We start from the raw sequence: 55495 nt of genomic DNA, 5'->3' as shown, positions 1-55495 counted from the left end.
CGCGTTCGACGACCGTCGTCTCGCGCATCCGCGGTTTGATCTCGTGGGCGGCCTCGAGCGCGGTCTGGGCCGCGGCCGGATCGGCGGCGGCGACCTGCCCGAAGGTGCCGCCGTCAGCGAGATCCGAGACCGGAATCGAACTCTCGGTCGCGAGCCACTCGCCGTCGACGTACATCCGCTCTCTTCGCTGTGCGGCTCTCGTTTCCATAGTCGTCCATTAGCACTCCTCCTTGAAAATGTTTACTCACTCTCGAAATAACACATGGTTCTGGAAAGGGTCGTTGAGAGCGATCCCTCCCTGAACCCAAAATATAACGGGCTGTTTGGAAAGGGGTGTTTCTTTTTCCGGAAAAATTATTTTGTCATGGGGAAGCTTTAAGTGGGTTGCGAGTGTACGTACGACTACGATGAGCACCCAGAAGACCGTCCGTCAACGTGCCGACGCCGTCGAGGAGAACGAACTTCGCCTCGAGAAGGAGAAGGCAGAACAGATCGTCGAGGCGCTCAACACGGAGCTTGCGAACGCCTACGTCCTGTATCACCAGCTCAAGAAACACCACTGGGTCGTCGAGGGCGCGGAGTTCCTGCCGCTCCACGAGTTCCTGGAAGAGGCCTACATAAACGTCGAGGAAGGCGCAGACATCATCGCCGAGCGAGCCCAGGCCCTCGGCGGCGTCCCCGTCTCGGGGCCGTCGAACCAGGAAGAGCGCGCAACCGTCGAGTTCGAAGGCGAAGACGTCTACGACGTCCGAACGATGTTCCAGAACGACCTCGAGATGTACGGCGATATGATCGAATCGATGCGCGACAGCATCGAACTCGCCGAGAACTTAGGCGACTACGCCACCGCCGACATCCTTCGTGAAATCCTCGTCACGCTCGAGGAAGACGGACACCACTTCGAGCACTACCTCGAGGACGACACCCTCGTGCTCGAAGAGGCGACGAAGTAACGCTACCGACAGCGACGACGATCGGCCGTCCGGACGCGAAACGGCAGTATCGGTATCAATTTTCGACCGCGGACATCGAACTCTGCCCGCGAGCCGCCGCGTTAGCGTCGGCGATAGATGATTCCGGCGAAAAGAGCGATCGCGAGGACGCCGAGCAGCGGGCGAAGCGGATCGACGTAGGTCGCGAGCCACGAGGAACTGAACAGCGCGACCAACACCGCGTTACAATGTGGGCAGGCGACGGCGAGAAAGCCGCCGACCGCACCGCCGTAGGCGCAGCCGTCGCCCCCGCAGTCGGCGAGCGTCGCTCGCTGAGCCACGTACGCGCCCGCAAGCAGCGCTGTCAGGAACAAAAACGCGAAATCGAGCGGCGTTCGCGGTACCATCCGCTCGAACAGCGGCGTGGGTACCAGTCCGGTGACGACGCCGGTAAACAGGAGAAAACCGACGGCGGCGAGCCCACCTTTTATCAGCGCGTCTCGAGGATACTGCATCGTCGGGTACTCACCACGAGCGTAGCCGGCCCTGACGGGAATACGTTCCGAACCGGTGATCTGACGGATCCACGAGGGGCTGACGTCGTCGGCTCGGACGACCAGAATCGAAATCGACTCTCGGAGGCGAGGCGGGGCTGCAGGTTCGAACGGAGCGTTCACTCGGCGACGTTTCGCCGGTGGCACAACGCCAGGATCGGGAGGCCGAGAAAGCCGACTCAGCGCTCGAGCGAGACGGCCAGATCGGTGGCGATCCAGCCGTCGGTGTTGCCGCGTTCGGTGAACACGACTTTACCGGGGCGAGTTTCGTGGGCACTCACGATCACCGACGGCTCCTCGGGTGACTCCCGGGAGGCGGCGTCGACGTCGGAATCCTGCCTGCGGGCGGGTACGGTCATCACGTGAAGTTAGGTGAGCCTAATTCTAAAAAGGTTTTGGTCAGCCTAAGGCGTCGAGAACTTGACTGTCTCGCCGATCGGGATCACCTTCAACTCGCTTGCACTCGTACTACCACGCATGGAGTTCGACGTCGTTCAGGGCGACATCGCCGCACAGTCCGCAGACGCGCTCGTCAACGCCGCCGGCACGAGTCTGCGAATGGGATCGGGCGTCGCCGGCGCGCTCAGGCGGGAAGCGGGCGACGCGATCAACGAGGTGGCCATGGAACAGGGCCCCGTCGACCTTGGTGCAGTCGCGGTTACCGACGCCTACGAACTGGACGCCGAGTACGTCGTCCACGCCGCGGCGATGCCACACTACGGCGACGGGGAAGCGACCGCGGAGAGCATCCGAGACGCGACCCGAAACGCGCTCGAGGCGGCCGACGAGCGCGACTGTCGATCGGTCGTCCTCCCGGCGCTTGGCTGTGGCGTCGCCGGCTTCGACCTCGAGGACGGCGCGGCAATCATCGCCGAGGAGATCCGCGAGTACGACCCCGAGACGCTCGAGGACGTCCGGTTTATCGCCTACAGCAACGAGGAAGTCGAGACGGTTCGGTCGGTCGCCGACGCGTGACAACGGAGTTTCGCCGAATCGAGTCCGAGAGCGACGGTACGCGTCTCGAAACCGGATACTCGCCCCGTCGGAACGGTTCAACGGTCGCTCGTCTCGATTGCAGACGGACCACGCGAGCGTGGGCGTCACTGTTTTCGACAGCACGAGTGTATACGACAGCTTACATGATCGGGAAAGTATTTACCGTGCGTCTCTATATCCGTGAATATGGGGCGACACGTACTGGTTGCGATCGGCCGAACCGACGCGTCGGAGTCGGCGCTCGAGTACGCGTTCGAGGAGTATCCGGAAGCGCGGATCTCCGTCGTTCACGTGACCGTCTCGAGCGGCCCGTTCCGACTGTTCGGCGGTCGCGATCCGTGCGACTACGTTATTCCTGAAGCCATCGGCGAGAGCGCCGACCTCCTCCCGGCGCCGGATCGATTTACGCAGGCCCAGCGACAGCGCGCGGAGCGCGTTCTCGCCCGCGCCTACGAGTTCGCACAGCGCTACGACAGGGAGGTCGACCTCGTCGTTCGCTCCGGCGGCGCCGCTCGGGAGATCGTCGACTACGCCGACGAACACGGCGTCGACCGAATCGTGGTCGCCGACCACCCGTCGACGGCGTTCCGTCCCCTCTTCCGAAGCGTCCCCGAATCGGTCGCCCACAACACGACGACGCCGGTGACGACGCTGTAGGCCGCTGTAGGCGTACGTACGCGATCGGGTGACTCGAGAAAGAGAAAACCCGACGCTAGTCGATCGTCACCTGCGCCGTTCCGCCGCGTACCTCGACGTCGTAGTGACCGTCCGCATCGACCTCGATTTCGAACGTTTCCTCGCCGTCGACGGTCTCCGAGAGGACGGGTCCGGAGTAGGCCCCCTCGAGCGCCGATTCGACGTCTTCTTCGTCGTCGGCGTCCTCCGCACTCGCCTCGAGATCGTAGTGGATCTCCACGTCGACCTCGTCGGCTTCGGCCTCGACGGTCACCTCGAACTCGTCGCCCTCGTCGGCTTCGAAGGACGCCGTTTCCTCGTCCTCGAGTTCCGCGTCCAGTTCCTCGCTTCCTCCGAACACGCACCCGGCAAGCGTGACGGTCGCCGTCGCCGCTCCGGTCGCAATGAATCGTCGTCGATCCATGCAACTGCTCGTCGCCGCCAATAGTTTAATATTTTGATGTATTCGGGCTGTTTCAACAACTGAAAATGCGATAGAATCGAGAGAGGAGGACGAAATTTCCTCGAGCGAAGCCGGGCTTACTCCAGGGAGAGGCCGCGAATCTCCACGGTGGAACCGTCTTCGACGCGGCCGATGATCCGCCCGTCGGTCGCCTCGACGAGGGCCTCGGCGCGGTCTTCGGGAACGGCGACGACGAAGCCGGTGCCCATGTTGAACGTGCGGTGCATCTCCTCGTCGGTCACGTTCCCCTCCTGCTGGACGAACTCGAAGATCGGCTGGGCCGGGAACGGGTCGTCGATCACGTACTCGTTCTCGCCCATTCGAAGCAGATTCGTCCAGCCGCCGCCGGTGACGTGGGCCGCCGCGCGGACGCCCTGTTCGTGCATCGGCTCGAGCAGATCCGTGTAGATCCGGGTCGGCCGGAGCAGTTCCTCGCCGATCGAGCGGGACTCGTCGTGGGGGAACGGGTCGGTGTACTCGTGGTTGCGGGTGACGGCCTCGCGGGCCAGCGTCAGCCCGTTGGAGTGGATGCCGTCGGAGGCAAAGCCGACGAGCGCGTCGCCGACCTGAGCCTCGCCCTCGAAGACGTCGTCCTTGTCGGCGAGACCGACGCAGGTGCCCGCGAGGTCGAATCCCTTCACGACCTCGGGCATGACGGCCGTCTCGCCGCCGAGCATCGTCAGATCGGCGTTCTCGAGGCCGACGGCGAGCCCCTCGCCGATCTGGTTCGTCAACTCCTCGTCTGGCTCGTCGATCGCGAGGTAATCGACGAAGGCGACGGGTTCGACGCCCGCGGCGACGAGGTCGTTGACGTTCATCGCGATGCAGTCGATGCCGATCGTCGAGAAGTCCTCGATCGCCTCGGCCACCATGAGTTTCGTGCCGACGCCGTCGGTCGCCAGCGCGAGGTAGCGGTCGCCGATGTCGATCAGGCCCGCGTATTCGGTTCGGAGGTCGCTACCGAAGGCCTCGAGCAAGGCTGCAGTCGCGTCCTCGCTGGCCTCGATGTCGACGCCGGTCTCGGCGTAGGTGAGCCGTTCCTCGTCGGGTTCCTCTGCAGGGTCGCTCATGTCTGAACGACCTCCCGGGGTGAGCAAAAGGTCACCGGTCCCGGGGCGGTCGGTCGAGGGGACCAGTCAGTCGGTTTCGTCGCCGGCACCGGTGCCGTCGTGCTCGAGTTGATCGAGCAACGTCTCGAGGGTGTCGACGTGCGATTCGAAGAGCGTCCGCCCCTCGTCGGTGAGTTCGTAGGTCGTCTGCGGTCGCCGATCGACGAATCGCTTCTCGACGGTCGCGGCGTCGGCGTCTTCCATGCGCTGGACGTGAGCCGAGAGGTTGCCGTCGGTGATCTCGAGTTCGCTCTGAAGCTCCGAGAAGGTCGCCTGCTCGTGGCGATAGAGGTAGGCGAAGATCTGTAATCGAGTCGGCTGGTGGACGAGTTTATCGAACTCCATGGTAGCGAGTCAGCGCTCAGCCGGACAGGCGGTAGGTCAGCAGGTAGTACGTGACTGCGCCGTGAAGGAAGAAGAGAATTCCGAACAGCGCGTAACCGACGTACTGGAGCCACTCGACGAAGGGCATGACGAACGCGAACGCGAGGATCCAGATGCCGTTGACGTAGAACGGATAGCGGTCTGACGCCCGAATTCGGTACGCGTGCAGGATCGTTCCCGCTAGCAGATATCCCATTCCGAGAACGGTAAACGCGACGCTGAAGAAAAACGCTCCCTGTAGAACGCTTTCGACGTCAGCGAAGATCGGATCGACGATCGCGGTCAGGACGAACAGACCGGCAACGAGCGTTCCGAACACGACCGTCCAGCTCGGTTTCGGTTCCGGATCGTCGACCGTCGTTGCGGTGCGAACGGACGTCTGCCACTGCGTGTAGCCGATCAGCACGAAGACGGCCGTCCAGACCAGAATGTAGACGAACTCGGGCCACGGATAGACGAACATGACGTTGGTCAGGACACCGGCGAAACCGACGATGATCCCGTGGACGAGCCACAGTCGTCGCTGCCCGGGATATCTGTCCTCGATCGCCATCGCCGATTTGATCTGCTCGAGGTCGGTGCGGAGCGCGTCGACGTCCGGCTCCCCGTCGGTCGTCGACTCGTCCGTTCGATCGACGTTATCCGTCATTTACGACCCCTCCGAGTCGTCTCGAGCCGTCTGTACGGCGGTGTAGTAATTGAACAGGTCCGTGTACGACGGCGAATCCAGCTCGACGGTCGCGCGCTTCCGCTCGCGGCCGCGGTCGTGGTCGCGGTCCCGTTCGACGGTCTCCCTGACCGTCTCGAGTTCGTCGGCGCCACGAAGGAACCCGCGGATCTCGTCGCCGCGCTGGAACACTCGAGCACCGAGAAACGCCGACTCGGGGGGGACGTCGCCCCGGATCCGAACGACCGGTGGGAGGTCATCGAGCAGCGTCTGTGGCGGTGCCGTCGCGACGAGTCGACCGTCGCGGACGAACGCGATCCGATCGGCGATGCGGGCGTCGAGGGGCGCGTGACTCGTGAGGAGGATCGTCTTCCCCGCCCGACGGTACTCGAACAGTAGATCGTGGACCGTCTGGATCGTCGTGAGATCCAGTTCCGCGGTCGGCTCGTCTAGCAAGTACAGTTCGGCGTCGACGGAGAGGGCGATCGTCAACTCGAGTTTGCGCGCCATCCCGCCGGAGTACTCTCGAGCCGGGCGATCGAGATCGTCCTCCAACTCGAGTCGAGTAGCGATTTCCCGCCAGTCTTCGGTCGCACGCGGGTGGAGATCACCGTAGAACTGCAGGTTCTCCCGACCGGTCAGATCCGGATCGATCGACCGACCCTGGAGCATGACGCTCGTCATCGACTGCGCCTCGGTCGGCGACCGACCATCGAACAGTTCGATCGAGCCGACCGCCGGGTCGGTGCTGCCGGCCAGACAGGAGAGAAACACCGACTTGCCGACGCCGTTCGGTCCCATCACGGTGAGGAGTTCGCCGGCCTCGACCGTCAGATCGAGCCCCTCGAGAACGTTCCCGTTCCCGAATCCTTTTTCGACGTCGCGAGCCTCGAGTATCGGCTGCCGTGACTGTTCGCGTTCGGTCCCGTTTTCGGCCTCGGTCGTGGTTTCGGTAGTCATCTACGGGTCACCTCCGTAGGCGAATCGTCGCATGATTCCGACGGCGACGGCGGCCAACCCGACGGTGTACCCGACCAACAGGCCGCCGTACTCGAACGACAGTGGCACCGCCGGTGGCGTCATGAACGCGACGTCGTCCGCTCCCGCCCAGGCGGCGAGTTGCATCCGCGTCGCCAGCGAGTTCGGGACGTAGTTGATAAACGTCGGATCGTCGGCGATCATGCCCGGCGTGACGCCGTTGAACCCCGTCAGGTAGAACGCCATCAGGACGACGACGACCGCGATGGTTGTCATGTGTTCGGGCTTGGTGATCACGAGCGCCAACAGCATAGCGAGCGCCATCGCGATCACACAGAATAACACGAACGTCGCGACGAGGACCGCGACCAGCGCCGCGACCGCCGTCGCGTCCATCGCCAGCAAGTCGAATCTGCCGCCGTGAGCCACGGCCGCGAGTATCGTCACGAGATACGAAATCGCACCGAGGGCCATCCCGGCGACGAATCGACCGGTCAGATCCGCCGTCGGCGAGACCGGCATCGCGCGTAGCTTTCGGTACCGGTCGCTCTCGAGGTCCCGGGCGAACTCGCCGGCGAAGACCGCCACGGTGACGGTGAAAGCACCGAACAGCCCGTAGCTGATCCCGTTGGCGGCCTTGACGTACTGCAGATCGCCGGCCGGAACGTCCTCGATGAAAAACGCCATCGTCAAGAAATACCACAGGACAGGCCAGCCGACCGCAAGGACGACCAGCAGCTTGTTTCGGCGCAGTTGCTGTACGTGACGCCGGGTGAACGCTCGCGTTTGTCTGGTCCAGGGAACCGATCGTCGTGTCTCGGTCATATCGTCCCACCTCGCTTTCAGATCCCGTCTGGGTCGCCGGTCGCCAGCGCTGTTGGATCGTTCTGACGGACAGTTTACAAGAATAAAAACCTTGCCCATTAGATTACTCTATAGCGCAAAGTAGCAAAATATTTAAATAGTAAACCGAATCCGCCCGGGACGAGGCTCTGGAACGATTCCGACCGCAACACGCGGACGCCGCTTCGACAACCAGTGAACGACGCCGAATCGTCGAACGGGAACCGAACGGTCTTCGGAGACGGACCGAACGAGAACGTCGGGCTCGCGAGCGAGAACGGCGACGAAACCGGACGGTCAGAACCAGCCGAACACGAGCATGAAGCCGACGAGCGCGGCGATGCTCAGTCCGAAGACGGCGCCGAAGACCGCCTTGTTCCAGTCGTAGACCGTCTTTCCGTCGAGCGGGCCGAAGGGGATCATGTTGAACGCCGCGAGGAAGAGGTTGATCAGGACCCCCATGTGCCCGATCAGACCGAGAAGGCCCGGAAAGAGCATGAGCGGGAGGAAAAACAGCGCGAGCAGGTGGTTCGTCACCGGACCGGCGACGGCGACCATCGCGTTCTCGCGTTTGGTGATCCGCCCGCGGTGGTAGACGGCCCCCGGCGCGGCGAACAGGAAGCCGATGAGCGCGCTCATGACGGCGAGAAAGAGCATCTGGTAGTCGGCCCGGAACTCGGCGACCTGGCCGTACTCGATGGCGACGACCTTGTGGGCGAGTTCGTGCAAGAGGAAGGCCACGCCGACGGTGACGAAGCTCAGCGCGACCATTATGCCGAACGTCGCGGGAGTCGCTCCGAGATGAATCGGTGCGAGGATCAACGCGAACGCGACCGAGAGGGTGATCCACGCCAGCGCGAGGTCGAACAACTCCTTGTCGCTAAAGGAGAGCTCCGGCTCCGAACGGCGGCTGCGTCGCGTGCTCATACGAGCCCCCGAAGCAGGTCGAGCGTGTTCTCGGCGCCGCGCCAGAGCTCGTTGAACAGGGCGTCGACGCCCCCGATCTCGGGTGCCAGCCACGGCACGACGACGATGAAGAACAGGAACGTCGCGATCATGCTCCCGATGTTCGTCAGCGCGACGATCATGATGAGCCGGAACAGCGGCACGTCGAACATCTCCGAGAACGCCTCGTCGACCGGCCGCTCGGTATCGCCGACGATCTCGTTTAGCTGCTGGATATCGCGGACGTTGACCGGGCGGTGTTTGAGTTCGACGTAGCCGGCGAACCAGCCCGGCGCCAGCAGCGGGTTGATGCTGGTCAACCACGCGACCGAGCCGCCGACGCCGGCGCTCGTCCAGTGGGCGCCGGCCAGTCGCGCCAGCGTAAACGCGAAGATCCCGTTAAAGAGGAACCAGGCGCCAAACAGCTGCAGGAGGAACGTATCCTGGACGCCGGCCATGATCAGCAGGAAGAAAAAGCCGAGGAAGGCGATCATGACGAGATAGCCGACGATCTTTACCGGCGAGAACCGGCGCTTCGAAGCGGTACCGGAGATCGACTCGAGGGAGGGGATCTCGGCGGGGTTCTCGAGGTGGCGTTCGATGCCGGCCTTGTGGCCGGCACCGACGACCGCGAGCACGTCGTAGCCCTGCATTCGAAGCTGGTGGAGGTGGTTGGCGATGTAGGCGTCGCGCTCGTCGATTAACGCGTTCGCCCCGCGGGGACTGAACTGGCGGAACTCCTCCATCATCGCGGCGACGACGTCGCCGTCGGTCATCTCCTCGATGTCGACCTCGTCGATGTCCTCGACGTCGCCGCTGGCGGTGGTGAGGAAGAGTCCGAGGAGTGCGCCGACGAGGACGCCGATGCCGAGCCCGGCGACGACCCCGACGGAGCCGCGGATGGCGTAGGTTCCCGCACTCTCGAAGCCTCCTGCGGAGAAGGGACCGACGAACGTCTCGGTCGCGACGAGCGCGAGACAGGCGGCGATCCCGATCACGACGCCCGAGAGGAGACGTATCGAAAAGCCGCTGAGCGGCCCGCTCGAGTCGCCGGCGGAACCGAGAGAGGGGAGGAAGATCAGTCCGATGATCGCGCCGGCGATGGCGCCGACGGTGACGGCGCCGGCGTACTGTAGCGCCGACGAGCCGGTGACACCAAGCAACAGGAGGTCGCCCAACCCGAACAGCGGAGCGATGAAGGCGGCGACGGTGAATCCAAGAAACATCCCGGCGACGGCGCCGAGGGTGAGGCCGATGGTCCGCGGGTCGGTGACGCCGAGCGCGAGCCCGCCGACCATCTTCAACTTCTCGGTAAACGAGAGTCGGCTCCAGAACCGCTGAATCGTGATCTGGATGTCGCGGTCGACGAGAGCGACCCCGCTGCCGTTGCGTTCGGCGGCCTCGATGGCGGCGCGCATGTCCGCGCCGGGTTCGATATCGAAGCGCTCGCCGAGACGCGACTGGACGTACGAGAGCATCCAGTAGGCCAGAAACTGGAAGACGGTGTTTCCCGAGAGGAGGTCCTTGGCCTCGATATCGTCCGGGGCGCCGCCTTGCATCTGCCGGTATCTGTTCTCGTCGAGTTCAACCGCGACGACGTCGGGCTGCTCGCGATCGATCGTTTCGTGGACTTCGTCGACGCTCGCCTGCGAGACGTGAGCCGTCCCGAGGACGTGCACGGAGCCCTGCTCGTCGACCGGGGGCTCGGGCGGATCCGGCACGTCGGCGTCGCCTGCATCGCTCATTAGCGGCTTAACTCGGTGACGACTTTTACCAGTATCGAAGCGCAGATAAATACCAAATTCCCTCCATTTGGCCTTGTATATATCGTCGCCCGAGCGTGGCGGTCCTCGATTGCCGAGTACGAAGACCGGCAGACTCGAGGGCGCGAGCAGACTACAGCGTCATCGCCGTCGACGCCGCGACCGGCGACGAGAATCGGCCCGCGCCGGTGCCAGAACTGACCGTGAACGGCGAATTGGGAGAAGAATTGTTCGGGAAGCGCCGGCGGAGAAACCGGCGCGGACTGAGTCGTGACCCGGACGACTGGAGTTCAGCCCCGGTCTACGTGGGAACCGGCCGGTCCGCAAACTCGCTCCCGGCTATCGGGGACACCGGGCTTTGCCACCGGTCACTCCCGGTAGCGTAGTGTCGTGGCCGAACCGTCTTCGGTCGCTTCCCGTGCGGACGAGTCGGCGATAGCCGTCGCGCCGACGGCGAGTACGAACAGCGACGTAGTGATCGCAGCGAGCGTCGTTCCGGGAAGCGAGAGCAACCCGGCCGCAGAAGTAACTATCAGACCCGTGTTCGCTGCCGTCGCAGCGACATAATACCTGTTGAACGCGTCCGCGAAATGGGATCGATCCGAACTGCGTTTCGGAGACCCGCGGTCGCCCCTCGACTTCGCGACGTCGAGATACGGTCGAAACGTCTCCAGCCGCTCGGCCGGACGGACGATTCCGCGGGCCTTGTCGTATTCGATAATCCGCTTCGTATCGAGTTTCGGGAGGTGGGTCTGATACAGCGGAATGTAGACGCGCTGGCGCTGGACGGAGGTCAGCTCGCCGACGGTCGTGTCGTGTTCATCCGCCGCGATAATTTCGGCAATATCTCGCATCTTGACCGGACCGTCCTCGTTTAACAGGTAGGCGATCACGTCTCGTCGGCGGTTCGTCTGGAGAATGTGAAAGATTTCGCTCTGATCGAGCCCGTGAGAATTGTCAGACCGTTCGTCGACTCCCGGCTCGACGAAAAAGCGAGACTGAGAATCTGATTTGGAGGTCATTCTCTATTTAGCGTAGAAAACTATCACAACATCACTCTTATGAGTTTACTAGTGGAAATATTACTAGATTATACTGGAACTAATTATGACTGGTTGGAGATACCTAATAGCAGACAACATATGGTCGATCCTCTCTCTCGGCGCTGAACGATAGAGAACGGTCAGTTGCGGTATCCGGTTCTGCGAACTACCCCCCGGACAGAGTGTATAGCGTAGAATGGCATCTACGAACTGGAACGTTGCCGAAGTGCTTCGTTCCCGACTCGCCTCAGATCACGTTCACTCGAGTGACGGACGCGGTAGCGTCGACCGAATCCGACCACCGCTCGAGCGACGACAGAGTAATTGCAGTCAGCGGACAAGAGCGATCGATGACCGATCTCATGGAGACGCTGGTCGAAAACCGCGAGATGGTGCAGCCGAACCACGCGAACATGCTCGAGACGGCCCACGGGGGCAACGTGATGAAGTGGATGGACGAGGTCGGGGCGATGTCCGCCATGTTGTTCTCCGGCGAAACCTGCGTGACCGCCCGCGTCAACCGGATGAACTTCCAGCGGCCGATCCACGTGGGCGATACCGCCTACATCACAGCCTACGTTTACGACGCCGGCGCCTCGAGCGTGAAGGTGCGGCTGATCACCGAGCGCGAGGATCTGCGGACACGAGAGCGCGAACGAACCACGGAATCGTACTTCGTCTACGTCGCGATCGACGACGAAAATCAGCCGACGTCGGTGCCCGAACTGACGGTCGGCAGCGAGACGGGCGAAGAACTCCGCCAGGCGGCCCTCGAGAACGAATCGACGGTCGCGTGACGGCGGAAGACGAGAGCGATCCGGTCACTCGAATCGGACCGCCTCGCTCGTCGGATCGAGTTCGACGCGACCGCCGATCGGAATCGGCGTCGTCGGCCACGTGTGACCGAAGTCGACGCCGAAGACGATCGGTGCGTCGGGGTTGTACCGTCCCACGACCTGCTCGATCGCGTCGCGCTGTCGGTCCCGGTAGCGTTCGCGCTCGTCCGACGACCGGTTCTCGAGGTGGGACCGCGCCGCCGGCCGGCCGACGAGCACGCCGTCGAATCGCTCGAGCAGTCCGCGTTCGCCGAACGCGCGAAGTACACCCGCGACCCAGGTGTGTGCCGGCAGCTCTTCGGACGTCTCGAGGGCGAGAATCGCCCCGTCGAGCGCGTCCGGATCGGGCAGATCCCGACCGACGAGGAACCGCTGACTGAGGCTCTCGAGGCAGCCGCCCCAGACGCGGCCGCTCACCCGCTCGTCGCTCCCGGCCCACGTCCAGCCAGGATTCGGTTCCGTCCCGCGGGGCGTCTCGAGCGAGTCAGGATCCGCCCAGTCGCCGGGTTCGTCGGTGAACGCAGGGGCGGGCTCGAGTTTGCCGACCGACTCCTCGAAGAACGCGCGGGTGGTGTACTCGATCGTGTGGTCGAACAGATCGCCGTCCATGCCGAGTTCGACGAGTACGCTCGGTCCGTAGAAGGAGACGATGCCGAGATTCCACAGCGTGAGCGCGAGCTGGGTGTTGTCGCTGTAGCCGTAGAAGCGGGTCGGATTCTCGCGCAGAACCTCGCGGTCGAGGTGCTCCAGGATCCGAATCTGGTCGTTGCCGCCGATGGTGCTGATCACGCCGCGAACGTCGGGGTCGGCGAACGCGTCCATCACGTCCTCGGCCCGCTCCTCGGGGTGTTCCGCGAGGTACGCGCCGCTTTTCGACGCCGTGGGGAACTCGATCGGTTCGAGGTCGAACGCCGCTCGAAGGCGTTTCAGCCCGAGTTCGTAGACGTGCGGAAAATCGGTCGCGCGGTTCGACGCCGGCGCGACGACCGCGATTCGATCGCCGCGCTCGAGCGGCGGCGGCGTGACGAAGTCGTCCATACGCCGACACGATCGCCAACTGTCATATGCGTTCGGGTACCCCCAGCGAACGCGGCGAAAATCGAAGCCGAGCGTCAGTTGTTGTTCGACTGGTCGCTCGAGAACGGACCGAACTCCGATTCCCGGGCCTCGTCGAGGTAAGTCGTCGCCGTGTCTTGCGTGTCCGCGACGGTCGCGCCGACCATCGCGCCGATCGCGCCGCCGGTACTCGCTGCGTTGCGACTGAAGACCGATCCGACCGCGGCCCCGACCGCCGCGCCGATCGCGGCGTAGCGGGCCCGACGCAGGACGTGCTTGATGCGTGCTTTCATGTATCGACACTCGTGAGTATCGGTGATAAATATGTGTGTCGGACGCACGCGGTGCAGCCCGGTCCCGCGCTACAGCAGGGTGTCGACCTCGGCCAGCGACTCGAGGACGTGATCCGGCTGGACGGCGGCGTCGTCGACGTCGTCGCGGTCCATCACGCCGGTCAGGACGAGCGCGGTCTCCATGCCGGCCCGTTCACCCAGCGCGATATCGGTGTTCAACCGGTCGCCGACGACGAGCGTCCGTTCGGGGTCGCTCTCGAGGCGGTTCGTCGCCGCGGCGGCGGCGACCGAGGAGGGTTTGCCGAGGATCGCGTCGGGTTCTCGCCCCGCGACGGCCTCCATGGCGGCGAGGATCGCTCCGGAGCCCGGAATCAACCCGCCGTCGATCGGGATCGTCGTGTCGGGATCGGTTCCGTAGAACGGCGTCCCGTCCTCGAGGGCCCGGAGCGCTCCCCAGAGCGAACCGTAGGAGAACTCCCGGTCGAACGAGCCGAGGACCACGTCGGCGGCGGCCGGATCGGCGGTCAACTCGACGGTCGCCTCCTCGAGAATCGCCTCGAGGCGGTCGCTTCCGACGAGATAGACCCTCTCGTCGGGGTGGGTCGTCGCGAGGTACTCCGCCGAAACCGTCGCCGAGGTGAGAACGGTGGCAGGGTCGACGTCGATTCCGTAGGGCTCGAGTTTCGTCCCGTAGTGGTCGCTGCCCCGCGTCGGATTGTTCGAAAACAGCAGTCGGTCGATACCGGCGTCCTCGAGGGCGTGGAGACCGTCGGTCACGTTCGGAAGCAGTTCCTCGCCGCGGACGATCGTCCCGTCGACGTCGAGGATCGCCGCCTCGTAGTCGGTCATCACCGGCGGTAGGGGCGGCCGAAGATTCAGTGTTGGGGTCCCAGACTTCGGCCTCAGCTTCGGTTTCGGGTTCCGTACCGGTCCCGCGGGGTGTTCTTCTGCCGGCCGAACCCCCATCCGACTGGCGCTCGACGAGTCACATATGGACGCCCGCGAATCGGCGTCGGTCGATCCGGTACTGTCGTCTCTGCAATCCGACCCGCGAGAATTACTCGAGACGACGCGGCGGATTCTGGCCGCGGACACACGAAACCCGCCCGGGAACACGCGGGTGCTGATCGACCGACTCGCAGACGAGCTCGCGTCGCTCGGATTCGACTGCGAGCGCTTCGCCGTCGATCCGATGAAACCGAACCTCGTCGCGACGCTGCCGGGAGCCAGCGACTTCACGCTCCTCTACAACGGACACGTGGATACGGTCCCGTTCGACGCCACCCAGTGGACGTACGATCCGCTCGGCGAGGTCGTCGACGATCGCCTCTACGGCCGCGGCGCGACGGACATGAAAGGCGCCATCGGCGCGATGGTCCAGGCCGCTCGCGCGTACGCCCGTACCGGAACCGAGCCCCCGGTGACGCTCCAGTTTGCGCTGGTGAGCGACGAAGAAGTCTGGGGGGAGATCGGACTGAGCGAGCGACTGGAGGGCGACCGTCTGGATCCCGACGCCTGCGTCGTCGGCGAGGCGACCGGACGGCCCGACGTCAACTCGATCGCGGTCGGCGATCGAACCTACGTCTGGCCCGTGATGGAGTACGCGGGCCGGGCCGCCCACGGATCGCGGCCGATGCTCGGCGAGAACGCGATCGACGGGCTCTACGAGGCGCTGCGGGCGTGTCGCCGCAGCCTCCGCGAGTTCGACGTGCCGACCGCCGAGATCGACGACGCGGTCCTTGACGAGAGCGTCGCCTACTACGCCCACCACCTGGACGAGGAGGCGGCCGCGGCGCTGTTTCACTCGCCGACGGTCAACCTCGGACGATTCAGCGGCGGCGACGCGGTCAACACCGTTCCCTCGAGCGCGCGAGCCGAACTCGACGTCCGCGTTCTGCCCTCGGTCGATCCCGAACGGCTCGTCGCGCGGCTTCGCGACTGTCTCGGCGCCCAGGAGAGCGCGACGCTGACCGATATCTCGTGGAACGAGGGGTCGTACACGGAGCCGGAGACGACGATCGTCCGCGCGATGAGCACCGTCGTCGACGACGTCGTACCGACGCCGGTCTATCGGCGGTTCGCGACGGGCAGCAGCGACGCGCAGGTGTTCCGAGCGGCCGGCGTCCCGACCGTCGAGTTCGCGACGGGGACGGGAACGGCCCACGCGATCGACGAGTACACGACCGTCGACAAACTCGTGCAAAACGCCCTGATCTACGCTCGGCTTCCGTTCGTGGTCGATCGCATCCGGGGCGACTGACGGGAGGCGGGAGTCAGGGGACGGGCACGACCGACAGCGACGGTCGACCACCGGCGATCCCGAGGTGGGAATTCTTATCCGCCGACCTGCCCTACGTTCGTCCATGACACTCGAGGTCGAACCCCCCGAGCCGCCGGAACTGGACTTCGTCGACCCGAACGAGTACGACGACGCGACGATCAGCGCCGAGGGCGACGTCGACTACCGTCGCGAGGAGTTACAGGCGTTCCTCGAGGAAGGCGCCTGGGAGGAGGCGTTCGAGGAGTGGCGGGCGGACACCGATCTCGAGGAGCGAGAGTACGAGATCACCCGCGATCTCGATCTCTTCGCCGGCTTCGACTTCTTCTGGGACGATTTCGCCGACAGAGTCGGCTATCACGCGCCGGGAATTCCGGAAGACTGGCAGGAACGGGAGTACCACCCCGGATTGGACACCTGGGGAACCGTGTCCTCGATCAACGCCGAACTCACGGAGTTCGGACAGGTCGTCTCGGTCGTCCTCAAAGACGAGTATATCGACTGGGAGGCCGAGTACGAACCGCCGGAGGATCTGCCGGATTTCGACTGACCGCGAGCGACGCTGTCCGCATCTCCCTATTCTCTGGCGGCCACGATGTTACACGTACCCGCCCGCCACAGTTCGGACACGACGAGAGTGTCTCGTTCGTCTCCCGATGACCGCAGTCGTGACACTCGTAGTACGAACGCGACGGCCGTTCGTCCCAGCAACTGCTGGAAAACGACCGGCTCTCGAGCGGTGAAAACGACGCAACGAAGACGCGATGAGCGAATCCGAATCGATCGAACTCGAGGAACGCCGCTCAGCCCGCCCACTCGCCGGTGATGTCGCCGGCGATATTCTGTCGCCACTGTTCGAAGCCGGCCTCGCAGTCGGCGTTGTCGTCGATGTGGTCGACGAACCCGGCACCCGGTGAGTCGAGTTCGTCGCCACAGAACGGACACGTGATCGGGTCGGACCAGTTTGTCGTCGTATTGACTGCCATTCGTGCCCAGATCTATCAGGAACGATCATATAGGTTTAACCGGTTAAGATCTATTATAATTAGTATGTGGTATAACCACACAGTTACGCGCTGACGACGCGCTCGAGACGCAACGCGAGATCGCACTACACCGTGACGGAGCGGGATACGAGAGATGAAACGCGAGGTCATCGACGGCCGAATCGGTGGCTATTCCGCCGTTCGGTCGCGTACCACTCGACGGTTCGAGATGTCCACTCGAGAGATGCCCGGTCGGCTCGTCCGGTACGACGTGCTCCTCGTGACGGCGGCGATCTGGTTTCTGGCGAAGTTCCTTCGGTACGCGTTTCCGCCGCTGTTCGACGCCTTTCAGACGAGCTACGGCGTCTCCAACGCCGCGCTCGGGGCGGCGTTTACCGGGTTCATGCTCGTCTACGCGGCGATGCAGTTTCCCTCCGGCGTGCTCGCGGATCGGTTCGGATCGGTCGTCGTCGTCACCGCCGGCGCGCTCGTTGCGGGCGTGGCCGCGCTCGCGCTCGTCGTCGACTCGCCGTTTCCCGTCCTCGTCGCCGCGATGCTCGTCATGGGCGCTGGCACCGGCGCGCACAAGACCGTCGCCGTGCGACTGCTCTCTCGAGCGTACCCCTCGCGGACGGGGCGAGCGCTCGGCGTCCTCGACACCTTCGGCGCCTTCGGCGGCGTGGTCGCACCGGCCGCGATCGTCGCCGTCGCCGGGGTCTCCTACGCTTTCGGCGCGAGCTGGCGGCTCATCTTTCTCGTCGCCGGCGCGGTGGCGATCGTCCTCGCCGTCGCGTTCCGACTGCTGGTTCCCCGACGCGTTCCCGACGAGACGACCGGTGACGCCGCCACCGGCGCCGCATCCGCCGCCGGCATCGCACAGTACGCGACGCTGTTTCGCGACCGTCGGTTCGCCCTCTTCGCGCTCCTGACGGTGCTGTTTTCGTTCACCTACAACGGGTTCGTCGCGTTCGCTCCGCTGTATCTCACCCAGGAAGCCGGGTTGACCGACGCCACCGCCGGCTTGCTCTACAGCGCGCTCTTTCTCGCGAGTCTGGTCCAGCTCGTAACCGGCGACCTCAGCGATCGGGTCGGTCGCCTGACGCTGGTCGTCGGAACGCTCGGCCTCGCGTCGGTCGCCCTGATCTCGTTCGTCGCGCTGACCGGAACAGCCGGCCCGATCACCCTCGGCGCCGCGCTGGTCGCCGTCGGGATCGGCGCCCACGGCTTTCGACCGGTCAGAGGCGCCTACCTGGCGTCGGCGATTCCCGACGACGTCACCGGCGGCGGACTCGGCGTCGTTCGAACGCTGCTGATGGGCGCGGGCGCGGTCGCCCCCGCCATCGTCGGAACCCTCTCTGAAATCGTCGGCTTCCGACCCGCGTTCGGCTTGCTCGCGGCGTCGATCGTCGCCGCGACCGCGCTGGGCGTCGTCCTTCGGCTCGTCGAGTGAACGCGCAGCGCCGAACCGTTTACCGCGGAAAGAGTTAACACGCATCAAGTATGATGATGACATATGACACTTGCCGAGCCACTCGAGTACGAATGCGTCACCTGTGATCACCGGGAGACGGTCATGGACGCGATGGTCGGTACCTGCCGGCGCTGCGGGGGCGAGATGCGCAACGTCGAGCCGATTCACGGGTAGCGAGCGACGGAGTACGGGCCACCACTGCGAGCGACGACCTCGGTTTTTTGCCGCCGTTCGTTGAACCCCGGCGTATGTACTCGCTGACCGATATCGACGCCGTCGAGCCGCGCGAACTCGAGGACGAAGCGCCGACGCTGCTCCCGATCGGACTGGAACTTCAGCCCGACGAGATGCGCCCGAGCGTCTGGGAGTACGCGAAGGGCGAGGAAAACGCCTACCACCGCCAGGGCGAACAGGAGGAACTGTACGTCGTCCTCGAGGGTACCGTCGACGTGACCGTCGAACGCGAGAACGAGCGCGACGTCGTCGAACTCACTCGCGGGGACGTCCTCGTGGTGCCGCCGGAGTCGTGGCGCCAGCTTCGGGCCGTCGAGGAGAGCCGCGTTCTGGTCGTCGGCGCACCGAACGTCAAAGACGACGGGATTCGGCAGGACGAAACGTAAGCGGTCGGGTCCCGGCCATCATCGACTGACGGCGACGGCGAGCAAGAGGAGTCCGCACACCACCGCAGCCGCGCCGATTGCCACCTCGCCGGCCAATACGAGCGTTCCGCCGGCGACGGGCGCGGTGAGCGTCGATCGATCGGGTTCGGCGTCGAGCGTCTCGAGGTCGTCGACGCGCTCGAGTGTGTCGTCGAGCTTCGATTCGAGTTCACGTGATCTGTCGTCAATGCGCTGGTATTCGGCTCGAATCGGTCGGAGCCGGCGGTAGTCGATCGGTTGCCGAGCCGGAACCGCAGACACAGTCGCCACCGGCTCGAGGGCGGGCCCTTCGGGGGACAGCGGCAAACACCGGAGCAGTTGCGTCTCGGACGGGAACGACGCGAGAGAGAGAGACGACACTCCGTACGAATCGCTCAGTCGGACGCTCGAGGACACGTTTTTTGCTCCTCGAAACCGTCAGTTGGACCGAAATGTCCGCCACGAATCCGCTCGCCGAGGTGGTCGACAACCTCGTGTACGAACCGGTACAGGTCCACGAACACGGGATCGATCTCACCGTCAGCGCGGTCTACGAGGTTGCCGGCCCCGGTCGGCTCGACTTCGGCGGTGACGAACTCGAGGACGCCGACCTCGAGCCGGTGGCGACCGAACTCCGGAACCCAGACGACGAGTACGGCTGGTGGGACCTCGAGGGCGGCCAGTACGTCCTCCAGCACAACGAGTTTCTGACGGATCCCGCGGAGCCGATTCGGCTACAGCCTCGAAACGAACTGCTCGCCCGAGGCGGCTCTCACCCCTCGCTGATGGTCGCGTCACATCTGCCGTTGATTCCGCTATCGGTCGCCGACGGCGGACTTCGGCTCAAGGAAAACGCGCGCGTCTCGACGCTGGTTTCGCCGCCGGATGGCTCGTCACAGCACGGATCGGCCCACCCGCCGGATAGTTGATCGAGCCGTCGGCGGTCGACGGTTGACGCCCGAACCAAGCGTTCTCTCGTCCGACGAAGCGTAATTTCTTCGCCAGTCGTACGTGATATTCGATAGTTCTCTATAGATTCGGGGTCGTGGCTCGTATGATAGAGGCGTTCGTCACTTCGGAACGACCCTCTCGAGCGAGGATTATCCCTCGAAGGGGAGGTCGTCGAGAAACTCGTCGCTCTGGTAATCGAGGTGGTCGAGCCGTGGTCCCAGCAGCTCGCGGACGAGGACGACCAGCGGATTAGCCGCGCCCTCGCCGACCATCGCGACCTCGGTCCGTGATCCGTCTCGATCCTCGTCCCAGAGGCCGACGAGGGCCTTCTCGCGGTCGGCGACGATGAGTCGACTCACTTTCGGATACTCCGACTGCGGGTACAGCCAGTCGAACTGCGGGTCCCAGACCGTCGCCCTCGGAAGCTCCTCCCGGAAGAACGTCCGCGCGTCCTTGCTCTTCGTTCCGGCGTAGAACTCGACGCCGCGGTCGATGGCGTGTTCGGCGTGTGGCAAGCAGGCATCGTCGAGCAAATCCGAAGAGGCGTAGATCAGGAAGAGCTCGTCGTCGGCGTCGTCAGCCAGCTCGCGCCCGTACTCGTAGGCCTGTTCGCGGCCCTCTACGAGCTGAATCGGATCGTCGGCTGACCGACCGCGGTTTTGAAACCGGGCGAGCAGGTCGCCGAGGGCGTCGACGTCCACCCAGTCGGCGTCGACCGTCGTCCGCCCGCCGCGGCGAACGACGTTTTCGGTGCGATCGTACTCGAGCAGGTCGACTTCATCGAGTTTCGGGAGGTGTTTGTGATGCAGCGATATGATCACCCGCTCGAGGGAGTCGTCGCCGGCGGTAACTCCCAGGCTGCCGTCGTCCCGTGAAACGAGTCGTTCTGCGAGCTCTTCGACGAGGAGTCCGTGGGTCGAATCTTCGAGGACGGTGAGGATCGCTCGATTGGTCGCGTCGGTGAGCAACCGAACGATCTCCTCCTCACGTGAATCCATTGTCAGTACTCTCTCGTGGGGGCGATTTAAGCGGCCGGCATCGATTCAAAACGGGACTGTTCGAATTGTAGTATAGCGCTAACGTCGATGACAGTCCGGAAACGATCGGTTCGATCCGAGTGAGCGGACCGCTTACCGACCGTCGAACTCGGGATCGCGGTCCTCGAGGAAGGCGTTGACGCCCTCCGCGTGGTCTGCGGTCTCGAAGACGATCCCCTGGGCGACCGCCTCGTCGGTCAGGGCCTGCTCGAGGGATTTGTCGAGGCCTTCGCCGACCAGCCGGTTGGCGTGGCGCAGCGCGATCGGCGGGCCGGAGACGACCGTCTCGACGAACTCGTCGACCTTCTCGTCGAACTCGTCGTCGTCGTAGACGTGGTTGACCAGGCCGAGTTCCGTCGCGCGGTCGGTGCCGAAGATCTCGCCGGTCAGGACGAGTTCTTTGGCGACGTTTTCGCCGACGATCCGGGGCAGCAGGTAGGAGGTGCCGGCGTCGACGCTCAGGCCGACCTGTCGGAAGACGAAGCCGAAGGCAGCCGACTCGCTGGCCAGCTGGACGTCACAGGCGATCGCGAGGTTCGCACCCGCGCCGACGGCAGGGCCGTCGATCGCCGCGATCGTCGGAATCGGGAAATCGACCAGTCGGGTCATCAATTCGTTCGTCGAGCGCTCGAGGCGGCGAACCCGTTCGTCGGCGGGAACGTCGTCTTCGATGGCCTCGATCATCCGCTCGATGTCGCCGCCGGCCGAGAACGATCCGCCGGAGCCCTCGATGACGACGCAGCGGGCGTCGCTGCCCTCGATCTCGTCTAACGCTTCGGTGATACCCGCACTGATTTCCGCGGAGAGGGCGTTTCGCCGGTCGGGTTGGTTGAGCGTGATCGTCGCCGGGCCGTCCGCTTCGATCTCGAGGAGGACGGCGTCGCCGAGGGCCATTATTCGGCCACCTCCGAGTCGTCGTCATCGCCCTCGCGGAGCTTGAACTTCTGGACCTTGCCCGTCGTCGTGCGTGGCAGTTCCTCGACGAACTCGACCTCGCGGGGATGTTTGTACTCCGCGAGGTTGGTCAGGCAGTACTCCTTGATCTCGTCTTCGGTGACGTCGGCGTCCGGCGTGGGGACGATGAACGCCTTGACGGTCTCGCCGCGGCGTTCGTCGGGAATGCCCGCGACGGCGGCGTCGGCGACGGCCTCGTGTTCGAAGAGCAACTCCTCGACTTCACGCGGGTAGACGTTGTAGCCGCCGGTGACGATCATGTGCTTCTCGCGGTCGACGACGTAGAAGAAGCCGTCCTCGTCGCGGTAGCCGATGTCGCCGGTGTGGAACCAGCGCGTGCCGTCTTCCTCGGTGAAGGCCTCCTCGTTGGCCTCGGGCAGTCCGTAGTACCCCGTCATCACGTTCGGGCCGGAGACGACGATTTCGCCGGTAATGTCGTGGAGATCCGCTTCCTCCTCGTCGATGGGGCCTTCCTCGATCGGGTCGACCGCCTCGAACTCCTCCGTGACGACCTTCGACTCGACGCCGGGAACGGTCTTGCCGATGCTGCCGACGCGCCGGCCCTCGATCGGGCTGTTGAAGTGCGTGATCGGGCTCGTTTCAGTCAGCCCGTATCCTTCGTAGACCTTCGGTTCGTACAGCTCCTCGAACTTGCGCAGGACTTCGACCGGAATGCCAGAGCCGCCGACGCCACAGAGCCGGACCGACGAGAGGTCGAACTCCTCGGCGTTCGGCTGGTTGATCACGTCGTTGTACATCGCCGGCACGCCGTGCATGATGGTCAACTCCTCGTCTTCGATGAGCGAGACCGCCTGCTGGGCGTCCCACTCCGGCAGCGGATAGAACGCGCCGCCGTTGAACAGCGAGGCGTTCATCACGACTGTCATCCCGTAGATGTGAAACAGCGGGAGCACGCCGAGCGATTTGTCGTCGGGTCGGATTCCGTCCGGAATCAGCTTCGACGCCGCGTTCGCGTTCGACGCGAGGTTCCCGTGGGTCAACTGGACGCCCTTTGGCTGTCCGGTCGTCCCGGACGTGTAGGGCTGGACGGCGATGTCGTCGTCCGCTCGATCGACGACGTCCGGATCGGCCGGCTCGAGGAACTCCTCGAGCGCGGTGGCGCCGTCGGCGTCCCCATCGACGCTGACGACGTGTTCGACGCTCGTCTCGTCCTGTACTTCCGTGACGAACGGAACGAGATCGGACAGCGTGACGACCACCTTCGCCTCGCTGTCGGAGAGCAGGTGCCCGATCTCGCGGGCCTTGTACTGCGGGTTCATCGGGACGACGACCCCACCGACGCGAAGCGTCCCGTGGAAGGCGATCAGAAACGGCGGGACGTTCGGGAGATAGATCGCTACCCGATCGTCGGCACCCACACCGCGTTCCTCGAGTGCGGCGGCGAACGCACCCGTCTGTCCCCAGAACTCCTCGTAGCTCGTTTCGGATCCCTGATATCCGATCGCGGTATTCTCGCCGTATTCCTCAACGGCGGCCGCGAGATTTGTGACAAGATTTGTCATACTCCGTGCGATATGTTTGCGTGTACCGTAAAAAAGATTGTCAAAGACCGAGCCGGCTGCCGATTTTCGGGCCGTCGTCGTCGAGGCCCCTCCGAGCCTGGTCGCGTCGCTGTAACGACTCTCTCGGTCCGGCGGTCCCAGCCTGCAGCTGCACCGGGACGTCACGTCGGACGTCGGTACAGCCGACCGTTTCACTCGAGCGGCGAGAATAGCTCCACTTCGTACCCGTCCGGATCCTCGACGAACGCGGCGCGGGCGTTCGCGGGTTCGATCGTCGTCGGCTCGCCGGCGACCGACGGATCGACCGCTTCGACGAGCGCGTCGAACGTTTCGTCGACATCGTCGACACGGATGGCGAGGTGAACGATTCCCGCAGGATCGACGTCGTCGGCGTCGGGGTCGGAGACGAACTGCAACTCGGTATCGAGATCGTCGCCAGTCACGTAGTAGTTGTGGACCCCCGATTCAGTCTGAAAATCCTGACTGTACTCGAGGCCGAGGCCCTCCTCGTAGAACTCGCGGGTCGCTTCGAGATCCGAGACTCGAATCGCGGTGTGCTGGACGTCCATACGAACGGATTCGATCCGACGCGGATAAAGCGTTCCCTCGGTCGCGGTCGGCCCGAGCGACGGCCACACCCCGAGCAACCGCGCCGTCCGTCCCGGCCACCCAACTGTTGGCTCAGGATATATGAGTTCGCACTCCTAACGACCGCTAGGATGTACCAGGACGTACTCGTTCCGACGGACGGAAGCGACGGGACCCGACAGTCGATCACCCACGGTCTGACGATCGCCGAGCAGTTCGGCGGGACCGTTCACGCGCTGTCGGTCGTTCCCGAGGGGCCGCTCGGAACGCTCCAGAGCGACGCCGCGATCGACGTCGCGGACCGTGCGGTCACGCGCGTCGAAACCGAAGCCGTTCGGGCGGGCGTTCCCGTGCAAACGACGGTCGAAACGGGCGTTCCCCACGAAGAAATCATCGCCTACGCCGACGAGTACGATATCGATATGATCGTCATGGGAACGCAGGGCCGGACGGGTCTCGATCGCGTGCTCGTCGGGAGCGTCACGGAACGGATCGTTCGGATGGCCGACGTTCCCGTGGTCACCGTCCGCCTCAGCGAAGACGTCCGCATCGAAGACGCCGACGAGGCCGAACGCATCGCTCGAGAAGCCCTCGCCGCAGACGAGGGACTCGAGCCCGACGACCCCGTTCTCATCGACGCACCACATCGAACCAGCGCTTCCTGGATCGTCCCCCTCGAACTCGACGCGGCCGACGTTCACGTCCACGTCGACGCGTTGACCGGAGACGCCAGAATTGCGAGACGGAACGAGTGAGCGTCGCCGTCCCGTCGGTGACGGAGACAGTATCAGTTCGGTGCCGGTCGGATTCCCGACGTGTAGCCTCGGAGTAGTGACGGTCGGCGGCGCCGTCTTTCGGTTCGATTTAGCCGTGTTAACCGGAGCCAACAGTCCTGTAGTCTCCACCATCCGATCTGCCGGAGTGCTCATGTATTCACAATAGCTAATTTGTGAGAACAACGGTAGGGCGGACTTTTCATCGATTTCGCCGCAGTGACCGTTACGAGTGAACGACACGTGAACAGGCGCACACTTCTTCGAGGGGTCGCAATCGGTAGTATCGTCCCGGCGACGGCAGCCGGAACCGCGGTCGGATCGACGCGTCGGCAAGAGACGCCCGCCGACGCACAGACAGCTGACGACGCTGGCGCGGATGCCGGCGACGGCGCCGGTGCCACCGTCGAAATCGTCGACGTCCCGGAGACGGTCGTCGGTGGCGCACTCCTCCAATGGACCGTCGAGTTGACGAACGACACCGACGAAACAATTACGACGACGGTCGAGTACACCGTCGACGGCGAGCCGGCCGGCGCCGTCACGGTGACACTCGAGCCCGGTGAGTCGGAACAGCCGTTCGCGAGCGGGCGTCGAACCGAACCGGTCGCGACGGAAGAGACGCTCGAGCTTCGCGCGGAAACCGAGACGGACGCCGATACGGCGACGGTGACGGTGCTTCCGGCCGAGGAGATCGATCCGGAACTGACGTTTCCCGACCCGCAACTCACCGTCGAACCCGACACCACGGTTCATTTCGAGGTCGGCGCCATCGACCCCGATCCCGACATCTTCCAGGAGACGGCCTGGTGGGTCGACGGCGAGTTCGTCGGCGACTCGCTCACCCCGTGGCAAGGCGAGTACTACGCCGAGCAAAACGCCCACTACTGGCAGGAGACGTTCGCGGAACCGGGCACCTACGAGGTCGTCGCCGGCGTCACCGTCGACGACGAGCAGTACCGCACGAGCTGGACCGTAACCGTCGAGGCCGGCGGGCTCGCCGATCCCGTCATCGACGCCGCCCGCCCGGCCCCGGGCGTCCTCGAGGTCGGCACCGACGCGTCGCTCGACCTCGAGATCGACGTCACCGATCCCGACGGGAACCTCGATCGCGTCGTCTGGTGGCTCACGCAGGCGGACGTCATCCTCGGCGTGAGCGACGTCGCCGGCGCGTCGGATACCGCGACGCTCTCGGTCGACGGCGGACTCTGTCACACCTGCGCGATCGTCCCCTGGGTGATCACCGGCGACGGAACGTTTACGAGCGATAGCGTCTGGATCATCGACGATCCCGAACTCGACGCCCCCGATGTCGACGACGACGATATCAGCTTCCGCGACGACGAACCGGCACCGGACGATCCGGGCGTGGAGCCGGACCCCGAGCCCGACGAGCCGGACGTAAAGGAGGAGCCCGAGCCAAAACCGACTCGAGACGAAAAACCAGATCCGAACGGGAAGCCGGTTCGAGACAAGAAGTCGAATCAGAACGGGAAGCCGAACCGAGACGGGAACGCGGACCGGAGCGAGAAACCGACTCAGAACGGAACATCGACTCGAAGCGGAAACGAGACTGCCGACGACTGCGGCTGTCACAACTGACTGACTCGACCGCCCGGACGCCTCGAGTCGAGTCGACCCGATCCGGTCCGGCCGATCTGACTGCACCCGTTTTTTGGCGGTGAGTCTCGAGCGCTCGAGCGCAGATCGGCGGTGAGAGTGTGCTGTTAGCAGTACTCAAACCCAACATACTTGGGGAGTAGAGCTTTCAGAATAACCGACGTTCTCTTCGATGACGAGGGTGGAACACCAGTCGTTGCCAGAGGGGGGTTCCGGCTCTGAGACAGCAACCCTCGTCGTTCCAACGTCGGCCTTTTCGGCTGACTTTTAACCGTTCCCCGTCGGTCCGCGTCGTTTCTGATCCCCGTACGAGCTGAGCGAATTGCTTACCACCGCTTGTAGCCGCACCGATCAGCCGCCGCTCGTAGCCGCGGCGTTTTTCCCCGTCTACCGCGAGACTCGAGTGTGGACGCGAATCAGCGATCGCGATCGAACCCGTACGGGATGGACGAGGCGTGTCGGAACTGCCCGGCGCTCTGTGAGACGCGCACGCAGGTGGTCCACGGCTACGGAGACGTCGCCGCCGACTTCCTGTTCGTCGGCGAGCGACCGACGCCGAGCGCGGACGAGCGTGGAGTTCCCTTCGCGGCACCGAAGACGGAGACGGAATCGGAGTCAGAGTCAGAGTCAGAGCCGGAGTCGGGAACCACGCTCCGGCGCATCCTCGAGCGACTGGGGCTTTGCGATTCGACGTCGCCGGCTGACGAACCCGCCGTCGAGAACGTCTACCTGACGAACCTCACGCGGTGTCGCGACCCCGTTCGGCGACCGACCGACGAGGAGATCGGCAACTGCGAGCCCTATCTCAACGCCGAGATCCGGATGATCAACCCCGAAATCCTGATTCCGGTCGGCGAGCGGGCGCTGTCCGAACTCGGCGTCGAGTACACGACGACGCCGGCCGAGGAGCTCTCGTTGCCGGCCGACCACGGCCGGCGGATCCGGGGCCGCGGCTTCGAACTCGTGCCGATGATCGACCCGCGCGAGCAGACCGACGATCAGACCCAGGCGTGGCTCGAGGCGTTCGTCGATCTGATGGCGTCGGACTATCGACAGACGAAGGGGCGCCAGGAACGGTAGCTGAACGTCGGTGCTGTCGCGGCGTAGCCGCCGTGGTTACCAGTACGGCCCCTCACGCCATTGCTTGGAGCGGGCGCCCGAGGCCGCGAGCGCGACGACGACGACGGCCGTCACGGCGAAGACGCCGAGCGACGGCGCGAGGTACTCCGACCCGTCGCCGGCGAAGCCGTCGACGGCCGCCCACAGACCGAGAACCGCGAGGGCGACGATACTCAACACGCCGAGCAGTCCCACCGAACCGGGAACCGATCGCGAGACGGTTTGTTCGTCCATACTCCGTCCTGTACGTTCCATCACTATAATTCACCCGAGTCGCGTCGGCGTTCGAATCGACTGCCGAAAGCGCCGCGTTCAAGGACCGTGCCGGCCGAGTACTGGTATGATCGTCGTCGTTCCGGTCGATCCGCCCCGCGAGGGGCTCGTGTTGCCGTCGCTCGTCGACGAATCGTCGCTCTCGCCCGCGGAGGCCGTCTCCCTCTACGAGGCCGCCGTCGCCGACGTGCTCCGAGCCGTCGCCTCGAGCGGCGGCGACCTGCTGATCAACTACCGCGACGGGGAGACGGTGCCGGACGAGTACGTCGACGGCGGTGCGGATCCGGAGGCCGAAATCCGCTCGCTGGCCGTCGACGCGCTCGGGAAAATCACCGAGGTCAGTGCCGAAAGCGACGGCGAAGGCGGCGCCGACGGCGACGGCGTCCGGTTCGAACGACAGGTCGGTTCGACGCGCTCCGCGCGGGTGGGAAACACCGTCACCCACCTGCTCGAGCGCGAAGACGCGACCAGCGTCGGCGTCCTCGAGCCGACGGCGCCGCTGGTCCGACGCACCGAAATCGACGGCGCCGCGATGTCCCTTCGGCGCAACGACGTGGTACTCGGACCGTCGACGGAGGGGGAAACCTACCTCGCGGGCTTTGCAGCGCCCGTCGACTTCACGGACGCGTACACGACGCCCCGTGTGGCCACGCTGGCTGACCGCGCGGCCGAGGCGGAGCTGGGGACCGGCTTCGCCCCGATGATGCCGTCGATCGAAACCCCTGCCGGGTTTCGGGCAACGATCGCGATGCTCGAGGCGCGAGCGGCCGCCGAAACGCCGGGCGGCGAGGCCACGGCTGCGGTGATCGACGACCTGGGACTCAGCGTCGGTCCAGACGGCTCGCTCGAGCGAGCATAACGCACTCCGAGACAGACCGATAACCCTTTTTGAACGGACGGAAAAGAGAGTGATGCGGTGGGGTAGCGAAGCGGCCCAACGCGCCTGCCTTGAGAGCAGGTGGCTGTCAAGCCTCAGGGGTTCGAATCCCCTCCCCACCGTTTTTGCGACGAACAATACGTGAGGAGCAACGCGGATCTGATGGGGTTGACGTGCTTTCGCGAGCAAGCCCGAGAGCGCCAGCAAGGTCGAGCGCAACGAACTCCAGCGAGCGCTCGAACGCCGTCGGCATCGGACGCTCGAGCAAAACGTCCGGGCCGAACGAGTCAGTCTGCCGGGGTTGCGTTTGGCTCGACCACGCCGCGTGCCCAGGTCCCCCGAAGGAACCAGAACCCGGCGATGACGACGCTCACGACGTTCGAAAACGCCATCGCGTACCAGACGCCGGTCTCGCCGATGCCGGCCCACTCGATGAGGCCGTAGGCGACCGGAATCTGGAGGAGCCACAGCGAGAGGATCGAGAACGCCATCGCGATCCGCGTGCTGCCGCTACCGCGGAACGCCCCCATCAGGATCTGGAAGACCCCGAGGAAGGCAAACGTCGGGCCGACGATCATCAGGAACTCGGCGCCCATATCGATGACGTGCTGGGACTCCTCGCCGGCGAGGAAGACGTCGATGATCTCCGGTGCGAACGCGTAGACGACGACGCTCATCGCGGCGAACGCGCCGCCGATGATGCCCGCGTTCAACAGGACCCCCCGGCGGGCACGAGTGGTCTGCTCGGCGCCCAGATTCTGGCCGACGACCACCTCCGTCGCCTGGGCGATGCCGAGTGAAAGCATGGTGAAGACGGCGTAGACGCGACTGCCGACGCCGAAGGCCGCGACGGCGTCCGAGCCGGCGAGGGCGACGAGCGCCGTCAGCACCGTCAGCCCCAGCGCGCGCGTGCTCTGTTCGATCCCCGCCGGAATGCCGAGGTGGACGATCTCCCGGACGGTCTCGAGTTCGAGGCGAAACGCCGAGAGCGACGGCGTGATGCCCAACCCGCCCGAGAAGAGCAGCCAGATACCGACCGCGGCGCCGACTGCTCGGCTGAAGACCGTCGCGATCGCAGCGCCCTGAACGTCGAGGCCGGTAAAGCCGGTCAGCGAGTAGAGCGTCGACTCGAGGGCGCCCAGGCCGAGCACCGAAAAGACCGGGTTGTTCTCGAAGCCGAGGATGAGAAACGGGTCGAGAACGATGTTGAGCACGACGCTGATCGTCATCAGGTACAGCGGCGTCCGGGTGTCGCCCCAGCCGCGCAACAGCGCCTGAAACATGAAGAAAGCGAAAACGGTCACCGTTCCGACGAACCAGGTCCGCGTGTAGGCGACGGCCATTGCGTGGACGTCGCTCCCGGCTTCCGCGCCGACGAGCGTGAGCAACTGCGGCGTGAAGACGTAACCGACGATCGACGCCGCGATGGAGACGAGCAACACGAAGGACATCGTCTGTCCGACGACGTGATCGACCTTCTCGTCGTTGCCGGCACCTTTGTGCTGGGCGATCAGGATCGTCCCGGCGACGGTGAATCCGCCGCCGACGCTGATGACGAGGAAGATGATCGGGAACGCAAAGGAGATCGCCGCGACGGCGTCGGCGCCGACCCGACCGACCCAGAACGTGTCCGCGACGTTGTACGCGACCTGCAGCAACTGCGTGAGAACGAGCGGAATCGCCAGAAAGAGAATCGGCTTCAACAACTCGCCGTCGGTGACGTCGACGGATCGATCACCGCCGGCGGTGCTCATCGTTCACCCGTCGGTCGGTCGTTCGCAAGCGTCCCCACGGCCCGCCGAGACAATGGTCGCCGTCTCGGTCGTCCTCGCGTCTGCACTGGCTGTCGTCGGTCCGTTCGTTTCGGTCTCGAGTGCGAACGGAATCCGACTACGGCGGAGAGAGAGAGATACTCGATCGCCACATACTGACTGACTGACTAGTCAGTCAATGCGTAAAGTCGTTGTGTGATGGAGCGTGACGATCGGTGGCGGTGACGTATCGGTCCCGGTCACTGATTCGATCCGGACCGACACGGAGCTTCGTCGAGTCGGTGAAAATCGGCCAGCGTCGCGATCGGTCGCCCCTCGGTGCGTCGGTCGCGTCGCCTACTGGTAGGAGAGTTCGAGGTTGCGAGCGCGCTCGAGGAGGTCCTCGTCGTAGTACTCCTCAGTCTGGGCGGGTCGGGTCTCGTCGATCGCACGGACCTGCTGGACCGTGTTACGGAAGACCTTGAACGTGGCTTCGTCGACCATCTGGCCGTCGAGCGTGACGGCGCCGGTGCCCTCCGCCTTGGCCTCGTTGAACCGTTCGATCTTGCTCACGTCGCGTTCGAGTTCGTCGGGCGTCGGCATGTGGACGGTGTTGGCCTGAATCGTCTGCTTCGGGTAGAGCGACCAGGAGCCGTCGAGTCCGAGGTGGGCCTCGTGTTCGACCTGATCCGCGTAGGCGTCGGCGTTGTAGTAGGTCAGCCCGGCGCGTTCCTTGAAGAGGTCGTCGAACGGACCGCCGATACAGAGCAGGTCCGCGGCGCTGGCCTCGTTCGAGAGCGTCTCAAGGAGACCGTCCCAGCGCGGGCGACCGTCGCCGAGGTCGCGAGCGCCGAGTTCGGCCGCGTAGTCGACGGGGCCGAAGACCAGGGCGGTGAGCCGAGACTCCTCGCCGAATTTGGAGATTTCGCGCAGATCAGAACGGGCGCGGCCGGTCTCGACGATGATCGAGAGCTTGATCGAGCCGTCGGCGTAACCGTGTTCGGCCTCGGCCTCTGCGACGGCCTCGGCGGCGCGTTTCACGTCCTCGACGCGACCGACCTTGGGGACGACGACGCCCTCGAGTTCGTCGCCGATCTCGCCGACGAGCTGGTCGATCTGCTCGCGGCCGCGGTCGCGGAAGGAGGCGTCCTCGTAGCTCCACTCGACACGGGGCCAGATCTCGCCGGCGAAATCGTACTCGGGGACGAGGTCGATCGTGTTCTCTAAGCCCTCGTCTTTCATGTTTGGCGCGGTGCCGTCTTCCATGTCGGGGACGAGCCAGTCGGGGGCCTGGAAGCCCTCGGCCTCGAGGCCGGAGCGAAGGTACTTCGCCGAGTCGTCTTTGGGAACGGCGGCCGGTGCGGTCTGGAAGGTTCGACAGAGTCGGATATCGTCGGTCATGTGTATGATGTGGTCTGGTGGTGTCTCGCGTGTCGAATCGCTGTGTCAGCAGTCGTTTGTAACGCTCGATCGTGTTAGTTAGAACGCTTTCGAATTTCCGCCGTTCGCGTCCCGGAGTAGACGGGTTCGTCGTCCTGGTTGAACGCGATGTGCTGGAAGGTGACGGTACCAGCCTCGTCGCTCGAGGCTGTCTCCTCGGCTTCGATCACGCGCGTGAACGCGTAGACGGTGTCGCCGACGGCGACGAACGTGTGGAACGATTCGTCGTCGAAGCCGACCTCGCGCCAGGTCCGCTCGTCCGAGCGGGCGTGTCCCAGCGCGGTCGAGCGAGTGACGTCGCCGTAGGTGACGATGTCGCCCGACGGGGAGTCACTCATCACGTCGACGTTGTGGTGCTGTTTGGCCGTGTTCAGCGTCGACAGCGGCAACTGGGCGACGGTGACGTCGTCCTGCGTGCGGCCGCGCTCGTGGCGGTAGGCGACCGCCGCGTTCTCGTCGTCGGCGTCCTCGAGCGCCTCGGCGAAGTCCTCGAAGTAGCCGCCTTCGGGCGCGATAAACTCCTCGGGGAATTCCGGCTCGGCGTCTTCCGCTTCGGCGGCCGCAGCCCCGCTCCCGTCGGTCGCAACGGGCTCTCGGCGCGGGATCATGTTCGTGCGCTCGTACGAACAGAGGACGTCGCCAGTTTCGGCGTCCTTGCCGCGGGTGCGCCAGGAGACGATGCCGTACTCCGGTCGGGAACTCGAGGTGGCCGTGTTGACGACCTCGCTCTCGACGTGGAGTTCGGTGCCCGTGTAGACGGGCGTGCCAGGGAACCGAACGTCGGTCCGGCCGAGGAAGTAGCCACCCTTCTCACTGAGGTCTTCGACGGTGATACCGAGCGTCGCGGCGGTGAGGTAGTCCGGGTGCACCGGCGGTTCCTCGAAGCCGCGTTCCGCAGCGGCGTCGGCCCGCCAGTAGGCGGGGTCGTGGTTGAGCGTCTGGCTCATCCACTGTTCGTTGCCGAACTGGGTGAGGGTGAGCCCGGGGTCGTGCTCGATGAGGTCTCCCTCCTCGAAGTCCTCGAAGCAGTTGCCCTTCTCTTTGGTTTCGACCTGTTCGAGCGCCTGTGCGAACGTATCGGGATCTGTCCAATCAGTCATCTGCGGTAATTTCGTCGGTCTCGGTGGTCTGCTCGCGGTTCCGTCGGGCGATGGTCCGTCGCATCTCGTTTTCGACGATCATGTAGCCCTCGTCGAAGCCCATCCCGGGCTTTGCAAGCACTTGCGCCGCGTTGGTCGCGAGCGCGACGTGGGCGCAAGCGCGGGCGGACGTCTCCGTCTCGTTGCAAGTCCCGCCCAGATAGGCGCGGGTTTCGGTCCCCTCGCAGTAGCGGACCGCCTGCGCGCTGCGGTGAATCCCGCCCAGATCGGGCGTCTTGATCTGCACGAGGTCGGCCGCCCCGGCGTCGACGAATGCCTGGACGTCCTCGAAGGTGTTACACCACTCGTCGGCGACGATGTCGACGTCGACGCCGGCCGCGTTGAGCCCGTCGCGGAGCTCGACCATCGCCTCGATCTGGTCAGCGCGGTCGCCGACGTCCATCGGCCCCTCGATCTGGATCGGGTACGGCGCGGCCGCCTCCTCGAGGGCGGCGAAGTAGTCGACGACCTCGTCGCGGTCGTAGGGCGCACCGAAGACCTCGCCGATCATGCCGTAGACGTCGATGTGGAACCGAGGGTCGTAGCCGTCGGGCCCCAGTTCCTGGGATCGCTCCGTAAGCCACTCGACGTACTCGAGGAGCGTTTCACCGTTCTCGCCGATCTTCTCGACGCTGTTGATCAGCGCGTGGGGGAGGACGGGAACGCCCTTGACGAACATCTTCTCGGTGTTGTTGTAGCGGTCGTCGCCGGACTGACCGAAGACCGGCACCGGCTCCGTTGCGGGCTCGGTGCCCATCGCGTCGGCCATGACGTCCGTGCGCGTGGTGTTTTCGGCTTCGGCGGCTGCGGCGAGCAGGGCCTGCGAGACGCCGTAACGGATCGCCGTGTGCAGGCGGTCGCCGTCGACCTGCATCTCCTCGAGCAACTCGGCGTTATCGAGGAACTCGGTGGCGTCCCGTCCCTCGAGTTCGTCGGCGACGGGGCCCTCGATGACGGGAGCGTACGCCTCGGCTTTGAACAGCGGGTCGCGCCCGCCGGCGCCGGAGTACTGAACGGCGGCGCAGTCGCCGCGAACGACGGTGCCGTCCGCGAGTTCGATGTCGACGATGATCGTCTCGCCGGCCTGGCGAATCTCGTCGAAGCCGTCGGTGACGGGCTCGCCGTCGTACGTGAAGCCGTCCTGCGTTGCACCCTGCTTGATCGCGCGCTGGTCGTCGAAGAAGAACCCGGAGAATCCGGGCGTTGCGTACACACCTGTAATATTCATAGCTTGACCTCACCCTGTGGTCGGCCGATGAGTTTCCCGTCGCTGATCGCGTCGACGTCGTCCGCGACCATGCGGAACGACTGTTCGCGGCCCTCGGTGTCCGCCCGCTGGGACAGCCGGGCCTTGTGGATCTCCTTGATGTCGTCGTCCATCTCGAGGTCGGCCCACTCGAAGATGCGGACGCGACCGTCGTCGTCTCGAGCGGGGAGGACGGCACCCTTCGCGCTGTCACTGGGGGCGAAGGGAACGTCGAGCGCGCCGGAGTCGAACGCCTTGAGCGTCCCCTGGACGACGTCGCCGTCGCCGTGTTCGAAGATGGTGTCCATCAGACACCGCGTCTCGCGCTCGATCAAGTCCTGTTCCTCCTCGATGCCGTCGATGTCGATCTGCTGCTCGATCGCCATGTCGATGACCTGGCGGGTGGTGCGCAGGCCGGAGGCGTTGGCCTCCTTGGTCGGAACCCCCTGGAACTCCTGTGGGGACTTCGTGATGACCTTATCGGGCTGGGCGATTGCGGCGGTCATGCCGCCGAAGCTGATCACGCCGTTGGCCCGCGCCTCGTCCGGCGGGAAGCCGCCCATCCACTCGTGGAAGACAGTGGTGACGACGACCTCGTCAGGGAGGTACTCGTTGCCGAGCTTTTTGAGGGCGTTCAGGGCGGCGACGTCTTGCACGACGTTGCCGACCTGCCCGTAGCCGAGCGTGATCGACCGCACGCCCTGCGTGGCCGCGAGTTTCCCCTCGACCAGCATGATCGCGATGGCGATCGACGGCGGCACCAGGGTGCCGGTAAGCGGCCCGAACGGCTCGCGGTTGATGCGGATGCCGCGTTCGGTGTAGGCCCCCGCCAGTCGGTCGACGAACTGCCAGCGCTCGATGGTCTCCTCGAGCCCGTGGCGTTTCGTGTAGGGGATGTTGTAGGAGATCGGGCCGCCCTCGAAGCTCTGGAAGCCGCCGGCGAAGGTAATCGCCGCCAGCAGCCGGGCGTCGGGCGTGCCGTGGCGAACTTCGATGGGGGCGTCGACCTCGTCGATCAGCTCCCGGCAGCCGTCGACGCCGTGGTTGACGGCGGGAAAGCCGTTCAGCGTGTCGTCGCCCGTCTCGCGGGCTTTCTCGAGGCCCTGCTGGGCCTTCTCGTACTCGTTGTCACGCGTGTAGGAGTCGATCGTGGTCGGCAGGAGATCGGCCTGGCCCTCCTCGTGGAGATACTGCAGGAGCTCGATCTGGTCGTCCAGCCGGGGCACGCCGGCCCGGGGCTGGAGGAGGGGCTTGTCGGCCGACTCGAGGACGTCCGCGAATCGCTTGTGGTCGGGCAGCGATTCGTGGTACTCGATAGCGTCCTCGAAGTCGACGTCTGCGCCCGTCGGCCAGTTCGAGCGAATCTCCTCGTCGATACGCCGTAGCTCGTCGGATGGAATACGTTCGTCTCGTATCATCTAGGAACTGATAGTCGCACGTTCCGACTCGGTCGGTTTGATCTGCAGGTCCTCTCGCAGCGCTTCGATCGCGTCTTCGGGATCGGTCTCGGAGTCGAACACCCGATCGAAGCCGAGCTCCCGGAACGTCCGTCGGGTCTGCTCGAAGTCGTCTTGCCCGACCGCGAGGTTGCCACCGATGTAGGTGACTGCCTCGACGTCTGCCTCCGCGAGGACCTCGTGGAATCCCTGACAGTCTTGCTCGGCGTGGCCGTAGAGCGAAGAAACCAGTACGGCCTCAGCGTCGTGTTCTACGGCGGATTCGGCGAACTCTTCCTGTGACGTTTGCACGCCGAGGTTGATGACGTCGAAGCCCGCTGCGCTGAAGGCCTGCTCTAGGATTGTGATTCCAACGACGTGGGCGTCGGAGCCAATCACGCCGAGGACGACCGTTTGGGACATCGTATTGAGAACCATGAGGAACCACCCTATAAACCTAATGATCTTCCATGATAATACTCCTTAAGGATCCTAAGAGCGTCCCTATGGGATGGTGTGACAATGTACATGATCGATGGTAAGGGTTTTGGCACTGCCCTGAAAAACTACGGCGTACATGGGAGCGCTTTCGAACCTGCGTGTGCTCGATCTGACCCAGGTGCTGGCTGGGCCGTACTGTACGATGTTGCTCGCGGACATGGGCGCGGACGTCGTCAAAATCGAACGGCCGGGCGGCGACATGATCCGATCGAACCCGCCGTTCGTCGACGACCCCGAGGAAGAGGCCTACGGCGGCTACTTCCAGAGCGTCAACCGGGGCAAGAAGAGCATCGAGCTGAACCTCGGTGACGAGGACGACCGCGCGGACTTCCTCTCGCTCGTCGAGGAAGCCGACATCGTCGTCGAGAACTACCGCGCGGGCACGATGGAGAAATACGATCTGGGCTACGAGACGCTCACGGAGTACAACGAGGATCTCATCTACTCCTCGATCCGCGGCTTCGGCGACCCGCGTACGGGTGAAACCGAACGCCAGGGGCAACCCTCTTTCGACCTCATCGCACAGGCGCTTGGCGGCGTCATGGAGACCACCGGCCAGTCCGACGGCCCGCCGACGAAGACCGGCCCCGGCGTCGGCGACCTCTTTACCGCGACGCTGAACTGTATCGGGATCCTGGCCGCCGTCAACCACCGCGAACAGACCGGCGAGGGTCAGTACGTCGACACCGGCATGTACGACTCGATGATCAGCTTCACCGAACGCGCCATCTACCAGCAGTCCTACACCGGCGAGGCCCCGTCCCGTCGGGGGAACTCCCACCCCACGCTGTTTCCCTACAACGCCTTCGAGACCGACGACGGCTACGCCGTCATCGCCGCGTTCAACAACAACCACTGGGCCGAACTCTGCGACGTGATGGGCCGCGAGGATCTCGCCGAGGAGTATCCCACGACCCCCGAGCGCCTCGAGCACCGCGAGACGCTCCGCGAGGAGATCGCCGACTGGACCGTCGAACAGACCAACGAGGAACTGGTGGGCAAACTCGAGGGCCGCGTCCCGGCCGCCAAGGTCCAGACCACCGAGGAAATCTTCGCTGACGACCACGTCCACGCCCGGGACATGCTCGTGCCCGTCGAACAGCCCGGTGCGGACCGCGAGGTCGAGATCGCGGGTAACCCGATCAAGATGAGCGAGACGACGCCCCAGCCCCGCGGGCGGGCGCCGCTGCTCGACGAACACCGCGAGGAGATTCTGGGCGAGCAGGCCGAAGCGGAGACGACGGCCGACGACTAACGACTGACGGCTTTCGATCTTTGACCCTCGAGCGGCGGTTCCGCTCACAGGGACGCTCGTCGACAGCGAGCGCGAGCGAATCGTTTCGATGCGGTCACTTCCTTCGGACGAACTGCTGTCCTCCCATCTCGACACAGTCGCTGACCGGATCGAAACTGTGCTAGAACCGACGGAGTGCCCGTATCAGTACATTTTGTGGGGGTTCTCGACGGTAAGGTCGTCGATACAATCGACGTCGGTATCCGAGGTGACGAGCGGTGCGTCGAGCGACCGTGCAACGCCAGCGATCATCATGTCGGGGTGTTGAATGCGTTGTCCCTGTTCCGCTAACTCGGCGCGGATCCGTGCGCTCTCACGGCTGTGAGCCGGCGTGTAGTCGAGACGGTCCACCCACGGCAGATCTCGGTCGACGGCGACGGGATCGCGACCGACTTTCACGGCGCCGTGATACAACTCGTAAAAGCCGATCTCCGAGAGGGCAAAACTCTCGTTTCGATGGGCGAGTCGGTACTGCTTGGCGTGATCACGGCCGCGGAGAAAGTCGGCGCAGAAACTGCTGTCGAGAACCTTCATGGACCGGCGTCGAAATCGTCGTCCAGTTCCCGTTTTACGTCGTCGACGGCCTCGTCGATCTCCGTCTCGCTCCACGCGCCGAATCCGGCGAGTGGCTCGTCATCCTCGAGTTCGCGCTCGATGACGTCGTCAAAGCTCTCGGACCCCCGTTTGCGCGCTCGGAGCTTTCGCCACGTTCGTTCGGAGACGCGAATCGTTTTGTCGCCCATGTATACATCGTTGTATACGTGCTCTCCGCTTCGGTGTTTCGCCTCCGTCGGAAATGGTTCCCGGGCGGCAGACCGACTTCGAGATATGGCGCGGCTCAGAGTACGTCTCGCAAGACCCGCTCGAGGTTTCACGACACCAGCGGGCCGTTCCAGCCTAAGTCGACGTAACCGTCTTCGTCGGTGGCGAAGCCCGACTCCTCGACCCTCAGCAGAAGGAGACGGACTCGAGGTCGGTGCTTATCGCAACTGTTCGAGGATTTGCAGGAACCGAAACGCGGGCTCACCGTACGCTTTCGTCTCCTCGGCTGCGAGCGACCGGAGTTCCTCGACGCGGGCCGTGTAGGTCTCGTTGACGACGCGTTCGATCGGGAGTCCGTACTCGGCCTCGAACTCGCTCGAGAGTTGGGCGAGCCCGTCCGTGAGATGGCCGTCCGAGAGAGATGGCGCCCAGAGCTGAAGGACGTACTCGTCGGCGTCGTCGAACACTCTCGAGACGTAGTCGTAGTCGGATCGGAACTTGGACTCGAGTTTCTCGAGGGAGAACTGGTAGCTGTCGTTGCCGTAATCGTCCCACTTGTCGGTCTCGGGGGTCCCCGAGTACGCCGAGCCGTTGAGGTGGGTGATGACCTCGCAGGCGTAGACGGTCTGCGTGCCGTCGCTCGAGTCGATTGCGACGACGTCAATCTCCATCTGGGCGCCGTCTCGTTTGGATCTCGAGTTGTAGCTCACGACTTCAGCGTCGGTGATGATCTTGTGATACGCGCCGACGATGAGTTCGCCAATTTGTGCGTTAGAAACCATTCTTCTCGCTCTGGTGACGTGTTGTCGCCGGTGAGTGATAGGTGTTGAGATCAGTGATGCTATAGTAGCCACTGAAAGTCACTGCACACCTGATCGCAGTACAGCGTTGCGATCAGTGTGTAAATCGTTTCAGTGGCTACTATAGGTTGAATATCCCGGTCGAGGGAGGAAGCAGAATGCCTACAGAATCTCGCTCAATATCCGCTCGAGGTCCCGTTCGAGTTCCGACGCCTGCAGGATCGTCACCGGGTTGTCGGTTTGCTCCTCGAGCGAGGCGGTCTCGTCTTCGAGATCCTGCGTCACCAGCAGGCCGTTCCAGCCCGAACCGAAGTAGTCGTCCTCGTCGGGGCCGAAGACGTACTCCTCGTTGACCCGCAGAAACGCGAGGTACTCCAGCGTCTCCTTGATCCCGCGGCGGATCGTGTCCACGTTAGTGCTGTTCTTGACCTCCGTGATCAGGTACTCGCGTTGGGTGTCAGCCTCGGAGACGACCTCGAGAACGATGACGTCCGGCCGACCAGTGTGATTGGTGAACTCCCGGCCGAAGTAGTCGCCCGCGATCTCCTGGGCCTCGAGTTGGACTTTGTCCGTTCGCGAGTGATAGTCTGCGTCCTCGTCGGGGACGGCGACGAACGACAGATCACGATCACGCGCGGAGGTATCGTGGTAGAGGACGATCTCTTTCTCGTCCTCGAATCGGGCCACCTCCTGTCTCCCCGTCGCGATTGTCTTGTACTGCGGCTGCATCTCGCGCATTCGCTCGAGGGTCGCGACGAACCGAAAGAGGACGAACAGTTCGAACAGCGAGTCCTGATCGTCGGGGGCGATCGCCGTTTCCTCGAGGAGAGTTCGGATCGCGTCCGCATCGCCGTCGAACAGTCGCTCTCGAGTTCGCAGCAGCGACGCGGCCTCCCGATAGACCGCGTGGCGAGAGCTGGCGGCGGTCGTGAGCATCCGTTCGGTCGGTTCGTAGGTGTCGGGGTCGCGAATTCGACGGACGTGAACGTTCCGTTCGACGATCCGCTGGAGTTCGTCGATCAGATCCTCGTTGCCCTTCCACGTCTCGCGAACCCAGTCGTAGTGGCCGCGGAGGTACTCCTCTGCCTCCCGGATCGCCGTGTGGATGACCGAAATCAATCGCTTGAGAACGATGTTCTCCGGGATGTCGTACTCGACCGTCCGATCGTCGCAGACGAAGATCGATCTGTCGCGGGGGTGCTCGGAATACCGCTTCTTGATCGTCTCGTTCCAGTCGATTCGGCCGTCGACCGCGCCGCGTCGCGTCCGCGACGTCGTTCTGGTTTCGGTCCGGAGGCTTCGCAGGTGCACCGAGAGGTCGCGGACGAAGTCGACCACGTCGGATTTGAGCACGAAGTGCAGATCGAGCAGCAGTTCGTACTCCTCGAAGCGCTCGTCCAGTTGTTCGGGTTTGATCGACTGGGCGAGTTCGCGTTCGGGGAACGAGCCGTTCATCACGTGCGCGAGGATATCCTCGGTCACCTGCTCGAGCAGTTCGTCCCTGTTCATACCGTCTCGCTCTCGGCCGGCGTCACCTGCAGCATCTCGGCCGCGGCTCGCTCGAGCAGCGTCGAGTCGACGGCGTCGACAGCCGCGATCTCGCGGACGATCGTCCGGCGCTTCGGAACGCCCTCGAGTTGTGGGAACACGTAGCTGATAACTGCCTGCGTGAGGTGGTACTCGAGGTCCGACTCGGGGTGGTGGGTCACGTAGCGGAGGAGATCCTCGATGATCGCCGGGCCGATCGCCCGCTCGTCGACGGCGTGGTTCGTCTTCCGCCAGACGCGACCGACGGCCATCGCCACGTCGCGGTCGATGTCGAGCCCCCACGCGTCCGCGTACTCGTGGACGAGTTCCTCGAGTCGGATCTCCGCGTCCTCGGTCTGCCCTTCCGGAAGCTCGGGCGCCGGCACGCGAACGAACGCGAAGCGCCGCATGAACGCGTAGCTCATCTCGTAGAGCGACGTCTTGTCGTAGGTGTTCATCGTCGCGAAGATCCGCCACGAGTCGGGGACGAGATACTGGTGGTCTGCGGGCCGTCCAGTCACGTCGCCCGTCGTCGCGAGCTCGACCTCGCGTCCGTTCTTGCTGTAGGGAAGCTGAACGGACTGTCCGGAGAGAAGCGTAAAGAGCTGGCCGAACGCCTTGTCGATGTCGGCGCGATTCAGTTCGTCGATGACGAGCAGTTCGTTCGACTGGGTCCCCGTCTGCGAATCTTTGAGCCGATTGAGGACGATTCCGGGCGTGAACGCGAGCTCGTCACCGCCATCCTCGGCCGATTCGTTAGGCATGTAGCCGCCGACGGTATCGAACGTCGACCAGTCGGCCGTCGCCGTCGTCGTCTCGTAGCCCGAGTACAGGTACGGATAGTCGGCCGCGAGCCGTTCGCAGATTCGGCGCGCGATCTCCGTCTTTCCGGTTCCGGGCGGCCCCGTCAGGAGAACGTGCTTTCCCGTTCTGAGAGCCGTCTCGATCTGCTCGAGGATGCGTTCGCCCTGATCGTCGGGGAAGTACAGCCCCTCGAGCGTCGCAGCGGGAATCGACCCCTGATAGGACTCGTGGACGTTGACCGTCGACGCTTCGGTTAGCGAATCAGCCATCGCCCCGACGAGCGCGATCGCCCCGTCGTGGTCGACGCTTCCGTCGTCAGATCGGAACGGCGCGCACACCGACTCGGTCGGAAACGCGGTCTCGCCGGCCGCCGCACAGATCCGGTTCGCGTCCTCGACCGAGAGGGTGTCCGAGGTCAGCGCCCCGATCTCCGCCTCGTATTTCGCCGGCGTCTTTTCGGGAAGCGGTTGCGACGTATCGACGTCGTCGATCGATCCCAAGAGAAACAGTCGGTCGAGGGTTGCAACCAGGGGATACGACGCGTCCCCTGCGTGCTCGTCCAGCCGCCACGGTTCGTCTTTCTCGAACGTCTGTCCGAGAACGCCGACACCGAGAACGTCGGCCGAGGCCGGGTCGTGGCGTTCGTCGTTCGTTCGCGTGTGGAGCACGGCAACGTCGCCCTCCTCGAGAGCCGTCCACCGATCACGGTGTGCTTCGTCGAACGGCACCGAACCGTACTCGAGTGTCGTGAGCCAGTCGGTAGGCGTTGCACCGAAGGCGTAAACGGTCGGATCCGTCTCTCGGATGTGAGAGCGCACCGGGTGGATGACGTCCGGCGAATGGGGGCTCGGGTCGCCGTCCGTTTCGCCCTCGATCGAGTACGTTTCGCGGAGGATGCTGTTCAGTCGCGGCTGGCTCAACGGCGCGCCAACGTCGCCGATCTCCGCCTGAACGAGTCGGACCCAGCACAGAAAGAGCACTTCCGTCGGTGAGAACGAGCCGTGCGATCCCACGCCGATCTCGGCGGCGATCTCTTCGAGTTTGGGCTCGAGCGATTCGTAGACGTCTCGAAGCTGGTCGAACGTCGCGGCGGTGCTCGCCGGGACGGTCCCGGATGGTTCGAACCCCTCGAGAGCCCGCGACCACTCGGCGACGAGCACTTTCCCGAGGCGACGCTCGAGCCACGCCGGATCTCTCGAGGCGGCCGCGAGTCGGGCTCGAACGTCGGTGATCGCGGCCTCGAGGGTCTGATAGTCGTCGGCCGGCTCGGATCGGCCGTCCGCCTCACTCGACTCGTTCGGGTAGATTTTCTCGCCGCGGATCTCCTCGATAAACTCCGGAATCGAGTCGTACGCCGTAACGAACGTCGACCCGCGGCGGTCGAAGTTAATGGCGCTAAACGTGTCGTTCGGCCAGCCCTTGAATCCGAGCGTGTCCCAGAACGCTTCGCGGTCGAGTCGGGCCTCGTAGATCGGATCGAGAAACATCACGTGCGGGTACGCGTCGTCGGGGTCGTCACTCCATCCGATCGTCTGGGTGAACGCGGCTGCGGTCTCCGGATCCAGAACCGTCGCGTGAGCGATGCGAGCGAGCAGCGTGTAGTCGCCGCCGCGGCGGCCGTCGCGATCCGCGAACAGCAGATACTCTCCCGTCTCGGCGGCCTCCGACTCGGTGTTTCCCCACACTCGAAGCGTCTCGTGCTCGACCGGAACCTCGCAGACCTCCTCAAGTCGGTCCCGTCGAACGCCGTCGATGACGGTCCGTTCGAAGTTCGATCGAATCGGCTCGTCGGCCGACGCTTTTACTGGCACCTGATAGATAGTCGGATCAGGCGCGATAGCATCAGCGGACGGCTCGCGTTCCCCAGACGTCATTGCTTGCCTCGAGACAGCACCATCGTATAAATCCTGTTGCACGATCGACGCACCGGTATCGATGACCACACCGACCACGATCGACCGAATCAAGCACTGAATGGCCGACCGGCAGCCCAGGAGGTGCTGAGCTATACCGTTTCCGTGCGGTTAATTATTCACGATTCGTTCAGCAATACAAGTAGATGACACAGGATATACTGTACCGGACGGTTACCGCGTGGCTCCTCGCAGCGATTGGGTTTTACCTGTACGCGATCGGACACGGGACAAACTCCTTCGGTGGTCGGACTGGAGCTGTTGCGCCGAGTGTACTCGAACCACTGTCTCACCTGCTGTTGGTCGTCATCGTGCTCGTACTGATTGGACTCCCCGCGTACGCGGTGTTTCGCAGTAAGCAGTAGCGTATTCATCGCTCCTTCGATAGCTGAGCGAAGCCACAAACCGGAGCCCCGCAATGGTGGTGTGTCACTCCGAGCGAAGTGGGAAGACTCCGGTCGGCCACCCCGCCCCCACTCGAGTCCCACCGTCCTACTCGTCGAACTCGAGTGCGGGTGGCACGACCGTACAGCCGCAGGGAACGGCCGTTCCGACCGCGGGTTCGGAGACGGCGGTCGCGACGATCGCCCGTCCGCAGGTCGGACACTCGGGGAACGATCGCGAGTCTTCGCCCGACTCCGCGAGGGCGCCGTTCCCGCCCTCGGGATCGCCGTTCGGGCTCACGTCGACCACCCGCCGGCTGTCGCTACTCGGTAGTGGTGTCGGTGCGTCCGTCGTTCGGGACGTTTATATCCCGACAGAATGTATGCAATCATGGCTTCAAGCCTCTCGGCTGGAAGCCGCGTCTCGGGTGCTATGATCACCCGGGGCATTTCCGTACCCCCGACGGAGACCGGCTTCCGCCCTAATTGTCGGCCTATAATTCCTTATAACTACCGATTGGTGGGTGAAATAACGTCGCACGGCGGACAAGATCGGTCTCGATCCGCCGGGAGCAACTCCCATTGCTGTACGGTCTGTGGCTTGTACGAGACATTATCTACGCCGTGAGGACTGCACGCCGAGCGCAGCGACCCCGTTCCGGATCGCTGATCTGTCGCCAACAGTAATCCTTTTGCGGGACCCCTGCACACGTCGGAGTATGAGCAGTGACTGGCCAGTCGACCCCGACGGCGAGGAAGGCAGCGAGGGCATGCGCAAGTACGACATGCGAATCATCGCCGACAAGGTCGACGAGGAGGAGGACTTCCCGATGGACGTCGCCGAATTCGTCGACGAGTACGGCGACTACCCGATCCGGATCAACCACCGCAAGGTCGTCCCGATGAGCGAAATCTTCGAGTACGTCGAGGAAGCGGAGTTCGAAACCATCCTCGAGATGCACAAGGGCGTCGGCGCCGCCATGCGAGCCGGCGACTTCTGGGAGTACCACCCGAAGGGCGCCAACCCCGAGATAAAACACGCCTGAACCCGTTCTCGAGCGTTCAGTTCCCGTTCTCGAGCCCCCGACTCGACCCCATCACGAATCTGGATTACGTATCACTTATACGACGCCGTTCGAAAGACTCTCTCACCGTGACTAATACGCAGGTTACGCTCGTCCAGATCGACAACTACGGGCCGTGGACCGTGACGCCGGAGCCCCGACGGGAGGCCGATCTCCAGACCATGCAGTCTCGACTCTACGCCGACATCTCCCAGTTCGTCGGCAACCGCGGCGGCTACACCTTCTTTACGCGCTTCGACAACATGGTCGCCGTCACGAACGGCCTCGACCGCGAGGACCACGCGCTCCTCCAGGAGTCCGTCGGCAACCGCTACCCCGTAACCCTGAGCCTCGGCGTCGCGACCGGCACCAGCCCCGTCCAGGCGCTCGCCGACGCGACCGCCCGCGTCCAGGACGCCGGCAGCGCACAGGACGAGAACCGACGCGAGTGTCTCGAGGGCCGGACGATCGACGACGTCCACCGGACCGACGACGACGTCCAGATCGCCCACTTCGACGTCGTCAACGCGACGGGCAACTACACGGACGAACTCAACGCTTTCGACACCTTCATCGAAATCGAGCAGGGGTACGCCGAACTGATGCGCCACATGCGCTACAGCCACGACAGCCTCTCGTTTTTCGTCGGCGGCGACAACATCATCGTCGTCTGCCCCGACCTCGAGGAACCCGACTACGAGGAGGCGATCGAGCACGTCGCCGAGGCCGTCGACGTCGAACTGCAGGTCGGCGTCGGCCGCGGCGAGAGCGCCCACGACGCCGGCTTCGCCGCGAAACACGCCCTCGAGACCTGCCGGGCGGACGGCACGCGCGTCGAACTCGAGTGGTAGCGCCCGACGGCGGACACGCACGCACACGTTACGTGAACGCCGATGTTCGAGGCACGAAATGCCTCGAACGAGGGGCGATTCGCCCGTCGATCCCTCGAGTACTAGACGGTTGACGTATTGCGACGAACCGGCACGAGGAGTCTCGAGGCGCCGAATCACGAATCTTCGTCACGGATTCGCTTAAGTGTGGCGGGGGTAGTTTTTAGCACAGCCACGACCACTGTTCTCACATGGAATCAGAACTGTCGGTCAGAGACGTTTTGACGACCGAATACGTCGGCGTCAGTGAATCCGATACCGTTCGCGGCGCCGTCGAACTGATGCGCGAGGAGCGCACGAGTTGCGTGCTCGTCGTTCGTGGCTCGGAGCCGGTCGGGATCATGACCGAGTGGGACGTCCTCGGCGTCGTCGCCGACGACGGCGACCCGAACGAGACCGCCGTCGGCGACGTGATGACCACCCCCGTCATCAGCTTCGCGCCCGACCGGTCGCTCACCGACGCCGCCAGCGCGATGGCTCGCGAGAACATCCGCAACGTCGTCGTCGAGAACGAAGACGGCGTGCTCGGACTCGTGACCCAGCGAGACGTCATCGCCGCCGCGGGTTCGTTCCAGGCGACGATGACGCCGCCCCGCTCGAGCGCGGATTCCCTCGAGGGGGCAGCGCCGGCCGACGACCGCGCCGCCCAATCGGTCACCGCCTCGAGCGCGGACGACTCGGCCGACGCCGACCTCCAGATGCTCCCGAACGGCGGCGACGAGTACTCGACGCAGGGCGTCTGTGAGGCCTGTGGAACCCTCGCGGATTCGCTCTGGGAGTCGAACGGACAGCTGATCTGTACGGACTGCCGGACGGTCTGAGTCCGATATGGCATTACACGCACGTGAGAGACCGAATCGACACCGCCTCCGTTCTCCGTCTTTTGCTCCCTGAACTCTCGCCGTCTCCCACCGCGCCGCTTACGGAACGACCGGTCGGTCGGACTCGCGGTCGCGACGACCGATACGCCGCCGAGCTGACAGCAGTCCCCGACAGCGATTTCTCCGATAGAAAGACCTTTCGGGTGCCGCGGTGCACCTGTGGATAATGATCGATACCCTCGACGACCTCGACGTCGAAGGGACCACCGTCGGCATCCGCGTCGACATCAATAGCCCGATCGCTGACGACGGTGGCCTCGCCGACGACGCCCGACTGCAGGCCCACGTCGATACCCTCTCGGAACTGCTCGAGCGCGGCGGTCGAGTCGCCGTGCTCGCCCACCAGGGTCGACCCGGCGGCGACGATTTCGTCTCTCTCGAGTCCCACGCCGACCGCCTCGCCGAACTGCTCGGCCGCCCGGTCGACTACGTCGACGCGAACTTCAGCGTCGCCGCCCGTGAGGCCGTCGACGCCCTCGAGAACGGCGACTGCGTCGTCCTCGAGAACACCCGCTTCTACAGCGAGGAGTACATGGAGTTCGAACCGGAGCGCGCCGCCGAGACCCACCTCGTCCAGGGGCTCGCGCCGTCGCTCGACGTCTACGTCAACGACGCCTTCGCGGCGGCCCACCGCTCCCAGCCCTCGCTCGTCGGCTTCCCGACCGTCCTGCCCGGCTACGCCGGCCGCGTGATGGAGTCGGAACTCGACGTCCTCGGCTCGATCGAGGAGACGCCCGAACCGCGGATCTACGTCCTCGGCGGCGCGAAGGTCTCGGACTCGATCGACGTCGCCTGGTCCGTCTTAGAGAAGGGGCTGGCCGATCACGTCCTCACCGCGGGCGTCGTCGGCAACGTCTTCCTCATCGCCGACGGCGTCGACTTAGGCGACGCCAGTTCGGATTTCATCTACGAGCAGGGCTACTGGGACGAGATCGACCGCGCCAGCGACTTGCTCGACGCCTACGGCGACTCCATCGCGCTTCCGCGAGACGTCGCCGTCGAGCGCGACGGCGAACGCTACGAGATCGGCATCAACGCCTTGCCGCCGGAAAACGAGGAGGCCGCCATGGATATCGGCTCCTCGACGCTCGAGTACTACGAGCGCCTGCTCGAGGGCGCGGGGACGGTCATCCTGAACGGCCCCGCCGGCGTCTTCGAGGAGGACGCCTTCGAGACGGGAACGAGACGGCTCTACGGGATGGCGACCGACGTCGACACGAGCATCGTCGGCGGCGGCGACACCGCCTCCGCGCTGCGCCGACTCGGCGTCGAGGGCTTCTCGCACGTTAGCACCGGCGGCGGCGCCGCCCTGCGGATGCTCACCGCGGAGCCGCTGCCCGCCGTGACCGCACTCGAGAATGGTCCCAGACAGCAACAGCCCGCCGACGATTGAACGCGCCGCGCCGAGCGACCTCGAGACGGTCGCCGACCGCTGGGTTGCCCTCGCCCGCGACCAGCGACGCCACGACTCCGCCGTCCTCGCCGACGCCAACCGCGAGGCGATGCGCCAGACCCTCGCGGCACACCAGGCCAACGACGGGCTGCTCGTCGCCCGCGACGCCGGCCGAATCGTCGGCTTCGCCTCCTTTCACCTCGAGCACGGCTCGCTCGCCCTCGACACCACCCGCGGGATGCTCTCGAATATCTACGTCGAGCCCGCCTACCGCGGACAGGGGCTGGGCGGCGCCTTACTCGAGGCCGCCGAAGCCGAACTCGAAGAGCGTGGCGCCGAGGCCGTCGTCCTCGAGGTGATGGCCGACAACGAAGCCGCCCGGCGGTTCTACGACCGCCAGGGTTACGACGCGTATCGGGTCTCGATGGAGCGTGACCTCGAGGGCGAAGACGGTCAGGACGACGAACGCGATCACGATCCCTGACTCGAGGGCGCCGCCGGCGTCGACTCGACGGGACCCGACGCCCGGTCCGAAAACGATACACATTCAAAGGAGGACGGCCAAGTCGAACCCGTGCCAGAGGAGCATGGGCGGTTCATGCACTCGACTTGTAATCGAGACTCCCGGGGTTCAAATCCCCGCTCTGGCTTGTACTTCTCGAGCGAGAACGGCGACTAGCGGACTCGAGTCAGGCCTGTGACCGTGCCGCTTCGATCCACTCGGAGGCGCGCTTCTCGGTGATGTCGGCGACGTCGGCGACAAGTCTGCCTGTGCGTCGGCGAGGTCGGCGACGGTGTCGATGCCCGCCTCCGCGAGTCGGTCCGCGTAGGTCTGTCCGACGCCCTCGAGGGCCTGCAGGTTCCGTGCGGTCGCGTCGACGGCCTCTTCGGTAGCGGTTTCGATCGCGTCGGTCGTCTCGATGGCAATTTCTTCGGTCGCGTCGGCGGCCTCGCCGGCCAGCTGTTGGCCCTCTCGCTGTGCCGTCTGAGCGACGAACTCGGACTGCTGCTGGACGGTTTCGGCGGCGTCTTCGGCGCGGTGGACGCCTTCGATCGTCTGCGTCTCGGTCTCCGTGTGGGCCTCGAGGACGGCGTCGGTCGATTCGGCCAGCAGCGTCCGCTGTTGATCGGTCAGGTCGTCGACGGCCTCGAGAAACGCCGCCTCGAACTCGTCCCAGGTCTCCTCGTGGCGTCGTTCGAACTCGTCGAACCCCTCGTCCATCGCCGAGCGGACGCTTCGTTCGTCGCCGTCGCCCGTTCCGTTCATCGCCGCCTCGAGGGCGTCGAACTGGACGTGGAGCAGCCGCTGGAACAGCGCGGCACTCTGCTCGAACTGCTCGTTGACGAGCTGTTGAGTCTGTTCCATCCCCTGTTCGAGCTGCTGGTTCAGCAGCTCCTGTGTCTGTTCGGTGCCGTTCTCGAGTCCCTCGCCAACGGTCGATCGAACGTCGGCGGCGCTCTCGTCGAGGGCGGACTCGACGGCCTCGAGCTGGGCGTCGACCAGCTGTCGAGCGAGTTCGGTCCCCTGTCGCTGGGCGCTGCGCTGGGCCGCCAGTCCGTTTCGGAACATCGTCTCGGCGGCGTTTTCCTGGAACGCGAGCCCCTGTTCGAACAGCTGCTGGCTCTGTTTGATCGACTGGCGCTGCAGTTCGAACGTGGCCTCGAGGGGTGTGGTCGTCTCGGTCATGAGTCTGTCCGACCGAACAGCACCGGACGACATAAGCTGCACCCCTAAGTGGTTTTAGAAACCATTTGATACCATAGAGAACCAACTACGATAGCCGTAACTGTAGCTGCTGGTTTCGGTCGAAGCTGTTTGATCGGACAAAACGACGCGACTCGAGTCCCGACTTAGCGCCCGAGACCGCCGCGTTCGTTCACCTCGAGGATGAACTTCACGTTGCGGACGATCTCCTCGGGCGTGGTCTCCTCGTCGGGATCGTAGAGGTCGCTGGTCCGGTACAGAACGTTCGCGAGTTGTTTGCTCTCGCTGGTCTCGCCGCGGACGTCGTCGCCGATCGCACGCAGCGTCGCGACGCGTTCGGGATCGGGTTCGAACTGGGTCTCCGGATCGACACCGGTTGGATCGGTCGGTTCGGAACCGGCCGCATCGCCGTCCGCCGACTCGCCGTCGTCCGCACCGTTCGTCGTCATCGTTCGGTCGAAGCGTTTCGCCGCCGTCCCTGGGAGACGCCGCGTCGGTGGACGATACCCGTGTTGTTCGCGACGTTCTCGGTGATCGTCCGGAACGCGTCGGCGGTCTCGCTGTCGTCCTCGAGGACGGTCGGCCTCCCGGTGTCGCCGCCCTCGCGGACGGCGGGGTCGAGCGGGATCGAACCGAGAAACGGCATCTCGTGTTGGTCGGCGAACTCCCGGCCGCCGCCGGCGCCGAAGATGTCGTGTTCGCTGCCGCAGTCGGGGCAGGCAAAGGTCGCCATGTTCTCGGCGACGCCGAGGACGACGGTGTCGTGTTTGCCGAACATCTCGAGGCCCTTCCGGGCGTCGTCCAGGGCGACGTCCTGGGGCGTCGTGACGATGACGGCGCCGGTGACGGGCATCGTCTGAAGCATCGTCAGCTGGGTGTCGCCGGTCCCCGGCGGCAGGTCGACGACGAGGTAGTCGAGGTGGCCCCATTCGACGTCCTCGGTGAGCTGTGTGATGACCTTGTGGACCATCGGACCGCGCCAGATAACGGGGTCGTCCTCGCCGGTGAGGAACGCCATGCTCATCAGCTTCACGCCGTGTTTTTCCGGCGGAACGAGCGTCTCCTCTTCGGTCGTCATCGGCGGCTCGTCGGCCTCGAACATCCGGGGGACGTTCGGACCGTAAACGTCGGCGTCGAAGAGCCCGACGCTGGCGCCCAGCTGCGAGAGGCCAGCCGCGAGGTTGACCGAGACGGTCGACTTGCCGACGCCGCCCTTCCCGGAGGCGACGGCGATGACGTTCTTGACGCCGGGGAGGACCTGATCCTCGCTGGCGACGTCGTCGCGGTCGGGAACGCTCGCCGAGAGGTCGGGGTCGACGCCCTCCTCGAGGAGGCGCTCGCGGATCTCGCCGGCGATGTTGGTTTCTGTCGGCGAGTACGGTGCCCCGAGCGCGAGATCGATCTCGACCTGGTCGCCGTCGACGGTAACGTCGTTGACAAGTCCGAGCGAGATGATATCGTCACCCAGTTCCGGATCCTCGACCGTCCGGAGGCGGTCGCGAACGGCGTCTTCGTCCATGCCCGTAGGTACGCCCCGTGGTCGAAAAGGGTTGTGTTGTGAACTACCCCTGCCTACTCACTCACGGCTTGCGCCGTTCGTTCCTTGAGGCAGGGGCTTCCTGTTTCAACGACGTTGTCAGACTACGTCTGACAGCCCGTGAGATATGATCTCACGAACGCGACTTGCAGACACGGAAAACGAGTCCACAGCGGTCGCAGTCTTCACAGGCGTTACTTTGGAGTGAACCACTCCTATAGTAGTCAGTGAAACGATTTACACACCGATCGCAATGCTGTCCTGCGATCGGGTGTGCATTGACTTTCACTGACTACTATAGTTTCTCTAGACCACGCGATTTCACATTGAGAGCTGCGTTCCAATCTCTATCCAACTCGAATCCACACGACGGGCACGAGTGCTCCCGAACCCACAACGGCTTTTCAGTCTCCACTCCACACTTAGCACACTCTTTCGTCGTTCCGCGTGGATTCACCTCGACGTAGTGCGTTCCGTGCTTGTCGCAGTGATGTTCGAGAATCGCCCTGAAATCACTCCATCCAACTTCGGCCTTGTTCCGCGCGTTGCCATCTGCTTCCAGCATCGACTTCACGTTGAGGTCCTCGACAAACACAGCGTCGTACTCTTTCGCGTAGAAGTGCGCGAGCTTGTGCTTGTAATCGTGCTTCTTGTTCGACATTCTCGCATGGACCTTGGCAACGCGACGGCGTTGCTTCTCCCAGTTATTCGACTCGTGTTGCTTGCGGGAGAGTGAGCGTTGCTCATGTTCGAGTCGCTCTCGCTCGGCAGTTAAGTCGAGTCGACCGATAGACCGCCCGTCCGAGTCGTGAATGAAGTTGAGTACGCCGAGGTCAAGCCCTACGGTATCTTCAGAGTCGATGTCGTCTACAACTGGCTTTTCTGGCTCTTCAGTTCTGATGCAGAACGAGGCGTCCCATGCTCCCGTGGGTTCTTTCTTCACTGTGACTTCCTTGATAGCGGCGTACTCTGGCAGGTCACGGTGGAGTCGGATTGGAATTTCCAGCGTTTCGCCGCGGACTTTTTTGAGTCGAAGTATCGCTCGGTCTCGTGGGCCACTCTTCTTGTCGAGTTCGAAGCCCGATTGCCGATACGTAAAACTCCGATACTCACGCAGTCCTTTCCAGTTCAACGAGCCAACAGCGTATCCCTTGGCTTTGAGCTTGCCGAGGTTGGTAATGTTGGTGTGGATGCGTTCGACAGCTTTCTGCAAGACGGTGGAGTAGACCTGTTTCAGGTCAGTCCACTGTTGCTTGAGCTGTGGCAGGTTGTCTCGGACTTGCCAGACGCGCTGTCGAAGCGTTCCGTCGTCTTCTGGAATCTGGTTGAATTCGTGGAGCGCGTGGTTGTACACTTGTCGCACGATGTCACGAGTCCAGTCGAGACTCTCCCGTTGCTCGGTCGTTGGGAAGAGTCGGTATCGTGGACTGTACTCCATACGACTTGCTGATGTCTATGGATTGTGTTAGTTAAGAACTTTGATTAGAATTGGTTGTGAGTCGTGCAGGCGCTGTATCCCCTCCCTGCTCGCTCACTACGTTCACTCCCTGAGGAAGGGGGGTTAGCGCCCTCTCTTTCAGCTAACCGTTTTTCTTCGGGTTGTCGAGAAGCGCCGAAGCCACTTCGAACGATTGCCGTCGCCTCGCTGGCTCGAGTTCATTTGCGAGGTGCCGGTCACTCCGGGTGCAACGCGTGCAAAATACCGAGGTGCCGGTCACTCCGGGCACAACGCGTGCAAAATATCGACCTCCCGGAGCCCGCTCACGCGTTGAAGTCGAACCGCGGCCCGCCGTAGGTCGGCGGGTCCGGATCGAGTTCGACCCCCTGCTCGTAACGCACGAAGTTCAGGTAGTACGGCCGACCGCAGCCCTCGACGGGATCGCCCTCGAGGTCCGTGACCGGTCCGTCCTCGCCGCAGACGAACTCGATTCCGTCGGCGGACTCGCGGTCGGGGTCGTCCGGTTCCGCGTACTCCCACCCCGGCTGGCGGACTTTCGTGACCGACCGATCCGCCAGATCCGGCGGTCGCTCGAGGCTGACGACGGCGTTGCAGTGGGGACAGGTGTAGCGAACGGTGACGGTCATTAGCGGGGGATAGGGGACTCGAGAACGTAAGCTTGCGGCCGCAAGCGGAGGGCCGTCGCATCGGTCGTCGGTCCGTGCGGGCGGTTCGCCCACCTTGCGGTCCAAACCGTTTACCCGCCGGCGCGCCCAGTCCCGTCCATGACCGATTCCAGCGCCGAGTTCGACCCCGAGCAGTTCGAAGACAAGTACGTCCACTACTTCGACGAACTCGAGGAAGCGTACTCGAACGCGTACGACCAGCTTCACGGCCGGTACGACTCGAAGGTCCTCCGAGCGATCGACCGCAAGGTACTGAGCGAGAGCGAACCGTTCTACGAGGGAAGCGGGGAGTTCCGCGTCGAACTCCCCGACGACGCCGGCGAACGCGTCGGCGCCGTGGCCGACCACGACCAGTTCGAGCCCCTCCTCGAGGAGTTCACCGACCGGATCGACCGCGAACTCCGGCGAATCTTCGGATTCGCCGACGAGTGACGCGGGCGGCGAGCCACGGCCGCGTTCGCAGCGTCTAGAGCACGTACTGGTCGGCCATATCGACGGGCGAGATCACCTCGAGTTCGCCCTCGCTCTCGAGGTCGGCGAGTCGCTCGGCCGTCTCCTGGAGCGCTTCGATCGCGTCGTCTTCCTCGAGCTGGTAGAACGGAATCGCCGTGATGCCGCCGTACTCGGCCGTCCACTCGAGCAGTTCGGGGCCGTCGCCGGGATCGGGCGAGTTGGTTATCGAGCAGAGATGTGGGTTCCCCGCGTAGCCCTGTGCGGGCGCCCCGCCCGCGAACGCGATATCGTAGTTCTCCTGGACGATTTCGTAGGCCGTTTCGGTGTACGTCGCGCCCGGGTAGGCGAAACAGCGGGCGCCGTCCTCGTAACCCTCGCCCTCGAGCCACTCGATGGGGCCAGTGATGTTGTCCTCGAGGTCGTCCCCGGGAGCGTCGACGTCGCTGAGCTGGGAGCCCTGTGCGGAGTAGCTGCCGATCGTCCAGCCGGCGTCGGCGAGGTCTCCGATCTGGTCTTCGGTAAGGTAGTCACCCGCAGCCGCCGCGTCGGGACCGATTCGGTTCGTCGGAACGAACGCGGCGCCCGTCAGCCCGTGTTCCTCGAGGGTCGAGAACCCCTGTGTGTAATGGGTTTCGTGGCCGCCGTGGAACTGAAGCATGACCTTCCCCGGCCGTTCCGGACGGGGTGTGAAGTAGAAGTCGTCGACCCACAGCCGAGCGTCTTCGGCCCAGTAGACGACCTGCAGGACGATAACCTCGCTCAGGTCGGGATCGCCGCGAATGCGAGTGAGCCCGAAATTGTGTCGCGTCAGGGGTCCGTTTTCGACCACGCGCTGGCTGAACTCGGCGTAGTCGCCGTTTTCGTCCTGTAGTTGAATCAGAATCGTACTCCCGGTTTCGCCGGTCATCGCGATGCCAGGAACGACGTCCTCGACGTCGATCGGTTCGTCCAGGCTCCGTCGCATCCGAACCTGGCCGTCGTCTTCGGGGTCGAGGACGGCCGACTGTGATCCCTCTGACGATCGGTCCGTATCTGCCTCCACCGACCCGTAGTCTTCGTGCGCGAACCACAGGTCGAGGTCTTCGAAGTCGTCGAACGTCCCGACCAGATCGTGGTCGGTGTCGGTCGTCTCCGTATCAGCGTCGGAATCGTCACTGTCGTCGGACTCAGTTCCGTTCGATTCGTCCTGAGTGTCCGTATCCTCCTGTCCACTGAGACCCATACAGCCAGCGAGCGTGACTGCAAGTCCCGTCGCGAGGTAGCGTCGTCGATCCATCGGTACGTCAGTGGTGGGGCCGAGTACCACATTTGTTATTCTGTCAATAGCTCGCGAGTGACAGTTATCGAGACGACAGTGATTCGAAGTAATGAGATCCAACTGAGCCAGAATTGGCGGGTAGCAAAGCAGTCAGTACCCCCATTCGTTCCCGTTCATTGCGAGTCGATCGTCAGCCACCCCAACGAGACACTGCACCTCGTGCACGACCGACCTACTGACGGTAGTTCCGTCCTTGGAACGATCATCGGACCTGAGTGTCACGTGAAAGGGTCAACGAACGGATACAGTAGTTGCGTACACTCGTCGTCGACCGTTGGACACAGTGGGAACGACGGGACACCGGCCGCTGCGAAATATCGTAGCCACTCAAACGATGTACACACTGATCGCAACGCCGTACTGCGATCAGATGTGCAGTGACGTTCAGTGGCTACTATCGGAAACGAGACTCGCGGACTCGAGTTGACCCCGACGCAGTCACCCGGAACACCTTTGACGCTGACCGGAATCCGTACGCGTATGATCGACGAGACAGTCGAGGAGATCCA

General features: G+C 64.2%; 61 protein-coding genes, 2 tRNA genes and 1 pseudogene (1 of these 64 cut by a window edge). 23 read left to right on the top strand and 41 right to left on the bottom strand.

Annotated features, from left to right (window positions below):
- Nucleotides 1–208 carry the beginning of an aldehyde dehydrogenase family protein gene (locus C493_RS01510; RefSeq protein WP_049889066.1) on the bottom strand. Its footprint begins 1262 nt before the window's first position, so the window shows 208 of its 1470 coding nt (coding positions 1–208); its start codon is at nt 206–208; its stop codon lies beyond the left edge, outside the window.
- Between the two features lie 199 nt (nt 209–407).
- Here C493_RS01510 and dpsA point away from each other — a divergent pair, with 199 nt between their 5' ends.
- The gene (gene dpsA, locus C493_RS01505) at nt 408–953 is read left to right on the top strand and encodes a DNA starvation/stationary phase protection protein DpsA (protein ID WP_007257621.1); all 546 of its coding nucleotides are present in this window, start codon (nt 408–410) and stop codon (nt 951–953) included.
- A gap of 101 nt (nt 954–1054) precedes the next feature.
- On the opposite strand, the gene C493_RS01500 is transcribed toward dpsA, so the two are convergent.
- Nucleotides 1055–1447: a hypothetical protein gene (locus tag C493_RS01500; protein ID WP_049889070.1), complete on the bottom strand. Its 393-nt coding sequence runs from the start codon at nt 1445–1447 to the stop codon at nt 1055–1057.
- A gap of 218 nt (nt 1448–1665) precedes the next feature.
- A complete protein-coding gene (locus C493_RS01495; protein WP_049889065.1) occupies nt 1666–1845 on the bottom strand; it encodes a DUF7331 family protein in 180 nt (59 codons plus the stop codon).
- Nucleotides 1846–1963: 118 nt separating this feature from the next.
- Here C493_RS01495 and C493_RS01490 point away from each other — a divergent pair, with 118 nt between their 5' ends.
- Nucleotides 1964–2461 carry a macro domain-containing protein gene (locus C493_RS01490; protein ID WP_007257618.1) on the top strand — a complete coding sequence of 166 codons (498 nt, stop codon included), beginning with the start codon at nt 1964–1966 and terminating at the stop codon, nt 2459–2461.
- Nucleotides 2462–2668: 207 nt separating this feature from the next.
- Nucleotides 2669–3139, top strand: coding sequence for a universal stress protein (locus C493_RS01485; RefSeq protein ID WP_007257617.1), 471 nt, complete (start codon nt 2669–2671; stop codon nt 3137–3139).
- A gap of 55 nt (nt 3140–3194) precedes the next feature.
- Here C493_RS01485 and C493_RS01480 read toward each other — a convergent pair whose 3' ends face one another.
- The 9 genes from C493_RS01480 to C493_RS01440 form a co-directional block, all read right to left on the bottom strand.
- On the bottom strand, nt 3195–3581 hold the full coding sequence (locus tag C493_RS01480) for a hypothetical protein (RefSeq protein ID WP_007257616.1): 387 nt from the start codon (nt 3579–3581) through the stop codon (nt 3195–3197).
- Nucleotides 3582–3697: 116 nt separating this feature from the next.
- On the bottom strand, nt 3698–4690 hold the full coding sequence (purM, locus tag C493_RS01475; protein WP_007257615.1) for a phosphoribosylformylglycinamidine cyclo-ligase: 993 nt from the start codon (nt 4688–4690) through the stop codon (nt 3698–3700).
- Nucleotides 4691–4756: 66 nt separating this feature from the next.
- A complete protein-coding gene (locus C493_RS01470; RefSeq protein ID WP_007257614.1) occupies nt 4757–5074 on the bottom strand; it encodes a winged helix-turn-helix domain-containing protein in 318 nt (105 codons plus the stop codon).
- 16 nt (nt 5075–5090) lie between these two features.
- A complete protein-coding gene (locus tag C493_RS01465; RefSeq protein ID WP_007257613.1) occupies nt 5091–5762 on the bottom strand; it encodes a hypothetical protein in 672 nt (223 codons plus the stop codon).
- A complete protein-coding gene (locus C493_RS01460; RefSeq protein WP_007257612.1) occupies nt 5763–6740 on the bottom strand; it encodes an ABC transporter ATP-binding protein in 978 nt (325 codons plus the stop codon).
- Complete coding sequence (locus C493_RS01455; protein WP_007257611.1) at nt 6741–7583, bottom strand: ABC transporter permease; 843 nt, start codon at nt 7581–7583, stop codon at nt 6741–6743.
- Nucleotides 7584–7898: 315 nt separating this feature from the next.
- Complete coding sequence (locus C493_RS01450) at nt 7899–8528, bottom strand: zinc metalloprotease (protein ID WP_007257610.1); 630 nt, start codon at nt 8526–8528, stop codon at nt 7899–7901.
- Entirely contained in the window at nt 8525–10291 is a 1767-nt protein-coding gene (locus C493_RS01445; RefSeq protein ID WP_007257609.1) for a TraB/GumN family protein, read from the bottom strand. Before C493_RS01445 ends, C493_RS01450 begins: the two co-directional genes overlap by 4 nt.
- 386 nt (nt 10292–10677) lie before the next feature.
- Nucleotides 10678–11331: a DUF7344 domain-containing protein gene (locus tag C493_RS01440; protein ID WP_007257608.1), complete on the bottom strand. Its 654-nt coding sequence runs from the start codon at nt 11329–11331 to the stop codon at nt 10678–10680.
- Nucleotides 11332–11702: 371 nt separating this feature from the next.
- On the opposite strand from C493_RS01440, the gene C493_RS01435 reads away from it, so the two are divergent.
- A complete protein-coding gene (locus tag C493_RS01435; protein WP_007257607.1) occupies nt 11703–12149 on the top strand; it encodes an acyl-CoA thioesterase in 447 nt (148 codons plus the stop codon).
- A gap of 24 nt (nt 12150–12173) precedes the next feature.
- Here the strand turns inward: C493_RS01435 and C493_RS01430 are convergent, their stop codons facing one another.
- The 3 genes from C493_RS01430 to C493_RS01420 form a co-directional block, all read right to left on the bottom strand.
- Nucleotides 12174–13226 (bottom strand): S66 family peptidase, encoded by a 1053-nt coding sequence (locus tag C493_RS01430; RefSeq protein WP_007257606.1) that lies wholly within the window; start codon nt 13224–13226, stop codon nt 12174–12176.
- Between the two features lie 74 nt (nt 13227–13300).
- On the bottom strand, nt 13301–13537 hold the full coding sequence (locus C493_RS01425) for a YMGG-like glycine zipper-containing protein (protein WP_007257605.1): 237 nt from the start codon (nt 13535–13537) through the stop codon (nt 13301–13303).
- Nucleotides 13538–13606: 69 nt separating this feature from the next.
- On the bottom strand, nt 13607–14386 hold the full coding sequence (locus C493_RS01420; RefSeq protein WP_007257604.1) for an HAD-IIA family hydrolase: 780 nt from the start codon (nt 14384–14386) through the stop codon (nt 13607–13609).
- Between the two features lie 142 nt (nt 14387–14528).
- Here C493_RS01420 and C493_RS01415 point away from each other — a divergent pair, with 142 nt between their 5' ends.
- Both C493_RS01415 and C493_RS01410 read left to right on the top strand, forming a co-directional pair.
- Complete coding sequence (locus C493_RS01415) at nt 14529–15797, top strand: M20 family metallopeptidase (protein WP_007257603.1); 1269 nt, start codon at nt 14529–14531, stop codon at nt 15795–15797.
- Between the two features lie 103 nt (nt 15798–15900).
- Nucleotides 15901–16365 (top strand): hypothetical protein, encoded by a 465-nt coding sequence (locus C493_RS01410; protein ID WP_007257602.1) that lies wholly within the window; start codon nt 15901–15903, stop codon nt 16363–16365.
- On the opposite strand, the pseudogene C493_RS24180 reads toward C493_RS01410, so the two are convergent.
- Nucleotides 16298–16468 (bottom strand): annotated as a pseudogene (locus C493_RS24180) (hypothetical protein); the annotation flags it as partial. The gene C493_RS01410 and the pseudogene C493_RS24180 sit on opposite strands and share 68 nt — an antisense overlap.
- A 150-nt stretch (nt 16469–16618) precedes the next feature.
- The gene (locus C493_RS01405) at nt 16619–16801 is read right to left on the bottom strand and encodes a DUF7501 family protein (protein WP_007257601.1); all 183 of its coding nucleotides are present in this window, start codon (nt 16799–16801) and stop codon (nt 16619–16621) included.
- 229 nt (nt 16802–17030) lie between these two features.
- On the opposite strand from C493_RS01405, the gene C493_RS01400 reads away from it, so the two are divergent.
- The 3 genes from C493_RS01400 (at nt 17031) to C493_RS01395 (ending at nt 18892) form a co-directional block, all read left to right on the top strand.
- On the top strand, nt 17031–18251 hold the full coding sequence (locus C493_RS01400; RefSeq protein ID WP_049889069.1) for an MFS transporter: 1221 nt from the start codon (nt 17031–17033) through the stop codon (nt 18249–18251).
- A gap of 63 nt (nt 18252–18314) precedes the next feature.
- Nucleotides 18315–18446, top strand: coding sequence for a rubrerythrin-like domain-containing protein (locus C493_RS22490; RefSeq protein ID WP_007257599.1), 132 nt, complete (start codon nt 18315–18317; stop codon nt 18444–18446).
- Between the two features lie 74 nt (nt 18447–18520).
- Nucleotides 18521–18892, top strand: coding sequence for a cupin domain-containing protein (locus tag C493_RS01395; RefSeq protein WP_007257598.1), 372 nt, complete (start codon nt 18521–18523; stop codon nt 18890–18892).
- 18 nt (nt 18893–18910) lie between these two features.
- On the opposite strand, the gene C493_RS01390 is transcribed toward C493_RS01395, so the two are convergent.
- Nucleotides 18911–19192: a hypothetical protein gene (locus tag C493_RS01390; RefSeq protein WP_152421074.1), complete on the bottom strand. Its 282-nt coding sequence runs from the start codon at nt 19190–19192 to the stop codon at nt 18911–18913.
- A 170-nt stretch (nt 19193–19362) separates the two neighbouring features.
- Here C493_RS01390 and C493_RS01385 point away from each other — a divergent pair, with 170 nt between their 5' ends.
- A complete protein-coding gene (locus C493_RS01385; protein ID WP_086009947.1) occupies nt 19363–19839 on the top strand; it encodes a dCTP deaminase in 477 nt (158 codons plus the stop codon).
- A 171-nt stretch (nt 19840–20010) separates the two neighbouring features.
- On the opposite strand, the gene C493_RS01380 is transcribed toward C493_RS01385, so the two are convergent.
- The 4 genes from C493_RS01380 to C493_RS01365 form a co-directional block, all read right to left on the bottom strand.
- On the bottom strand, nt 20011–20859 hold the full coding sequence (locus C493_RS01380; RefSeq protein ID WP_007257595.1) for a DUF7344 domain-containing protein: 849 nt from the start codon (nt 20857–20859) through the stop codon (nt 20011–20013).
- Between the two features lie 132 nt (nt 20860–20991).
- Nucleotides 20992–21792: an enoyl-CoA hydratase-related protein gene (locus C493_RS01375; protein WP_007257594.1), complete on the bottom strand. Its 801-nt coding sequence runs from the start codon at nt 21790–21792 to the stop codon at nt 20992–20994.
- Nucleotides 21792–23375 (bottom strand): long-chain-fatty-acid--CoA ligase, encoded by a 1584-nt coding sequence (locus C493_RS01370; protein WP_007257593.1) that lies wholly within the window; start codon nt 23373–23375, stop codon nt 21792–21794. The genes C493_RS01375 and C493_RS01370 overlap by 1 nt, the downstream gene beginning before the upstream one ends.
- A 191-nt stretch (nt 23376–23566) precedes the next feature.
- Entirely contained in the window at nt 23567–23944 is a 378-nt protein-coding gene (locus tag C493_RS01365; protein WP_007257592.1) for a VOC family protein, read from the bottom strand.
- A 150-nt stretch (nt 23945–24094) separates the two neighbouring features.
- On the opposite strand from C493_RS01365, the gene C493_RS01360 reads away from it, so the two are divergent.
- The 3 genes from C493_RS01360 (at nt 24095) to C493_RS01350 (ending at nt 27436) form a co-directional block, all read left to right on the top strand.
- Complete coding sequence (locus C493_RS01360; RefSeq protein ID WP_007257591.1) at nt 24095–24718, top strand: universal stress protein; 624 nt, start codon at nt 24095–24097, stop codon at nt 24716–24718.
- A 261-nt stretch (nt 24719–24979) separates the two neighbouring features.
- Nucleotides 24980–26338: a hypothetical protein gene (locus C493_RS01355; RefSeq protein WP_193787887.1), complete on the top strand. Its 1359-nt coding sequence runs from the start codon at nt 24980–24982 to the stop codon at nt 26336–26338.
- Nucleotides 26339–26761: 423 nt separating this feature from the next.
- Nucleotides 26762–27436, top strand: a complete 675-nt coding sequence (locus C493_RS01350) for a uracil-DNA glycosylase (RefSeq protein ID WP_007257589.1) — start codon at nt 26762–26764, stop codon at nt 27434–27436.
- Nucleotides 27437–27472: 36 nt separating this feature from the next.
- Here the strand turns inward: C493_RS01350 and C493_RS01345 are convergent, their stop codons facing one another.
- Nucleotides 27473–27709, bottom strand: coding sequence for a hypothetical protein (locus C493_RS01345; protein WP_007257588.1), 237 nt, complete (start codon nt 27707–27709; stop codon nt 27473–27475).
- A gap of 106 nt (nt 27710–27815) precedes the next feature.
- On the opposite strand from C493_RS01345, the gene C493_RS01340 reads away from it, so the two are divergent.
- Both C493_RS01340 and C493_RS01335 read left to right on the top strand, forming a co-directional pair.
- Nucleotides 27816–28607 (top strand): glycosyltransferase family protein, encoded by a 792-nt coding sequence (locus tag C493_RS01340; RefSeq protein ID WP_007257587.1) that lies wholly within the window; start codon nt 27816–27818, stop codon nt 28605–28607.
- Between the two features lie 56 nt (nt 28608–28663).
- Nucleotides 28664–28747, top strand: a tRNA-Ser gene (locus C493_RS01335).
- 165 nt (nt 28748–28912) lie between these two features.
- Here the strand turns inward: C493_RS01335 and C493_RS01330 are convergent.
- The 6 genes from C493_RS01330 to glmS all read right to left on the bottom strand — a co-directional run bounded on the left by C493_RS01330 (nt 28913) and on the right by glmS (nt 36075).
- Complete coding sequence (locus C493_RS01330) at nt 28913–30379, bottom strand: MATE family efflux transporter (RefSeq protein WP_007257586.1); 1467 nt, start codon at nt 30377–30379, stop codon at nt 28913–28915.
- Between the two features lie 354 nt (nt 30380–30733).
- Nucleotides 30734–31777 (bottom strand): L-malyl-CoA/beta-methylmalyl-CoA lyase, encoded by a 1044-nt coding sequence (gene citE / locus C493_RS01325; RefSeq protein ID WP_007257585.1) that lies wholly within the window; start codon nt 31775–31777, stop codon nt 30734–30736.
- A 74-nt stretch (nt 31778–31851) separates the two neighbouring features.
- Nucleotides 31852–32916, bottom strand: a complete 1065-nt coding sequence (gene mch / locus C493_RS01320; RefSeq protein ID WP_007257584.1) for a 2-methylfumaryl-CoA hydratase — start codon at nt 32914–32916, stop codon at nt 31852–31854.
- Nucleotides 32909–34183: a methylaspartate ammonia-lyase gene (locus C493_RS01315; protein ID WP_049889064.1), complete on the bottom strand. Its 1275-nt coding sequence runs from the start codon at nt 34181–34183 to the stop codon at nt 32909–32911. Before C493_RS01315 ends, mch begins: the two co-directional genes overlap by 8 nt.
- Nucleotides 34180–35619 carry a methylaspartate mutase subunit E gene (locus tag C493_RS01310; protein ID WP_007257582.1) on the bottom strand — a complete coding sequence of 480 codons (1440 nt, stop codon included), beginning with the start codon at nt 35617–35619 and terminating at the stop codon, nt 34180–34182. Before C493_RS01310 ends, C493_RS01315 begins: the two co-directional genes overlap by 4 nt.
- Nucleotides 35620–36075 carry a methylaspartate mutase subunit S gene (glmS, locus tag C493_RS01305; protein ID WP_007257581.1) on the bottom strand — a complete coding sequence of 152 codons (456 nt, stop codon included), beginning with the start codon at nt 36073–36075 and terminating at the stop codon, nt 35620–35622.
- Between the two features lie 139 nt (nt 36076–36214).
- On the opposite strand from glmS, the gene mct reads away from it, so the two are divergent.
- On the top strand, nt 36215–37393 hold the full coding sequence (gene mct / locus C493_RS01300; protein WP_049889063.1) for a succinyl-CoA:mesaconate CoA-transferase: 1179 nt from the start codon (nt 36215–36217) through the stop codon (nt 37391–37393).
- A 183-nt stretch (nt 37394–37576) separates the two neighbouring features.
- Here the strand turns inward: mct and C493_RS01295 are convergent, their stop codons facing one another.
- From C493_RS01295 to C493_RS01265, 6 genes are all read right to left on the bottom strand, one after another.
- Entirely contained in the window at nt 37577–37966 is a 390-nt protein-coding gene (locus C493_RS01295) for a type II toxin-antitoxin system VapC family toxin (RefSeq protein ID WP_007257579.1), read from the bottom strand.
- Entirely contained in the window at nt 37963–38175 is a 213-nt protein-coding gene (locus C493_RS01290; protein WP_007257578.1) for an antitoxin VapB family protein, read from the bottom strand. Before C493_RS01290 ends, C493_RS01295 begins: the two co-directional genes overlap by 4 nt.
- A 237-nt stretch (nt 38176–38412) precedes the next feature.
- The gene (locus C493_RS01285; protein ID WP_007257577.1) at nt 38413–38976 is read right to left on the bottom strand and encodes a hypothetical protein; all 564 of its coding nucleotides are present in this window, start codon (nt 38974–38976) and stop codon (nt 38413–38415) included.
- Nucleotides 38977–39156: 180 nt separating this feature from the next.
- The gene (locus C493_RS01280; protein ID WP_007257576.1) at nt 39157–40503 is read right to left on the bottom strand and encodes a hypothetical protein; all 1347 of its coding nucleotides are present in this window, start codon (nt 40501–40503) and stop codon (nt 39157–39159) included.
- Nucleotides 40500–43199 carry an AAA family ATPase gene (locus C493_RS01275; protein ID WP_083912352.1) on the bottom strand — a complete coding sequence of 900 codons (2700 nt, stop codon included), beginning with the start codon at nt 43197–43199 and terminating at the stop codon, nt 40500–40502. Before C493_RS01275 ends, C493_RS01280 begins: the two co-directional genes overlap by 4 nt.
- Before the next feature lie 531 nt (nt 43200–43730).
- Nucleotides 43731–43922: a hypothetical protein gene (locus C493_RS01265; protein ID WP_049889067.1), complete on the bottom strand. Its 192-nt coding sequence runs from the start codon at nt 43920–43922 to the stop codon at nt 43731–43733.
- A 418-nt stretch (nt 43923–44340) separates the two neighbouring features.
- On the opposite strand from C493_RS01265, the gene C493_RS01260 reads away from it, so the two are divergent.
- From C493_RS01260 to C493_RS01235, 6 genes are all read left to right on the top strand, one after another.
- The gene (locus tag C493_RS01260; protein ID WP_007257572.1) at nt 44341–44667 is read left to right on the top strand and encodes a DUF5785 family protein; all 327 of its coding nucleotides are present in this window, start codon (nt 44341–44343) and stop codon (nt 44665–44667) included.
- A gap of 107 nt (nt 44668–44774) precedes the next feature.
- On the top strand, nt 44775–45536 hold the full coding sequence (locus C493_RS01255) for a GTP cyclohydrolase III (protein WP_007257571.1): 762 nt from the start codon (nt 44775–44777) through the stop codon (nt 45534–45536).
- Nucleotides 45537–45766: 230 nt separating this feature from the next.
- Nucleotides 45767–46396, top strand: coding sequence for a CBS domain-containing protein (locus C493_RS01250; protein WP_007257570.1), 630 nt, complete (start codon nt 45767–45769; stop codon nt 46394–46396).
- 226 nt (nt 46397–46622) lie between these two features.
- Nucleotides 46623–47849, top strand: coding sequence for a phosphoglycerate kinase (locus tag C493_RS01245; protein ID WP_007257569.1), 1227 nt, complete (start codon nt 46623–46625; stop codon nt 47847–47849).
- A complete protein-coding gene (locus C493_RS01240; protein ID WP_007257568.1) occupies nt 47815–48333 on the top strand; it encodes a GNAT family N-acetyltransferase in 519 nt (172 codons plus the stop codon). The genes C493_RS01245 and C493_RS01240 overlap by 35 nt, the downstream gene beginning before the upstream one ends.
- A gap of 92 nt (nt 48334–48425) precedes the next feature.
- Nucleotides 48426–48499, top strand: a tRNA-Thr gene (locus C493_RS01235).
- Here C493_RS01235 and C493_RS01230 read toward each other — a convergent pair.
- The 5 genes from C493_RS01230 to C493_RS01210 form a co-directional block, all read right to left on the bottom strand.
- Nucleotides 48481–49536, bottom strand: coding sequence for a helix-hairpin-helix domain-containing protein (locus tag C493_RS01230; RefSeq protein ID WP_007257567.1), 1056 nt, complete (start codon nt 49534–49536; stop codon nt 48481–48483). The two genes, C493_RS01235 and C493_RS01230, sit on opposite strands and share 19 nt — an antisense overlap.
- Nucleotides 49537–49700: 164 nt before the next feature.
- Nucleotides 49701–50003, bottom strand: coding sequence for a hypothetical protein (locus C493_RS01225; RefSeq protein ID WP_007257566.1), 303 nt, complete (start codon nt 50001–50003; stop codon nt 49701–49703).
- Nucleotides 50000–51073: an Mrp/NBP35 family ATP-binding protein gene (locus C493_RS01220; protein ID WP_007257565.1), complete on the bottom strand. Its 1074-nt coding sequence runs from the start codon at nt 51071–51073 to the stop codon at nt 50000–50002. The genes C493_RS01225 and C493_RS01220 overlap by 4 nt, the downstream gene beginning before the upstream one ends.
- Before the next feature lie 313 nt (nt 51074–51386).
- On the bottom strand, nt 51387–52529 hold the full coding sequence (locus C493_RS01215) for an RNA-guided endonuclease InsQ/TnpB family protein (RefSeq protein ID WP_007257564.1): 1143 nt from the start codon (nt 52527–52529) through the stop codon (nt 51387–51389).
- A gap of 323 nt (nt 52530–52852) precedes the next feature.
- The gene (locus C493_RS01210) at nt 52853–53176 is read right to left on the bottom strand and encodes a hypothetical protein (protein ID WP_007257563.1); all 324 of its coding nucleotides are present in this window, start codon (nt 53174–53176) and stop codon (nt 52853–52855) included.
- A 138-nt stretch (nt 53177–53314) separates the two neighbouring features.
- Here C493_RS01210 and C493_RS01205 point away from each other — a divergent pair, with 138 nt between their 5' ends.
- Nucleotides 53315–53647, top strand: a complete 333-nt coding sequence (locus tag C493_RS01205; RefSeq protein WP_007257562.1) for a DUF5783 family protein — start codon at nt 53315–53317, stop codon at nt 53645–53647.
- Nucleotides 53648–53681: 34 nt separating this feature from the next.
- Here the strand turns inward: C493_RS01205 and C493_RS01200 are convergent, their stop codons facing one another.
- The gene (locus C493_RS01200) at nt 53682–54944 is read right to left on the bottom strand and encodes a polysaccharide deacetylase family protein (protein ID WP_007257561.1); all 1263 of its coding nucleotides are present in this window, start codon (nt 54942–54944) and stop codon (nt 53682–53684) included.
- Nucleotides 54945–55495 lie beyond the last annotated feature (551 nt).

Origin of the sequence: Natronolimnohabitans innermongolicus JCM 12255 (genome assembly GCF_000337215.1) — an archaeon.
GTDB classification, from domain to species: Archaea; Halobacteriota; Halobacteria; order Halobacteriales; family Natrialbaceae; genus Natronolimnohabitans; species Natronolimnohabitans innermongolicus.
Note: the sequence above shows the minus strand (reverse complement) of the source record. Positions and strands in the feature narration are given on the sequence as shown.

Coding starts and splice junctions, on each gene's coding strand:
- C493_RS01430 (WP_007257606.1), bottom strand. CDS start 13,226: ATGGACGACTTCGTCACGCCGCCGCCGCTCGAGCGCGGCGATCGAATC.
- citE (WP_007257585.1), bottom strand. CDS start 31,777: ATGACCGACGATATCCGACTCTGTCGAACCTTCCAGACCGCACCGGCC.
- glmS (WP_007257581.1), bottom strand. CDS start 36,075: ATGGTTCTCAATACGATGTCCCAAACGGTCGTCCTCGGCGTGATTGGC.
- purM (WP_007257615.1), bottom strand. CDS start 4,690: ATGAGCGACCCTGCAGAGGAACCCGACGAGGAACGGCTCACCTACGCC.
- C493_RS01460 (WP_007257612.1), bottom strand. CDS start 6,740: ATGACTACCGAAACCACGACCGAGGCCGAAAACGGGACCGAACGCGAA.
- C493_RS01435 (WP_007257607.1), top strand. CDS start 11,703: ATGACCGATCTCATGGAGACGCTGGTCGAAAACCGCGAGATGGTGCAG.
- C493_RS01240 (WP_007257568.1), top strand. CDS start 47,815: ATGGTCCCAGACAGCAACAGCCCGCCGACGATTGAACGCGCCGCGCCG.
- C493_RS01365 (WP_007257592.1), bottom strand. CDS start 23,944: ATGGACGTCCAGCACACCGCGATTCGAGTCTCGGATCTCGAAGCGACC.
- C493_RS01450 (WP_007257610.1), bottom strand. CDS start 8,528: ATGAGCACGCGACGCAGCCGCCGTTCGGAGCCGGAGCTCTCCTTTAGC.
- C493_RS01480 (WP_007257616.1), bottom strand. CDS start 3,581: ATGGATCGACGACGATTCATTGCGACCGGAGCGGCGACGGCGACCGTC.
- C493_RS01375 (WP_007257594.1), bottom strand. CDS start 21,792: ATGGCCCTCGGCGACGCCGTCCTCCTCGAGATCGAAGCGGACGGCCCG.
- C493_RS01230 (WP_007257567.1), bottom strand. CDS start 49,536: ATGACCGAGACGACCACACCCCTCGAGGCCACGTTCGAACTGCAGCGC.
- C493_RS01465 (WP_007257613.1), bottom strand. CDS start 5,762: ATGACGGATAACGTCGATCGAACGGACGAGTCGACGACCGACGGGGAG.
- C493_RS01340 (WP_007257587.1), top strand. CDS start 27,816: ATGATCGTCGTCGTTCCGGTCGATCCGCCCCGCGAGGGGCTCGTGTTG.
- C493_RS01290 (WP_007257578.1), bottom strand. CDS start 38,175: ATGGGCGACAAAACGATTCGCGTCTCCGAACGAACGTGGCGAAAGCTC.
- C493_RS01455 (WP_007257611.1), bottom strand. CDS start 7,583: ATGACCGAGACACGACGATCGGTTCCCTGGACCAGACAAACGCGAGCG.
- C493_RS01285 (WP_007257577.1), bottom strand. CDS start 38,976: ATGGTTTCTAACGCACAAATTGGCGAACTCATCGTCGGCGCGTATCAC.
- C493_RS01420 (WP_007257604.1), bottom strand. CDS start 14,386: ATGACCGACTACGAGGCGGCGATCCTCGACGTCGACGGGACGATCGTC.
- C493_RS01400 (WP_049889069.1), top strand. CDS start 17,031: ATGTCCACTCGAGAGATGCCCGGTCGGCTCGTCCGGTACGACGTGCTC.
- C493_RS01425 (WP_007257605.1), bottom strand. CDS start 13,537: ATGAAAGCACGCATCAAGCACGTCCTGCGTCGGGCCCGCTACGCCGCG.
- C493_RS01415 (WP_007257603.1), top strand. CDS start 14,529: ATGGACGCCCGCGAATCGGCGTCGGTCGATCCGGTACTGTCGTCTCTG.
- C493_RS01370 (WP_007257593.1), bottom strand. CDS start 23,375: ATGACAAATCTTGTCACAAATCTCGCGGCCGCCGTTGAGGAATACGGC.
- C493_RS01275 (WP_083912352.1), bottom strand. CDS start 43,199: ATGACGTCTGGGGAACGCGAGCCGTCCGCTGATGCTATCGCGCCTGAT.
- C493_RS01380 (WP_007257595.1), bottom strand. CDS start 20,859: ATGGATTCACGTGAGGAGGAGATCGTTCGGTTGCTCACCGACGCGACC.
- C493_RS01280 (WP_007257576.1), bottom strand. CDS start 40,503: ATGAACAGGGACGAACTGCTCGAGCAGGTGACCGAGGATATCCTCGCG.
- C493_RS01220 (WP_007257565.1), bottom strand. CDS start 51,073: ATGGACGAAGACGCCGTTCGCGACCGCCTCCGGACGGTCGAGGATCCG.
- C493_RS01205 (WP_007257562.1), top strand. CDS start 53,315: ATGACCGATTCCAGCGCCGAGTTCGACCCCGAGCAGTTCGAAGACAAG.
- C493_RS01310 (WP_007257582.1), bottom strand. CDS start 35,619: ATGATACGAGACGAACGTATTCCATCCGACGAGCTACGGCGTATCGAC.
- C493_RS01410 (WP_007257602.1), top strand. CDS start 15,901: ATGACACTCGAGGTCGAACCCCCCGAGCCGCCGGAACTGGACTTCGTC.
- C493_RS01330 (WP_007257586.1), bottom strand. CDS start 30,379: ATGAGCACCGCCGGCGGTGATCGATCCGTCGACGTCACCGACGGCGAG.
- C493_RS01215 (WP_007257564.1), bottom strand. CDS start 52,529: ATGGAGTACAGTCCACGATACCGACTCTTCCCAACGACCGAGCAACGG.
- dpsA (WP_007257621.1), top strand. CDS start 408: ATGAGCACCCAGAAGACCGTCCGTCAACGTGCCGACGCCGTCGAGGAG.
- C493_RS01200 (WP_007257561.1), bottom strand. CDS start 54,944: ATGGATCGACGACGCTACCTCGCGACGGGACTTGCAGTCACGCTCGCT.
- C493_RS01490 (WP_007257618.1), top strand. CDS start 1,964: ATGGAGTTCGACGTCGTTCAGGGCGACATCGCCGCACAGTCCGCAGAC.
- C493_RS01495 (WP_049889065.1), bottom strand. CDS start 1,845: ATGACCGTACCCGCCCGCAGGCAGGATTCCGACGTCGACGCCGCCTCC.
- mct (WP_049889063.1), top strand. CDS start 36,215: ATGGGAGCGCTTTCGAACCTGCGTGTGCTCGATCTGACCCAGGTGCTG.
- C493_RS01385 (WP_086009947.1), top strand. CDS start 19,363: ATGTCCGCCACGAATCCGCTCGCCGAGGTGGTCGACAACCTCGTGTAC.
- C493_RS01260 (WP_007257572.1), top strand. CDS start 44,341: ATGAGCAGTGACTGGCCAGTCGACCCCGACGGCGAGGAAGGCAGCGAG.
- C493_RS01395 (WP_007257598.1), top strand. CDS start 18,521: ATGTACTCGCTGACCGATATCGACGCCGTCGAGCCGCGCGAACTCGAG.
- C493_RS01295 (WP_007257579.1), bottom strand. CDS start 37,966: ATGAAGGTTCTCGACAGCAGTTTCTGCGCCGACTTTCTCCGCGGCCGT.
- C493_RS22490 (WP_007257599.1), top strand. CDS start 18,315: ATGACACTTGCCGAGCCACTCGAGTACGAATGCGTCACCTGTGATCAC.
- C493_RS01210 (WP_007257563.1), bottom strand. CDS start 53,176: ATGACCGTCACCGTTCGCTACACCTGTCCCCACTGCAACGCCGTCGTC.
- C493_RS01360 (WP_007257591.1), top strand. CDS start 24,095: ATGTACCAGGACGTACTCGTTCCGACGGACGGAAGCGACGGGACCCGA.
- C493_RS01345 (WP_007257588.1), bottom strand. CDS start 27,709: ATGGACGAACAAACCGTCTCGCGATCGGTTCCCGGTTCGGTGGGACTG.
- C493_RS01445 (WP_007257609.1), bottom strand. CDS start 10,291: ATGAGCGATGCAGGCGACGCCGACGTGCCGGATCCGCCCGAGCCCCCG.
- C493_RS01470 (WP_007257614.1), bottom strand. CDS start 5,074: ATGGAGTTCGATAAACTCGTCCACCAGCCGACTCGATTACAGATCTTC.
- C493_RS01315 (WP_049889064.1), bottom strand. CDS start 34,183: ATGAATATTACAGGTGTGTACGCAACGCCCGGATTCTCCGGGTTCTTC.
- C493_RS01485 (WP_007257617.1), top strand. CDS start 2,669: ATGGGGCGACACGTACTGGTTGCGATCGGCCGAACCGACGCGTCGGAG.
- mch (WP_007257584.1), bottom strand. CDS start 32,916: ATGACTGATTGGACAGATCCCGATACGTTCGCACAGGCGCTCGAACAG.
- C493_RS01250 (WP_007257570.1), top strand. CDS start 45,767: ATGGAATCAGAACTGTCGGTCAGAGACGTTTTGACGACCGAATACGTC.
- C493_RS01405 (WP_007257601.1), bottom strand. CDS start 16,801: ATGGCAGTCAATACGACGACAAACTGGTCCGACCCGATCACGTGTCCG.
- C493_RS01440 (WP_007257608.1), bottom strand. CDS start 11,331: ATGACCTCCAAATCAGATTCTCAGTCTCGCTTTTTCGTCGAGCCGGGA.
- C493_RS01225 (WP_007257566.1), bottom strand. CDS start 50,003: ATGACGACGAACGGTGCGGACGACGGCGAGTCGGCGGACGGCGATGCG.
- C493_RS01500 (WP_049889070.1), bottom strand. CDS start 1,447: ATGCAGTATCCTCGAGACGCGCTGATAAAAGGTGGGCTCGCCGCCGTC.
- C493_RS01245 (WP_007257569.1), top strand. CDS start 46,623: ATGATCGATACCCTCGACGACCTCGACGTCGAAGGGACCACCGTCGGC.